This window comes from Halobacillus salinarum (assembly GCF_022919095.1).
Classification (GTDB): Bacteria; Bacillota; Bacilli; order Bacillales; family Halobacillaceae; genus Halobacillus_B; species Halobacillus_B salinarum.
Genome location: NZ_CP095073.1, coordinates 804,997 through 862,667, shown reverse-complemented (window position 1 = coordinate 862,667; position 57,671 = coordinate 804,997). Strand labels below are relative to the sequence as shown.

Annotated in this window: 52 protein-coding genes, 4 pseudogenes and 1 riboswitch (2 of these 57 only partly in view); of the genes and pseudogenes, 21 read left to right on the top strand and 35 right to left on the bottom strand. The window is 41.4% G+C overall.

Annotation, left to right across the window (positions count from 1 at the left end; genetic code table 11):
- On the bottom strand, positions 1 to 862 hold the 5' portion of the coding sequence (locus MUN89_RS04560; protein WP_244711790.1) for an efflux RND transporter permease subunit. It extends 2,342 nt beyond the left edge of the window; 862 of the gene's 3,204 nt are visible here — the first part of the coding sequence; it begins with the start codon at positions 860 to 862; its stop codon lies beyond the left edge, outside the window.
- A gap of 118 nt (positions 863 to 980) precedes the next feature.
- Between MUN89_RS04560 and MUN89_RS04555 the strand changes: the two genes are divergently transcribed.
- Entirely contained in the window at positions 981 to 1,826 is an 846-nt protein-coding gene (locus MUN89_RS04555; RefSeq protein WP_244711788.1) for a TetR/AcrR family transcriptional regulator, read from the top strand.
- 170 nt (positions 1,827 to 1,996) lie between these two features.
- Here the strand turns inward: MUN89_RS04555 and MUN89_RS21800 are convergent, their stop codons facing one another.
- The 3 genes from MUN89_RS21800 to MUN89_RS04545 all read right to left on the bottom strand — a co-directional run bounded on the left by MUN89_RS21800 (position 1,997) and on the right by MUN89_RS04545 (position 3,874).
- Positions 1,997 to 2,128, bottom strand: coding sequence for a hypothetical protein (locus tag MUN89_RS21800; protein WP_256464016.1), 132 nt, complete (start codon positions 2,126 to 2,128; stop codon positions 1,997 to 1,999).
- Positions 2,129 to 2,195: 67 nt separating this feature from the next.
- Complete coding sequence (locus tag MUN89_RS04550) at positions 2,196 to 2,609, bottom strand: M67 family metallopeptidase (RefSeq protein ID WP_244711786.1); 414 nt, start codon at positions 2,607 to 2,609, stop codon at positions 2,196 to 2,198.
- 8 nt (positions 2,610 to 2,617) lie between these two features.
- A complete protein-coding gene (locus MUN89_RS04545) occupies positions 2,618 to 3,874 on the bottom strand; it encodes an AAA family ATPase (RefSeq protein WP_244711784.1) in 1,257 nt (418 codons plus the stop codon).
- A gap of 306 nt (positions 3,875 to 4,180) precedes the next feature.
- Here MUN89_RS04545 and MUN89_RS04540 point away from each other — a divergent pair, with 306 nt between their 5' ends.
- The 4 genes from MUN89_RS04540 (at position 4,181) to MUN89_RS04525 (ending at position 7,119) form a co-directional block, all read left to right on the top strand.
- A complete protein-coding gene (locus MUN89_RS04540) occupies positions 4,181 to 4,873 on the top strand; it encodes a BMQ_0737 family morphogenetic spore coat protein (protein WP_244711782.1) in 693 nt (230 codons plus the stop codon).
- 377 nt (positions 4,874 to 5,250) lie between these two features.
- Complete coding sequence (locus tag MUN89_RS04535) at positions 5,251 to 5,505, top strand: hypothetical protein (protein WP_244711780.1); 255 nt, start codon at positions 5,251 to 5,253, stop codon at positions 5,503 to 5,505.
- Complete coding sequence (locus MUN89_RS04530) at positions 5,498 to 5,794, top strand: hypothetical protein (protein WP_244711778.1); 297 nt, start codon at positions 5,498 to 5,500, stop codon at positions 5,792 to 5,794. The genes MUN89_RS04535 and MUN89_RS04530 overlap by 8 nt, the downstream gene beginning before the upstream one ends.
- A 404-nt stretch (positions 5,795 to 6,198) precedes the next feature.
- Entirely contained in the window at positions 6,199 to 7,119 is a 921-nt protein-coding gene (locus MUN89_RS04525; RefSeq protein WP_244711777.1) for a coiled-coil domain-containing protein, read from the top strand.
- A gap of 45 nt (positions 7,120 to 7,164) precedes the next feature.
- On the opposite strand, the gene MUN89_RS04520 is transcribed toward MUN89_RS04525, so the two are convergent.
- The 3 genes from MUN89_RS04520 to MUN89_RS04510 all read right to left on the bottom strand — a co-directional run bounded on the left by MUN89_RS04520 (position 7,165) and on the right by MUN89_RS04510 (position 9,251).
- On the bottom strand, positions 7,165 to 7,617 hold the full coding sequence (locus tag MUN89_RS04520; RefSeq protein WP_244711775.1) for a hypothetical protein: 453 nt from the start codon (positions 7,615 to 7,617) through the stop codon (positions 7,165 to 7,167).
- 5 nt (positions 7,618 to 7,622) lie between these two features.
- Positions 7,623 to 8,864: an FAD-dependent monooxygenase gene (locus MUN89_RS04515; protein WP_244711773.1), complete on the bottom strand. Its 1,242-nt coding sequence runs from the start codon at positions 8,862 to 8,864 to the stop codon at positions 7,623 to 7,625.
- A 189-nt stretch (positions 8,865 to 9,053) separates the two neighbouring features.
- On the bottom strand, positions 9,054 to 9,251 hold the full coding sequence (locus MUN89_RS04510; protein ID WP_244711771.1) for a DUF2188 domain-containing protein: 198 nt from the start codon (positions 9,249 to 9,251) through the stop codon (positions 9,054 to 9,056).
- Positions 9,252 to 9,399: 148 nt separating this feature from the next.
- Positions 9,400 to 9,511: riboswitch (SAM riboswitch) on the top strand.
- A gap of 119 nt (positions 9,512 to 9,630) precedes the next feature.
- Here MUN89_RS04510 and MUN89_RS04505 point away from each other — a divergent pair.
- From MUN89_RS04505 to MUN89_RS04495, 3 genes are read left to right on the top strand one after another with little or no spacing between them, the layout of a single operon-like run.
- The gene (locus tag MUN89_RS04505) at positions 9,631 to 11,328 is read left to right on the top strand and encodes an O-acetylhomoserine aminocarboxypropyltransferase/cysteine synthase family protein (protein WP_244711769.1); all 1,698 of its coding nucleotides are present in this window, start codon (positions 9,631 to 9,633) and stop codon (positions 11,326 to 11,328) included.
- Between the two features lie 22 nt (positions 11,329 to 11,350).
- Positions 11,351 to 12,430 (top strand): homoserine O-acetyltransferase MetX, encoded by a 1,080-nt coding sequence (gene metX, locus MUN89_RS04500; RefSeq protein ID WP_244711768.1) that lies wholly within the window; start codon positions 11,351 to 11,353, stop codon positions 12,428 to 12,430.
- Positions 12,417 to 13,400, top strand: coding sequence for a homoserine dehydrogenase (locus MUN89_RS04495; protein ID WP_244711766.1), 984 nt, complete (start codon positions 12,417 to 12,419; stop codon positions 13,398 to 13,400). Before metX ends, MUN89_RS04495 begins: the two co-directional genes overlap by 14 nt.
- A 47-nt stretch (positions 13,401 to 13,447) precedes the next feature.
- Here MUN89_RS04495 and MUN89_RS04490 read toward each other — a convergent pair whose 3' ends face one another.
- The 13 genes from MUN89_RS04490 to MUN89_RS21955 all read right to left on the bottom strand — a co-directional run bounded on the left by MUN89_RS04490 (position 13,448) and on the right by MUN89_RS21955 (position 24,892).
- A complete protein-coding gene (locus MUN89_RS04490; protein WP_244711764.1) occupies positions 13,448 to 14,704 on the bottom strand; it encodes a polysaccharide deacetylase family protein in 1,257 nt (418 codons plus the stop codon).
- 224 nt (positions 14,705 to 14,928) lie between these two features.
- Positions 14,929 to 15,756 (bottom strand): tryptophan 2,3-dioxygenase, encoded by an 828-nt coding sequence (kynA, locus tag MUN89_RS04485; RefSeq protein ID WP_244711762.1) that lies wholly within the window; start codon positions 15,754 to 15,756, stop codon positions 14,929 to 14,931.
- Between the two features lie 14 nt (positions 15,757 to 15,770).
- A complete protein-coding gene (locus MUN89_RS04480) occupies positions 15,771 to 16,415 on the bottom strand; it encodes a DUF4166 domain-containing protein (RefSeq protein ID WP_244711760.1) in 645 nt (214 codons plus the stop codon).
- 150 nt (positions 16,416 to 16,565) lie between these two features.
- Positions 16,566 to 18,089, bottom strand: a complete 1,524-nt coding sequence (locus MUN89_RS04475; RefSeq protein ID WP_244711758.1) for an RQC-minor-2 family DNA-binding protein — start codon at positions 18,087 to 18,089, stop codon at positions 16,566 to 16,568.
- 772 nt (positions 18,090 to 18,861) lie between these two features.
- Complete coding sequence (locus MUN89_RS04470) at positions 18,862 to 19,491, bottom strand: response regulator transcription factor (RefSeq protein WP_244711756.1); 630 nt, start codon at positions 19,489 to 19,491, stop codon at positions 18,862 to 18,864.
- Positions 19,488 to 20,528, bottom strand: coding sequence for a sensor histidine kinase (locus tag MUN89_RS04465; protein ID WP_244711754.1), 1,041 nt, complete (start codon positions 20,526 to 20,528; stop codon positions 19,488 to 19,490). The genes MUN89_RS04470 and MUN89_RS04465 overlap by 4 nt, the downstream gene beginning before the upstream one ends.
- Positions 20,525 to 21,247 carry a cell wall-active antibiotics response protein LiaF gene (gene liaF, locus MUN89_RS04460; RefSeq protein ID WP_244711752.1) on the bottom strand — a complete coding sequence of 241 codons (723 nt, stop codon included), beginning with the start codon at positions 21,245 to 21,247 and terminating at the stop codon, positions 20,525 to 20,527. Before liaF ends, MUN89_RS04465 begins: the two co-directional genes overlap by 4 nt.
- Positions 21,248 to 21,408: 161 nt before the next feature.
- Positions 21,409 to 22,047, bottom strand: coding sequence for a PspA/IM30 family protein (locus MUN89_RS04455; RefSeq protein ID WP_244711750.1), 639 nt, complete (start codon positions 22,045 to 22,047; stop codon positions 21,409 to 21,411).
- An 18-nt stretch (positions 22,048 to 22,065) separates the two neighbouring features.
- Complete coding sequence (locus tag MUN89_RS04450; RefSeq protein ID WP_244711748.1) at positions 22,066 to 22,416, bottom strand: lmo0954 family membrane protein; 351 nt, start codon at positions 22,414 to 22,416, stop codon at positions 22,066 to 22,068.
- Positions 22,417 to 22,661: 245 nt separating this feature from the next.
- Complete coding sequence (locus tag MUN89_RS04445) at positions 22,662 to 23,762, bottom strand: M24 family metallopeptidase (RefSeq protein WP_244711746.1); 1,101 nt, start codon at positions 23,760 to 23,762, stop codon at positions 22,662 to 22,664.
- Between the two features lie 79 nt (positions 23,763 to 23,841).
- Positions 23,842 to 24,117 carry a PQQ-dependent sugar dehydrogenase gene (locus MUN89_RS21965; protein WP_318036118.1) on the bottom strand — a complete coding sequence of 92 codons (276 nt, stop codon included), beginning with the start codon at positions 24,115 to 24,117 and terminating at the stop codon, positions 23,842 to 23,844.
- Positions 24,111 to 24,410, bottom strand: coding sequence for a PQQ-dependent sugar dehydrogenase (locus MUN89_RS21960; protein ID WP_318036135.1), 300 nt, complete (start codon positions 24,408 to 24,410; stop codon positions 24,111 to 24,113). The genes MUN89_RS21965 and MUN89_RS21960 overlap by 7 nt, the downstream gene beginning before the upstream one ends.
- The gene (locus tag MUN89_RS21955) at positions 24,401 to 24,892 is read right to left on the bottom strand and encodes a PQQ-dependent sugar dehydrogenase (RefSeq protein ID WP_318036117.1); all 492 of its coding nucleotides are present in this window, start codon (positions 24,890 to 24,892) and stop codon (positions 24,401 to 24,403) included. Before MUN89_RS21955 ends, MUN89_RS21960 begins: the two co-directional genes overlap by 10 nt.
- Positions 24,893 to 25,013: 121 nt before the next feature.
- Here MUN89_RS21955 and MUN89_RS04435 point away from each other — a divergent pair, with 121 nt between their 5' ends.
- On the top strand, positions 25,014 to 26,471 hold the full coding sequence (locus tag MUN89_RS04435; RefSeq protein WP_244711744.1) for an Eco57I restriction-modification methylase domain-containing protein: 1,458 nt from the start codon (positions 25,014 to 25,016) through the stop codon (positions 26,469 to 26,471).
- Between the two features lie 34 nt (positions 26,472 to 26,505).
- On the opposite strand, the gene MUN89_RS04430 is transcribed toward MUN89_RS04435, so the two are convergent.
- The 5 genes and pseudogenes from MUN89_RS04430 to MUN89_RS04410 all read right to left on the bottom strand — a co-directional run bounded on the left by MUN89_RS04430 (position 26,506) and on the right by MUN89_RS04410 (position 32,536).
- Entirely contained in the window at positions 26,506 to 27,765 is a 1,260-nt protein-coding gene (locus tag MUN89_RS04430; RefSeq protein ID WP_244711742.1) for an L-lactate MFS transporter, read from the bottom strand.
- A 232-nt stretch (positions 27,766 to 27,997) separates the two neighbouring features.
- Positions 27,998 to 28,360: a VOC family protein gene (locus MUN89_RS04425; RefSeq protein ID WP_244711741.1), complete on the bottom strand. Its 363-nt coding sequence runs from the start codon at positions 28,358 to 28,360 to the stop codon at positions 27,998 to 28,000.
- Positions 28,353 to 29,389, bottom strand: a pseudogene (locus tag MUN89_RS04420) (S-adenosylmethionine:tRNA ribosyltransferase-isomerase). Before MUN89_RS04420 ends, MUN89_RS04425 begins: the two are co-directional and overlap by 8 nt.
- A complete protein-coding gene (locus MUN89_RS04415; protein ID WP_244711739.1) occupies positions 29,382 to 30,110 on the bottom strand; it encodes an SDR family NAD(P)-dependent oxidoreductase in 729 nt (242 codons plus the stop codon). Before MUN89_RS04415 ends, MUN89_RS04420 begins: the two are co-directional and overlap by 8 nt.
- Positions 30,111 to 30,253: 143 nt before the next feature.
- Entirely contained in the window at positions 30,254 to 32,536 is a 2,283-nt protein-coding gene (locus MUN89_RS04410; RefSeq protein ID WP_244711737.1) for an ATP-dependent DNA helicase, read from the bottom strand.
- A 184-nt stretch (positions 32,537 to 32,720) separates the two neighbouring features.
- Between MUN89_RS04410 and MUN89_RS04405 the strand changes: the two genes are divergently transcribed.
- On the top strand, positions 32,721 to 33,665 hold the full coding sequence (locus MUN89_RS04405) for an SGNH/GDSL hydrolase family protein (protein ID WP_244711735.1): 945 nt from the start codon (positions 32,721 to 32,723) through the stop codon (positions 33,663 to 33,665).
- Positions 33,666 to 33,685: 20 nt separating this feature from the next.
- Complete coding sequence (locus MUN89_RS04400; RefSeq protein WP_244711733.1) at positions 33,686 to 34,315, top strand: YpmS family protein; 630 nt, start codon at positions 33,686 to 33,688, stop codon at positions 34,313 to 34,315.
- An 11-nt stretch (positions 34,316 to 34,326) separates the two neighbouring features.
- Here the strand turns inward: MUN89_RS04400 and helD are convergent, their stop codons facing one another.
- Positions 34,327 to 36,663, bottom strand: coding sequence for an RNA polymerase recycling motor HelD (helD, locus tag MUN89_RS04395; protein WP_244711731.1), 2,337 nt, complete (start codon positions 36,661 to 36,663; stop codon positions 34,327 to 34,329).
- Between the two features lie 246 nt (positions 36,664 to 36,909).
- Between helD and cysK the strand changes: the two genes are divergently transcribed.
- Positions 36,910 to 37,839, top strand: a complete 930-nt coding sequence (gene cysK / locus MUN89_RS04390; protein ID WP_244711730.1) for a cysteine synthase A — start codon at positions 36,910 to 36,912, stop codon at positions 37,837 to 37,839.
- Positions 37,840 to 38,107: 268 nt separating this feature from the next.
- Here the strand turns inward: cysK and MUN89_RS04385 are convergent, their stop codons facing one another.
- On the bottom strand, positions 38,108 to 38,719 hold the full coding sequence (locus tag MUN89_RS04385) for a trimeric intracellular cation channel family protein (protein WP_244711728.1): 612 nt from the start codon (positions 38,717 to 38,719) through the stop codon (positions 38,108 to 38,110).
- A gap of 314 nt (positions 38,720 to 39,033) precedes the next feature.
- Here MUN89_RS04385 and MUN89_RS04380 point away from each other — a divergent pair, with 314 nt between their 5' ends.
- The 4 genes and pseudogenes from MUN89_RS04380 to MUN89_RS04365 all read left to right on the top strand — a co-directional run bounded on the left by MUN89_RS04380 (position 39,034) and on the right by MUN89_RS04365 (position 41,539).
- Complete coding sequence (locus MUN89_RS04380) at positions 39,034 to 39,561, top strand: helix-turn-helix domain-containing protein (RefSeq protein ID WP_244711726.1); 528 nt, start codon at positions 39,034 to 39,036, stop codon at positions 39,559 to 39,561.
- A gap of 18 nt (positions 39,562 to 39,579) precedes the next feature.
- Positions 39,580 to 39,735, top strand: a complete 156-nt coding sequence (sda, locus tag MUN89_RS04375) for a sporulation histidine kinase inhibitor Sda (protein WP_396266078.1) — start codon at positions 39,580 to 39,582, stop codon at positions 39,733 to 39,735.
- A 185-nt stretch (positions 39,736 to 39,920) separates the two neighbouring features.
- Positions 39,921 to 40,501 (top strand): annotated as a pseudogene (locus MUN89_RS04370) (YqjF family protein).
- A gap of 81 nt (positions 40,502 to 40,582) precedes the next feature.
- Positions 40,583 to 41,539 carry a ring-cleaving dioxygenase gene (locus MUN89_RS04365; RefSeq protein ID WP_244711722.1) on the top strand — a complete coding sequence of 319 codons (957 nt, stop codon included), beginning with the start codon at positions 40,583 to 40,585 and terminating at the stop codon, positions 41,537 to 41,539.
- 33 nt (positions 41,540 to 41,572) lie between these two features.
- Here the strand turns inward: MUN89_RS04365 and MUN89_RS04360 are convergent, their stop codons facing one another.
- Entirely contained in the window at positions 41,573 to 43,522 is a 1,950-nt protein-coding gene (locus MUN89_RS04360; RefSeq protein WP_244711720.1) for an aconitate hydratase, read from the bottom strand.
- A 210-nt stretch (positions 43,523 to 43,732) separates the two neighbouring features.
- Positions 43,733 to 45,316 carry a M4 family metallopeptidase gene (locus MUN89_RS04355; protein ID WP_244711718.1) on the bottom strand — a complete coding sequence of 528 codons (1,584 nt, stop codon included), beginning with the start codon at positions 45,314 to 45,316 and terminating at the stop codon, positions 43,733 to 43,735.
- Positions 45,317 to 45,543: 227 nt separating this feature from the next.
- Here MUN89_RS04355 and MUN89_RS04350 point away from each other — a divergent pair, with 227 nt between their 5' ends.
- Both MUN89_RS04350 and MUN89_RS04345 read left to right on the top strand, forming a co-directional pair.
- Entirely contained in the window at positions 45,544 to 46,827 is a 1,284-nt protein-coding gene (locus MUN89_RS04350) for a helix-turn-helix domain-containing protein (protein ID WP_244711716.1), read from the top strand.
- Positions 46,828 to 47,056: 229 nt separating this feature from the next.
- Positions 47,057 to 47,710, top strand: a complete 654-nt coding sequence (locus MUN89_RS04345; protein ID WP_244711714.1) for a DUF429 domain-containing protein — start codon at positions 47,057 to 47,059, stop codon at positions 47,708 to 47,710.
- A 360-nt stretch (positions 47,711 to 48,070) separates the two neighbouring features.
- Here the strand turns inward: MUN89_RS04345 and MUN89_RS04340 are convergent, their stop codons facing one another.
- From MUN89_RS04340 to treP, 5 genes are all read right to left on the bottom strand, one after another.
- A complete protein-coding gene (locus tag MUN89_RS04340) occupies positions 48,071 to 49,456 on the bottom strand; it encodes an MBL fold metallo-hydrolase (protein ID WP_244711712.1) in 1,386 nt (461 codons plus the stop codon).
- A gap of 115 nt (positions 49,457 to 49,571) precedes the next feature.
- Positions 49,572 to 50,075, bottom strand: coding sequence for a DUF6933 domain-containing protein (locus MUN89_RS04335; protein WP_244711711.1), 504 nt, complete (start codon positions 50,073 to 50,075; stop codon positions 49,572 to 49,574).
- Between the two features lie 175 nt (positions 50,076 to 50,250).
- A complete protein-coding gene (gene treR / locus MUN89_RS04330) occupies positions 50,251 to 50,964 on the bottom strand; it encodes a trehalose operon repressor (protein ID WP_244711709.1) in 714 nt (237 codons plus the stop codon).
- Between the two features lie 23 nt (positions 50,965 to 50,987).
- Positions 50,988 to 52,673, bottom strand: a complete 1,686-nt coding sequence (gene treC / locus MUN89_RS04325) for an alpha,alpha-phosphotrehalase (RefSeq protein ID WP_244711707.1) — start codon at positions 52,671 to 52,673, stop codon at positions 50,988 to 50,990.
- 23 nt (positions 52,674 to 52,696) lie between these two features.
- Positions 52,697 to 54,106, bottom strand: a complete 1,410-nt coding sequence (gene treP / locus MUN89_RS04320) for a PTS system trehalose-specific EIIBC component (protein WP_396266077.1) — start codon at positions 54,104 to 54,106, stop codon at positions 52,697 to 52,699.
- Between the two features lie 412 nt (positions 54,107 to 54,518).
- Here treP and MUN89_RS04315 point away from each other — a divergent pair.
- Positions 54,519 to 55,705 (top strand): annotated as a pseudogene (locus MUN89_RS04315) (MFS transporter).
- Positions 55,706 to 55,765: 60 nt separating this feature from the next.
- On the opposite strand, the gene MUN89_RS04310 reads toward MUN89_RS04315, so the two are convergent.
- On the bottom strand, positions 55,766 to 55,942 hold the full coding sequence (locus tag MUN89_RS04310; protein WP_396266076.1) for a hypothetical protein: 177 nt from the start codon (positions 55,940 to 55,942) through the stop codon (positions 55,766 to 55,768).
- A 92-nt stretch (positions 55,943 to 56,034) separates the two neighbouring features.
- On the opposite strand from MUN89_RS04310, the pseudogene MUN89_RS04305 reads away from it, so the two are divergent.
- Both MUN89_RS04305 and trhO read left to right on the top strand, forming a co-directional pair.
- Positions 56,035 to 56,582, top strand: a pseudogene (locus MUN89_RS04305) (cysteine hydrolase family protein).
- Between the two features lie 207 nt (positions 56,583 to 56,789).
- Positions 56,790 to 57,671: the 5' portion of an oxygen-dependent tRNA uridine(34) hydroxylase TrhO gene (trhO, locus tag MUN89_RS04300; protein WP_244711705.1), read on the top strand. Its footprint extends 60 nt past the window's final position; 882 of the gene's 942 nt are visible here — the first part of the coding sequence; it begins with the start codon at positions 56,790 to 56,792; the stop codon falls past the right edge of the window.

Sequence of the window (57,671 nt, the reverse complement as noted above, 5' to 3'; positions counted from 1 at the left end):
CAGCTGACTGACCGGCCATTCCCTGTCCCTGACTGGCTGTTGGTCCTTGGGATGAACCAGCTCCAGCTTGAGGACTTTGAGCCGCCTGCCCTTGACCTGCTTGTCCAGACTGACCGGACGGAACAGCTGGGATCTCCAAGTTTTTAAAATCTTCTACAGATGCTACATTGCCGTTAAGTACAACAGATTTTTGATTATCCTTAAAAGTAAACAGACCTAGAGGGAAGCGGACGTCAGAACCTTTTATTAAATTGTTTACGGTTTCTTCGTCCATTCCAAGTTCTTCTAGTTTATCTTCCTTGTAATCCATTTGTACTTCTTTTACTTGTTGTCCGGAAACCTGTACTTCAGCAACACCATCAAGCCCCTCAATTTCAGGGACAATCTTATCTTCCACTGTTTCTGTAAGCTCTGCGAGAGACTTATCATCACTTACAGCACTAAAACTAATAACTGGAAAAGCGTTAAAGTTTAATCGAGATACTTGCGGATCTTGGGCACCATCAGGCAATTCCACCTTCGTAACCGCATCCTTCAGCTCATCTTCCGCCTCGTCCAGGCTTTTATCAAAGCTGTATTCCAACTGAAGTGCAGAAGCATTTTGATAAGAGGTTGAGCTGACTGTTTTCAAACCGCTTAAATTACTCACCTGTTTTTCTAACGGTTCAGAGACTTCATTCGCTACTTCAGCTGGAGTTGCTCCAGGATAAGTCGTCTGAACAGTGATAATCGGCGGTTCTATATTAGGTATCGTTTCCAACTTCATGTTTAACCCCGAATACAAACCTGCCGCGGCAATAATGATCGTCATCAGCCATATGGCAAATTTGTTATTCATAGAAAAATTTATTATTCCCTTCATGTACACTACTCTCCTTTGTGTTGACCGTTTAGTCAGAACCAATTATAATAATAATGACCAAACAGTCACTAGTCAAGAGGAAACGCTCTGATTCTGAAAAAAATAAGGAGCTTACACTATGGATGAAAAATCAATGTTAATCATCGAACACGCGATGAAGCTATTTGCCAAAAAGGGTTTCAGTTCTACGTCTGTCCAGGAGATTGCCAAAGAATGCGGAATTTCCAAAGGGGCATTCTACCTTCATTTCAAATCAAAAGATGAACTTTTATTTAAAATCTTTTACTTTTATTCTCGCAGAATCCAGACGAAAACGGACGAAATAGAAGCGATGGACCTGGACCCTCGGACTAAGTTTACGAAGCAGCTGCTTGTAACGTTTCAGGAAATTGCTGATCACCGAGAGTTTATTATTATGCAAATCCGCGAGCAAGCGGTCCCTTTCAATGAAAACATTGAAGAACTGCTGGAACACTTAAGGTATGGCTCTTATCTTTTTTATAAACGTCACCTGCTCAGTGTGTATGGCAAAGAAATTGACGGCATTCTCTGGGAAGTCAGTTTGCTTATGCAGGGAATGTTTAAGGCATTTCTTGACTTAATCATTCTTGAAAATGCGGATTTAAATCTTGAGGAAATTTGTGAAACGATATTAAGGCGGACAGATTTTATTGTTGACGGTTTTAGAAGAACGAATGACCATCCGGTCATCACTGAAGAATTCATGGAAACGATCATTCCTGGAGAATATTATAATAAAGAGCTTGAGGAGATTACCTCTACTCTGAAAAATTTAAGAGATAAAGCAACTGGAGATAGTTTAGTCACCATTGAAGTCCTGCTTGAGGAAATCCAAAAATTAGAACCGCGCAGTGCAGTTATTAAAGGAATGCTCGCCAATTTAGAAGACCAGCAGCAATACCAGGGGATTGCCGGCCAGATTCGTACGTATTATCAATTATAAAAGCAGACCACCAAAGGGGTCTGCTTTTTTATAATCCAGTAATTTATTTATAAAAGATACGTTCCTATTCCATTATAAAAATTTCTATATAAGTAAACTTCCCCTAAAAGGGAATCCACCCTGTGATTTCCACAATATAAGAATTGGGCTGAAGGTTCTTATTTTTTTATTTAACGCCTTTTTCCGCAACATCCGCCTTTTTTCATCGGCAGTCTCTTAATCGAAGAGCTGTTAATAACAATTGGTTTTTTGGAAGGCGTTACAGGCGTTTGGGGATTTTTATTTACAATCTTCTTCTTCATACTATCATCTCCTTTTAACTTCAAAGAATTACTACATTATAATCAATCATTGCGAGTAAGTTTCGGGCTAAAATAATGAATCGATTAAGAACGGGCTTTCTCTAAAGCTGGAGGGAGTAATTTGATAGCACTTTACTTTCGGGGATGGATATTTGAAGGAGACGATCATCATTTTTATTTTTTGATCCATATGATGAGCAAGGTCACTCCAGGATGGAACAGGTGCTGTAGTTGGGTGTGAGTGATAAACCGCCATCACCTGCTCTCCCCGGTTTTTGATTTGCTCTAGATTGTTTTTAACTACCTGTTTATTCACAAAAAAACGACGATCTGATTTCAATTCGTTTTCCATTGTCCATATGGACTGAACTAGATTTTCTTTTCCTGCTAAAAAGCCACAAGCCTCATATGGAAGGCTGGAATAGCCATGTTTGATCATCTCTTGATAAATTGATTGGGGAATAATCATTTCATTCTTCATGCTGATTCTTATCTAAAAAAGTTAAAAAACGAAGACAATTCAGGCTTTTTGCCTTTAGTTTGTGCTTCATTTTCTTTCTTTTCATCCGGTGATAATTGAGGTTTTTCTTCCTGATCCTGCGAAGAATCTGAATTTTGTTGAGTGTTGTTCATTTTTGATTCTGTCCTTCTGTTCTGTTCATTCTCCGCATTTGCAGTATCATCCACTTTCCCCTCAGAGGATAACACTTGATGGACACTTTTATCACTTTGGATGTCATCCTGTTTTACAGTTATCTGACTTGTTTCCAAAGGTTTCACCGTTTGTTTAAAAGCAGCGGATGGTAGATTAATCGTTTCTATAGAATCGTTCAATTGCTGGCTGCTTTCGAAAGAACCTTCTTGGGCCATTTTACTAGAATTTTTTTTTCCGTCGTTTACATTGGAATTCGATTTAATGATAACATTTTTATTCAATTCCTTAGGTGAAAATGGGGCAGTTGCTTTATTTCGATCGTTTGTAAAGGATGTGTGTTTCATTTGTTTATTGAACCCCTGGCTTGAGTGCTGGCTGTTGTAATGATTGTTCATCGGCCGGTTATGCTGGTTTCCATACTGACCGCCGTAATTGGATCCATATTGTGTGGACTGGGAATGATTTTGATTATATTGTGGTGGTTGGCGGAAGGTTTGCCTGTTCATCCCATTACTTTTTTTTTCCTGATAAGCTGGTTCTATATGGGAAGATTGCAGCATGCTTTGCAGTTGCCTGTACTCCGATCTTCTTCTCGGAGGGGCATATTGAGGTTCCTGGTACCTTTGTTCTTCTTTGCCTGCCTGCCATTCATTTTTCATCTCTAGAATTTGTTCGTTCAATCTTTCTATTTCACTACGGTTTTCTTCAATAGTCGAATGCTGCATTTCTATTAAGTGATCCATTTTATTCAATAGATCATTGAATCGGAATCGATCCACTTTAGCTTTCATAAGATTAATATCCCGCTGTAAATGATTCACTGAATCATTTACTGATTCAAGCTGAGAAACGACCATTTCAGCTTGCTGTTCATAATCCGTACGATCCTGATGATGCTGTTCATCCATCTTTTTCATTACTCCTTCTAAATGAACCAATTTTCCATTTAATTGGTACAACTCTTCTTTAGCCATCAGGTAGTCTACCGGTAGTTCTCCTGTTTTTACTGAATGGAGAGCTTCTTTATATTTTTCTAATTGCTCCTTTAGATTATCAACATCTAACCTGTTGTATAACTGATATTGAGTCATCACTCATCACCCTTTTTCAGCACATTAATATACTATTGATAAACCATCAAGACGTGACACCAGCAGCTCTTTAAAATAATTTCACTGGTAATGGCATTTACTGGTTTCATTCTTATATATATATGCCTTAGTAAAATCGATTCATTCCACCCTTCAAAAAGGTTCTGCAAAAACTTCCCTGGATATGGATATTCGTCCAACTTCCTCAATCTGACCAAAATTCCGCTAACTCACTATACCTGATGGTTTGGCAAGTCATATTCTACGAATGAAAGTAAAAATATTATTTGGAGGTGTTTGCAAACAATGCAAGCAAACAATTTATACGGTGGTCAAGAACTTCTTTGTATTAATACAGAAAAGGTTTACGATTGGATTCTCAATGAAGCTTCCTTCGACTTGACTGTAGGTGATCTTCCGCTTCCAATTGGTCCTACTGGAGAGCAACTTGAATGCGCGGATATTGATGACACAACAACTTCCTGTACGGTTCGTCCAACTGACCCAGCTCTTGGAGAGCCAGATCCTATCGTAATTCTTGATCGTGTAGACCAAGAATTCGTGATCGACGGAGCAATGGTTACACTTCAACTCGTAAACATTCGTAAAAACTTCGTCGTAACCATTTTCGTAAACCTTGTTCCTGAACTTGGAGGAGGACTTGTTGAAGTTGGTACTGCAACATTTACTCGCTGTGAACAAGTCATTCTGTGTGCTCCAACTGGAACTGATGTAGACGTAACATACACAGAGCTAGACTGCTTCGTATGTACTGCTACTTGTATGCTAAACGGTACTGACATCGATACACTTGATGACATTACAGTAACGGTTCGTTTGTGCCAAAGCATTCAGTCGACTTACGATGTTACACTTGAAATCACAGCTGACTTCTGTGAGCCGAGGGATATGCTTCCTATTCCTCCTTGCCCAGCTCCAACGATTCCGCCGCAATGTCCAGTTATTTTCCCAACTACACCTGCTGGTACTAATGAGTAACACTCACTCATAAAGATAAAGAGAGGATAAACCCTCTCTTTATTTTTTTTTGGAGGTGAAACAGTGAATCACCACTCCCTTTACTCGAGAAATTAACCCAGTTCCAGCAGTTAAATGATGAATATCTAGAAAAGATCCAAAAGAACATTGCTGAACTCAAAGCAAAAAAAGATTTTCAATTAATCAGCTATTTTACATATTCCCTTAATCTTGCTCATGATTTCGAACAGGAGAATTTGTGTCTGGGCTCTTATCATATTCAGAACCTTGGAAATAAACCAGTCTCAAATCCCTATATTTGCATTAAAGTCTCAGAAAACTCCCCTTTTCAATTTTCAGGAAAATACGTATATCAGGACTCTAAACAAAAATTCAACATGACCGGGGCCTGGGAAAGAATCAATGACCAAAAGGATAAGGAAGAATACTGGCTGAAACCGCGGAACAAACCGGTGTTAAATCCAGAAGAACAGTTGTCTTTCACTAATTTCCAAATAAAATGGATAGGCGATCAACCATATGCCGGCAGCATTATGGGGTTTGTCTACAGTGAGGAATTAAGCAATGGCTCTTCCTCAATGAATCAAATCAACTTGAGCGGAAGAGTTAAGCAGGGGGATCACCATGAATGAGCCGTCTCATGCCGAAGAGGATATTCTGATTAAGAAATTAGTCCGGTATTATATGGAGGATCAACTGAATGAACTGAAGTCAGGTAACCAGGATAAAAATAAAAGTTTCGTATTTCTAGAAAATAAAACTCTCAATCTACTCCTATTCTCTCTGCTGACCAACTTGGATAAGTCTACTCCAAACAGCAGCCGGACAGCAACAGATGATACGGCATGCCTTGCAGCTTTAGACGAATTATTTGAATCCACAAAGCACCGTTATGAAGAAATAATGGGGTTATTCAAATAAACTAATTCAATCTTTCTTTAGATGAAGATGGAACATGATGAGAAGCACCTCCTATAAAGACGAACCATAAAGGAAAGGAAAATCCCTAAGTCCCCTTTGCTTTTGAGTGACCGCTTCGCATCCTGTATATCTGCGAATAGAGAACCATTTTGTTGGAGCGGCCGTGCTCCACCTTATGAGGTAAATGGTAGAAATAATGACAGGAATTGATTTGAAGTCCAACTAACTTAAAAAGTCCGAATGAAGATGAACCCTCATTCGGACTTTTTTATGTCTGAAACACTTTTGCCCCCACTCCGTTTTCCTTCAAACAGAAGAAAATGGAACGATTTTTATTCCGTTTCATATAAATAAACTAACCATTCGCCCAAATAAGGGACAAAGATTATTCAGGAGGGGTTACATTGGCCAAAAAATCCGCCCCGGATTCCATTCAGCTTAAACAGAAGCTTATCTATTATAAAGCTGAATTGGAGAAGTATAAGGATAAAGTGCAGGATTATCAGGATAACTATCACTATGCCATGCTTGAAAAATTGAAAAAAGAAAACGAAATGCTCGTTAATGACAATGAAAGCCTGTCCATTCAGCTTCGTGCCTCAAAAGAAGAATTTAATCGCAGGCTGCAGGCTCAGGAAAATCAGGGAAAAGTGTATAAAGAAAAAGGAGATGAAATGCAGAAGGAGATTACTGCCCTTAAAGATGAGCTTACTACAAAGAAAAAAGCAACTGAAGAGTTAATTGAAGAAGTGACAGCAGCCACCAAAGAGCTGGAGCATCTAAAGAAGATTCGCAGCAGTCTGCAAACTAAAAAATTCTCTCTCGAGAGTCAGCTTCAAAAAACCGAAAATGAATACACTCAATATAAGCTTGATACGGAAGAAAAAATGCAGAAGTTGAACGAAGTACTCAAAGATACAGAGGCCGCCTTGACCAGAAAAACCACAGAAAAAGAGCAGATATCCGACGAATACGCTCACGTGAAGAGAGCTTTACAAGATGAATTGGCCCATCAGGTCAACATCACAGAAGAGCTAAATGAGAGAATCGAGAGACTCTCCGAAGAGAACGTGTTTCTAAAAGAGAAGAATGAAGCGTTCAGACAGGAAGAAGAACTGTTTAAGACTATCAGTTCAGCTCTGCCCTCCAAAGACACTGAGCGTGCTTTTGAACAGAATAACTTAGATAAGGATCAGCTGATTGAACAGATAGGCAGTGCCATCAATTATGAAGGTCCACTGAATTTTTACCCTTATTTTATTGATTTTCTCGAGAATAAAGTTGCAGAACTAACAGAGGAAATCGATGCATTTGAGAAGGACTAACAATGTGCCAAGAATAGAAGCCGAAAGAAGAGGCTTTCTTTCGGCTTATTTTTCTGCTTCAATAATTTCATCGAGTATCGGGTATGCGGCTTCCACCCCTTCTTCTGCAATTAGACAGGCAACGCCGATGGGAGTATCCCAAAACGCATCTGGAATATAAGGATTTTTTAAACCTGCAGGTTGAAATAATGCCCGGTATATCCTATTTAAGTGCCCTCTAGTCGTCTCTCGACTTTTCTCTTTCTCCCCTCGTGCTACAAGAAATACATAACGCATCGATTGAAACAAATTATCCCCTGGCATAAACGTGTATTCTTTAAAAAACTTAAGCTGTTTCTCCACATCTTCTTTGAGGCCGTTTTTAACCGCCAAATCACTAAGATGTCCGCTTAAATGCCGGTAAACCTGCTGGAAAATCCGGCGTTTTTCTTCCTGCATCACTTGATCCGTATAAATGGTTTGCAGTTTTTCATAGGCTTTTTCTTTGGACCATGCCAATATGCTCAACTCCTATTCCTTCTAAATGAATCTTTATCTTCTTTGAGTTCCTCCGCTTCCATCTCTACGCTCCCGTAAAGCTCCGGAATCTCGGGTGTTGTGCTCTGCAACGATTCCGGAAGCTTTGGGATAAGTTTATTCCAAACCATTGGATTCGCTGCCATAGCTTGGAACAATGCCTCTTCATTTTTATCCCAGGGACGGAGAGATTGAATATAGTCAAGAGTCAAACGAAATCCCGGCAGCAATCGGGCATCCCTTCGTTCTTTAAACTCGTTCATCACTTTGTCCCACGTTCTCCCTCTGTCCAGTGATTGGATAGACTCTGCTAATAAAAAGGACTGCATAAAAGCATCGTTCAGTCCAAGTCCTGTACTTGGATCTTTGCAGTGAGCCGCATCCCCGATTAACACCCATCCTTTACCAGCAGGTTCCTTGAAGAAGTTTGGAACACCTCTTGTTCCGATGATTTTATGCTCTAGACGAGCACCCTTCAACCGGCTTTTCATCCCATACAACTGCTTATATGTATTCTCAAAAATTTCCTTAGGGGAAGCGGCAAATTTTTTGTACTCTTCCGGTTGAATTTCCATCCCTAAGCAGTCAACACCAGGCTCCATAGGAAAAATAAAAGCAATCCGACCAGCTTCAAGAAAAATTTCAGTCGTCGGTTCTGGTAAAGGTTCCACTCCTTTGTAATAACCGTAAAAAACCGGTCGAAGAGGAGCGGTATCCGCGTAACTTCCAGCCTTTACCCAGCGGGCAATCGCTGAATACTTTCCATCTGCCCCAACCACAATTTCTGCGGTTGCTTTGTTGAAGTGCCCCTGTTTATTCACAAAGACAACTCCTGTCACTGCATCGTCTTCCCAGATCAGCTCCTGCACATTTGTTTCTTCAAGAAAGGTCACGGAAGAATAAGACTGAGCTTTATTCACAAGTATTTCATCCAGCCATTTTCGTCTTGGAATAATAGTGTAGGCAGACCTTGGACCCTCTACGAAGCTTTTTCCTATATAGGTGCGCATGCGTGTGATTTTTCTCAGTCCACTAGACTCAACAGCTTGAAGCACTCCTAATTCTTTTAAGTACTCAACATGGGATAGGTGATGAGTAGACAGCGTATCACTAGGGAATTGTGCTTTGTCTATTAACAACACCCGTTTCCCCATCTTTCCTAGCAAAACAGCGAGACTGGCACCAGCTGCCCTTGCCCCTGTAATAATCACATCATAGTCCTTGTTCATTTCGTGTTCACCTCACTCTACTAGAGTAACGTGAACGGAGCGGAAAAACTATTAAAACCGCCAAGTATTTAATAGTATGGATTGAAATGAATCTTCTCCCCCCTTAGAACCACGTTGTTGAGGGAGCAAATGAAAGGCTGCCGATTTCTATTTCGACAGCCCGCTTCTTTACTATTTACTCTCAGATGCTTAATATGTTCTTTCTTCTTCTACCTCGTGATTCTGGTCCATAATGATGACACGGCTCGGTTTATTTTTTTGAGCGATCTCTTCTGCTTCTGCGATAGCCGCATCCCGCTCATCATACAGCTTTTCAGGAGCTACATCCTCAATCTTAACCATCCAGCCGGTAACATCTTTATTTGGCACTACACTATATTCTTTCATACGTAAAATCCTCTCCTTCATTAGCTTTGTAAACCATTCCCAATAGCACAGAAAATCAAACATGGCATGGAATTGAAAAAATAGTTTGACAATATAACGAAGTCCTTTTATAATTCGATACAAGTGAAAAATTCCATACGGTAACAATCTCTTATCGAGAGTGGCGGAGGGACTAGGCCCTGTGACGCCCGGCAACCTTCAAGCGCGTGCTTGAAAAGGTGCTAATTCCTACAGGTCGATTGTGATCTGAAAGATGAGAGGAGGAAATGATTTATTCGCCCTCTTCTTTCTGATAAGAAGAGGGCTTTTCATATTCTCTCAAGCTTTTGACCTTGGAAATCCATACCCTAGACTACCTAAAATTCAAGGAGGATTTCGCATGACTTTACCATTTCATGAATTTAAACCGGAAACACTTTTGCTGCACGGAGGGCAGGAGCCTGATCCGACTACTGGATCCCGGGCTGTCCCCATTTATCAAACGACTTCGTATGTATTCAGAGATACAGACCACGCACGTGACCTGTTTGCTTTGGCGGAACCGGGTAATATCTATTCTAGAATTATGAATCCTACTGTTGATGCCTTGGAACAGCGCATTGCTCTCTTAGAAGACGGAGCAGCAGCAGTGGCCACCTCTTCAGGAATGGCAGCCATTACACTGGCTATCTTAAATATCGCGGAGTCTGGAGATGACATTGTAACCTCCTCTAACCTTTACGGAGGAACTTATAATTTATTCGTGCAAACTTTACCGCGTTATGGCATTAACGTCCATTTTGTTGAGGGAACGGAGCCGGAAGATTTTGCTAAAGCTATTACCCCCAATACAAAAGCTATCTTTGCCGAGACCATTGGCAATCCAAGTCTAAATGTTTTAGATATTGAAGGGGTTGCGGACGTAGCCCACGACCATCATATCCCATTAATTATTGATAATACGTTTGCTACTCCTTACGTCTGCAAACCGATCTCCTGGGGAGCGGACATCGTTGTTCATTCTGCCACAAAATGGATCGGCGGACATGGAACAACGATTGGAGGCATTGTTGTCGACAGCGGCCGCTTTGACTGGAATCATGAGAAGTTCCCAGGCTTCACTGAACCTGATGAAAGTTACAATGGCATTCGCTTCGGAATTGATGTCGGGCCTGTTGGATATGCCATTAAATTACGTGTGCAGCTGCTGCGTGACATTGGAGCATGTTTAAGTCCCCAAAATGCTTTCCTTCTTTTGCAAGGCCTGGAAACGCTGCACGTTCGAGTAAAGCACCATGCCGATCAGGCATTAGAGCTTGCTGAATATTTAAATGAGCACGACGGCGTAGCGTGGGTGAACTTCCCTGGACTAAAGAATCACCCTACTTATGCGCTTGCTGAAAAGTATTTGCGCTACGGCTATGGATCAATCATTGTTTTTGGAATAAAAGGCGATCGCGACGATGGAAGAAAAGTCATTAACCAAACGTCTTTATGGTCGCATGTTGCCAATGTAGGAGATGCGAAATCACTTATTATCCACCCTGCATCGACAACTCACCAGCAGCTAAGTGCGGAGGACTTAAAAAAATCAGGTGTAACAGAAGAATTAATCCGCCTGTCCGTAGGTTTGGAATCGCTCGAGGATTTAATTGCCGATCTGGATTTTGCTATTGAAAAAGCTACCGGTCATTCTAAACCTTACAAGCAACCGAAACATATCGCAGCCCAGGTCCTCGAATCTTCTTTAGACCGTTCTAATGGGGAGTTAAGGAAAAAGACCATTGTAGCTGCGTCAGGATCACCTGAAGAGGAATTTTCTGAGGAACTGAAAAGGTTGGAACGCTTAGGCTTTGAAGTGCTTCCTGTTAAGAGCCTTAAAGAAATTGACCCGGCCACAACAATTGATGTTCTCTACTTGCCAAAGCTAAGCGAATCATTAATTAAGGAGGCTGAAGAATTGGACCCCGCGCTTATTTGGTCTAAAACGCCATTAAACATTGAAGATAAGCGGGTAATCTCAGGAATTCAATTGTATGATGCCGCAACATCTATTCGAGAAGGAAAATCTTTTCAGGAAGCTCCACTATCTGTGTAAGTATAAAAAAGGAGGCAGCAGCATGTCACTAACAAACCCCACCCACTCTAAGCAAAGTTCCGCGGCCATATCGATCGGTGCGTTCACCTTTGAATGCGGCGAGACCCTTGAAGACGTAGTACTCGCTTATGAGCGTTCTGGTCCAGCTGATGCCCCTGTTCTTCTCATCTGTCATGCTTTAACGGGAAACCAGTTTGCTGTTGGTACTAAAGACGAACCTGGATGGTGGGCCGGGTTAATAGGTGATGATTGTCCACTTGATACTACTGACTATCAAATCATTACGTTTAATGTCCTCGGCGGATGTCACGGTTCTACAGGGCCGGCAAGCAAACGGAAGGTCTCCGGGCAGACGTATCGCTTGGAATTCCCTCCCGTTACAATCAGAGATATGGTTCATGCTCAATATCGTGCCCTTCAGGTGCTTGGCTTCACCCAAGTACATGCCGTCTTAGGCGGCTCACTAGGAGGAATGCAGACATTAGAATGGGGACTCCTTTACCCTGACTTTATGAAGCAATTATATGTCTTAGCTGCCACTCCTTCGTTAAGTGACTATGGCATTGCTTTTAATCATATCGGTGCGAAAGCGATTAAAGATGATCCCGCCTGGAACAACGGAAACTATGCTTCCAACCAACAGCTTCATGGATTTGCATTAGCAAGGATGGCCGGTATGGTAACGTATCGCAGCGGACCGTTATTCCAGAAAAGATTCGATAGAAGCCGGAGCGAGCCATTATCCTATAACATCCAATCCTATTTGGATTATCAGGGAGAAAAAATAAAAGACCGATTCGATGCAAACAGCTACCTCTACCTGCTTGAGGCTATGAACCATCATGATATCGGCCGCGGTCGCGGAGGGTGGAAAAAAGCCAGCAGCCAATTTAAAGCTCAGCTTCATACCATCAGCTTCCAGCACGATCTTCTTTATCCAAGAGAGCTGATGGAGGGATTCATCAATGAAGTGCCCGGCAGCAAACACTTTCATGTCGAAACAGACTATGGTCATGACGGGTTCCTCGTAGAATTTAGTCAGTGGGGAGGCTGGGTAGGCCAGCAAATCCGCAAGGGAGGAAAAGCTAGTGACTGTGGTTAAAGTTGCACTATTAGGCTTCGGGACGGTCGGTCAAGGAGTGTTTGAAATTCTGGAAAACAACAAAGAAACGCTCCAAAAGCAGATTGGTGCCGAAGTTCATATGACTTCCATTCTTGTCAAAAATATCGATAAACAAAGAAACCTCCCCTCCTCCCTGCGGGTCACGGACCGCATGGAAGAGGTTCTGCAGCAAAACCCAGATGTTATTTTTGAAGCGATTAATGGTGAAGAGCCGGCCCGTAAGTATATAAACCGTGCTTTGGAAAAAGGAGTTTCCATCATTACTGCAAATAAAGAGATGTTTGCTAAACATGGCAGGAGCTTATTAAATACAGCCGAAAAAAATGGAACAGCGATTGGCTACGAAGCCACTACAGCAAGTGGAACACCCATTATCGGCATGATTTCAAAGCTGCTTCAAATGAACCGCATTACAAAGGTCGAAGCGATTTTAAATGGGACGTCGAACTATATTTTAACTCATATCCAGGAGGAAGGCATGAGCTTTGAAAATGCCCTTTCTCTTGCCCAGTCCAAGGGCTTTGCAGAGGTGGATCCTTCCAGCGACTTAAAAGGCATTGATGCTTTTTATAAATTGATGATCTTAAGCGAGCTTATTTACGGTACGCAGCCGAAATGGGATCAAGTCTCCTGTGATGGCATTTCCCATCTAACGTCCAATGATTTTAAAACCGCCGGCCGATCTGGTAAACGAATTAAGCTGCTCGCTTCCTTGGAACAGCACAACAACCAGATCATTGCACGGGTAGAACCAAAAGCCCTTGATTCTAATCATCCTTTATTCAGCGTTAACGGTGTCGACAACGCCATAATGGTAGATGGAGAATTTACAGGTCCATTAACTTTAAGAGGACCCGGGGCCGGAAAGCTTCCTACCGCAAGTGCAATGGTTGAAGACTTCATCACAGCAATGCAGACCCGCCCTCTGCTTCAAACGATTTCAATATGAAATCCTTATCATCAAACAAAAAAGCAGTCGAAATTCGACTGCTTTTTTTACTTTTGTAGTTGTTGTAATTCCTCAATGGTTACGAAGCGGTAGCCTTGTTTTGTAAGCTGTGGAACAATTTGCTCCACAGCTTCTGCAGTAGCAGGATAAAGATCATGGAGCATAATAATTGAACCATCTTTCGCCTTAGCTGTAACTTCTGCAGCAATCTCCTCGGGTTTCTGATCCTGCCAGTCGCTCACTGATATATTATAGGGAGTTAGCCGGAGAGAGGTATCGATAGACTTCAAAGGTTTTACCTCAAAAGGAAATCTCATCACTTGGGGTGCCTCCCCGGTAATTTTCTGAATGACATCTTGAGTAGAAGATAATTCCTCTTCTAACTCTTCAGCCTTTAGTGAAGATGCCTTCGAATGATCCCATGTGTGATTGCCGATTTGACTACCTTGATTGTATACTTCACGGACTACGTCAGGATAATATTGTGCACGCTGTCCTATCATGAAAAACGTCGCCTTCGCATCATATTTCGTTAAGGTTTTTAAGATTTTTGTTGTTACTTTAGGATGTGGTCCATCGTTAAAAGTTAAGGCGATCACTTTATCTTTGTTATCCAGTACCTGACTTTGACTCTTAACGTCAGCAGAATTATTTTTACTCTTGCTTGTTTCTACTTTTTCTGTGGTTTCTTTATAAGGAGTACTTTCTTTCAAATAAGCTGAATCCAACACGTTTTTCAACTGCTTTTTCTTGATATCCAGCTTTTCCAAGGGAACGTTTCCAGGTAAATCCAAATCATTCAAATAAATGGATACCTTATTGTTTGTCAGAGCAAAATCTTCAAAATTCTCTGGATTTGAAGCAAGTGAACTCTTCAATTGATTTACTAAAGCGTTTTTATGTGAATGGAGCTGTTTTGCGGCTTCCTGAACAGCCTGCTTTGAAAATGCTGAGATCCCGTCGTTTTCCTTAAATAAATCTGTTAATTTAATCTGAGTCCCAGTCGTTTTGTCGAAATTCATCATCGTCATAGTCTTTTTAGAACGACTGCTCCCCCACTCTGTTCTTTCGTCAAAGCGAACTACAAACACGTTGGAATCTTCATAAAGCACATGAAAATTCACGTGAAGCTCATGAGGATTATTATCCTTTTGTACATCGGATGCCTGAAAACTTTCTTTTTTAAAGGTATTTTTCCGCTGATTTACATAATCAATAATCGTTTGATTCACTTGACTGTTAGGCGTCTGCGGGTAATGAATCGTTACCTGATAATCAGAAAACTGTTCAATATCCGTTTCCATCGAGATTTTATACTGTGGGACAGATTTTTGTTTACTCTCCATTAAACTTTGATCCGCATTAGCAATGAATGAACATGCGGACAATAACAAAACACTAAGAAGTGATATATATAGAATTGAGTCTCTCATGCTTATACCTCTACATTCTTATTTTTTCACATCTTAGTGTAACATAAATGTAACAATCAATTAACATATTTGTTATATTCAATATTTTCTTATAATTATAAATTTGTCCTGACATCCCACAGTTCAGGAAAAAAGCGATGGTTTAACACGTTTTTCAAGTAACCAACACCTGAGGAACCACCTGTGCCTGTTTTATGCCCTATAATTCTCTCCACCGTTTTCATATGTCTAAAACGCCACTGTTGAAGGCTATCTTCAATGTCTACTAGTTTTTCTGCAAGTTGATAAAGCTCCCAATATAAATCAACATTCCGATAAACTTTTTCCCAGGCCGCTGCGACACTTTCATCTGCTTGATACGGTTTGGTATAATCCCTTTCTACTAACTGCGGATTTATGGAGAAACCCGCTTCGACGAGCTTTTCTATTGAGACATCATAGATACTTGGTGCTTCATACGCTTCCTTTAACTCTTCATGAAGGTTGGGCTCCTTCTGATAAATCTTCAGCACATGAGGAGTTTTATAGCCCAGTGCAAATTCTATCATTCGATACTGGTAGGATTGGAATCCTGATGCCTGTCCTAATGCATCACGGAACTGAATATATTCAGCTGGAGTTAATGTGGACAGCACATCCCAGGCGTGGATTATTTGTGTCTGGATGTTGGAAACTCTGGCGAGCATTTTAAAAGCACTTTGAAGCTCTCCATTTCGGATCGCATCAGTGGACTCCCTTAATTCATGAAGAATTAATTTCATCCACAGTTCGCTGACTTGATGGATGATAATAAACAGCATTTCATCGTGATGGTTTGACAACCTTTGCTGTGAGGACAGCAATTCATCAAGCTTTAAATACTCTCCGTATGTCATTCTATCTTTAAAGTCTGTGTATACACCTTCATCAGTTTTATCGCTCATACCGCTTGGCTCCTTTATACAAAAATGCCTCTATCCGGAATATTGTTATAGGTCATAGGTAGAAATTCTGTATAGATATGCCCTTCATACATAAGCATTGTCCCTAATAAATGATGTTCTGCATGCATGTGAACCCTGTAGGCTTGGACCTCTTCATCATAATGTTCATAGACAGAAGTTGTTAATTTCGGCAATCGATATTTTTCTTTAAAAGTAAGCTGTTCAGACTGCATAAATAAACCGCCTTTTGGTGTCGCCTCCACATAAAGCGGACTGGAAACAGCCCCTGATTTTCCAAGACTGTACACAATTCCGCCGGCCCTTTCGTCAAAATACATAGCGGCGTCATGACCTCGAATAGCATATGGAAAGAAAAAACGCCTCACCCAGCTTACCGTCTCTCTTCCAAGCTCATCCTGGTAAGCATAATTCTCCATAGTAAAAGGAATGTTCTTTCCTCGCTCTGCGAAACCGATGTGATCATAAGAAGAGACGTATAATAAAGGTTTTAACGCAGCTGGCGTTCCTCTAATTTCGGTCATTCTCCCTTGCCCGAGTGTCATTATATTTTGTTTGCTTGTTAACCCGTACTTTTTTTGTATTTCCGGGTGAAGTTGATAAAATTGCTCTCCAAGTGCCCGGTGAAAAATAGATGTCACACTTAATTCCTCCTTTTGGCTGCATACCGGCTCATCCATGCCGTTTTTTCAGTCTAAAGGCTTCCTGAATATCAGCATTATAGCACAAGAAAACGTTTTCACCACAAACAGAAACTTAGGCCTGCACTTGGCAGGCCTATCCATATGGTTTTACATGACTTCTTCAGCAAAGTCACTGACTGAGTATCCTTTTTGCTGTTTCATTAACCAGCCTTGTTTCTCCAGCTGGTTAAACAACTTTTGAATATACTTCTCCGGCCAGTCTGCCAGCAGCCCAAACCATCGAGTTTCGTGTAAATGGAGCGTTCTCAGCTTGTTCGTAGGTTTTCCTGCCAGCATCTGTACAAGGGTGTGAGCGGGGTATTGTGATCCATAATAATGAACTAAATCTAGAATTTGCTGAGTATAGGCATAGGTTAATGGGCGGCCTTTGATCGTAATAATAATGTCTTCTTCCCCATAACGCACTTCTTCCAATCTGTGATAAAGCTCTTCAAGGATGTGGCTCGTCAACGGATAAACATTTTCCGGAACATACTGGAGCCATTGAGGAAGCTTCTTTATCATATTCACATCACACAATTCGACACCAGCCAGCCACACTAGCAATGAAGCGCCTTTACGGTCCGGCAGTTCTGTTTTTGATAATTGGTCATACATTTGAAGAATGGGGTAATCGGCAAAAACTGAATTTTTCTTCTTATACCTTTCGATCTGCCTCGTTACGGTTAAACTCTCATCTAATTTTTTTCTGGCAACGGTGAGTTGTTTTTTTAATGCCTTTAATTGATTGATTTGTTTCAACAAGCGATGATTTTGGCTTGCGATATCATTAAATTGCCGCTCGATAGCTGTCAGCCTCTTTTTAGCTTTTTCGATGTCATGACTCTCAGTAAAGTCAACTTGATCCTCGTCGACACGGTAGAATAGGCAAAAATCGCAGGACTCGCAAAAACAGCAGATCGTGCGGGTGGAAGCATCAAACTGTAAATGTTTTTCATGAGGGCAGCTGGATTTACCTTTGGCCATCCAATCTTTAGGAAGTGACCGGAATGGACGCATTACTGTATCCACCCGGTTCCTCCAGAAAGCGATGTCTTCTGGATATTTAAGCAAAGACAACAGAGCTGACTGATTCATCGTTTCCACTGCGGCAATTACTTCTCTTTTCTTGTGGGCAAGGCGGACAATGGGATGACGGTGAAAAGCTTCGGCAATTTTTTTCAACCAATAATCTTTTGAATGCTTTCCTATATCCGCAAGAAACAAGTAGTCTTCGAGAACTTCGGAGAGATGCTGTTCAAGTTTTTCAGAAGAAAGCTGGGTGAAATCAATTTCATATAAGTAATCCGCGATGAGCGGCAGTCCTTGTTCTTGAGGTAATTCATTCCATAAAAATAACTCTGGACGGAGAAAATGGGGGTATACCGTTTCTTCCTTTAGAAAAGGTACAGGTAAAATGGCACCTTCAATATTTAAATAGCGCTGCAGCTGTGAAAGATCTAACGAATGAGAATCCACCTGTTCTTTAATAGCGTCATTTAAACGGGATAATAACCCCCGTTCAGTCTTATGTCCGATGGACCGGATATGCTTATGCTTTTTCCCGACCGGCGCAAGTACGATCAACGGGTAACGTTCATCCTGATAAGTAATCCTCTCTGGCAGTCCCATAATGATTCCCCTTTAACTTGAAGGATTTACTACTATTATAGAAAAAGTAAGACTGTGTACCAATGATTCTTAGCAAAATGGGCTTCAACTCTTAAAAATTCCACGCATTAAACGAATCAATAAGCTTGTCTTAATCACTCCCGGGACCCTACTTGCTTAAAATGCAGCTATTCAACAAGGAGACGGATGCTGTATTTATATATACGTCATACTTGCGCGAGCAATCACGTATTTTTTCCTATAACCACCAACCTCAAGGTGCTAAAAACATTTCATTAGCAGCTTATGAAAATTAAAAAGGATCATGAACGCAGTTATTTGGATTATGTACTCCTCCTTTTGACAGACGCCTTTTATCTTAGATCTTTTTAGCATTATTCCCAGTATTAATGGGAAGCAAGCCTTCAGGTGAAAAATTTCTATATACAAATTGTAACAAAAAATCTGAAAAATAAGCAGTTTAATGAAGGATTCTAATGGAACATCAAGTATTTTTTACCTTCTCTTTACATATATTTACCGGAGCACCTCTAGAAAGCAGAAGAGGGTGATAAGAATGAAAAAAACTTATGTGAAGCTTCTGGTGTTTTATCTTATTTTAGCCGCAGCCCTTATATATACAAAGTATTTTTAATAAAATTTTTTACTTTTTGTTCATAACCGCTGAAATCCACCAGCATTTTATGCTCCGTTCACAAAAAATTCTCCTCGCACATAGGTGCGAGGAGAATTTACCGTCAAGAACGTATGAGCTTCTCTTTCTTAAACGAACTTACACAAGTTCATGCTTAAACGCATAGATTACTGCCTGGGTGCGGTCATGAACTTCCAGCTTACTTAAAATATTACTAACGTGAACTTTCACCGTTTTTAAAGCAATAAAGAGTTGTTCAGAAATTTCCTGGTTTGTTTTACCTTCTGTCATTAATAATAAAATTTCCATTTCTCTAGTAGTCAGCTGTTCGTGAAGGGGATGTTCAGAAGGCCGTCTCATTTTCGTCATAATTTTCCCGGTCACTTCAGGCTCCAAAATCGACTGACCTTCGTATGTAGAGCGAATAGCCTTGGCGATTTCCTCTGCCTTCGAAGTTTTCAGCATATAGCTCGTGGCTCCAGCTTCAAGTGCAGGATAAACTTTTTCATCATCAATAAAACTTGTAACAATAATGATTTTAGCTTCCGGCCACTTCTCTATAATTCTCCTGGTTGCCTCGATTCCATCCATGTGCTCCATAACTAAATCCATCAAAATAATATCCGGACGGTGTTCCAGAGCTAATTCTATGGCTTCCTTGCCATCATCCGCCTCTGCGACCACTACAATATCCTGCTGAGCAGATAAATAGGCAGAGACCCCTATTCTTACCATTTCGTGGTCATCGGCAAACAACACCCTGATCATGACGATCCGCCTCCTTTATTGCGGTAGGGAACTTTCACTTCAAGTCTTGTCCCCTGTTTCTCCAGGCTTACAATTTTTAGATTCCCGCCAATTTCAAATGCCCGTTCCTGCATGTTCTGCAATCCATATGAGCTTGCCTTCTCTTCTTCCACATCAAAACCTACACCATCATCGATCACCCTTAAGATGATGTTTTCTTCCCTTTCGATCAGCGTAACGCTGAGTGTTTCTGCTTTTGAATGCCGGAGCGTATTGGAAACGGATTCTTGAAGTATCCGGAACAATTGATCTTCAAGACCTTTATCCAAGGTGATCGATTCAACGTTCCAAGTAATTTCCATAGGTACTTTTTGTGTAAGTTCATGCAGCAGCTCTTCTGTACCTTCTGATAATGTCTTATCCTTTAAGGCGACCGGGCGCAGATGAAGCAGCAGCGCCCGCATTTCCAGCTGGGACTGATGAATCATATTTTCCACCATCTTCAACTGCTTTTCCGTTTCCTGATTTTCCAGCTTTCCTGAATCATTAATTGCAGACATCATCATCGATGCGGCAAACAACTGCTGGCTTACAGAATCATGCAATTCTCTTGCCAGCCGGTTGCGTTCTTGGAGAACGACTTCCTGGAGACTTTTCTCCCTTTCCTTCGCTCGTTCAGTAGCCAGCCGTTGAGCCAGCTCCGCTTGTTGATTAAACTTCTCCTCGATTTGCCTGATGCGCTCCTCGATTTCAGAAAGCTCTTTAATATCACGGTCTTCATAAATAACGGCATTGCCTCGGGCCACCTCATCAAGCTGATGATTCAGACTGTGCAGCTGTCTTCTCCAGTACCATCCTTGAAACATACCCAGCACAAGCCCCACAGATACAGAAACAGTCAGGACAAGAAAGACATATGGAAGATTTAAAACCTCTCTGCTCCACAGCTCCTCCCACGAATGAATAGGAAAAGCCATAAAAGTAAAGACAGTGATCACTACCGAAAAGCATATGAACGTAATGACACCTACAATAACCTGCTTCTGCCATACACTCATATTCTTTTCACCTCAATATCACCGGAAAGAACAGAAGTAATAATCTTGACTCTTGGTTTTTTCACTCCATAGTCAGGTGTTAGGTAGGAAGCCGTTTGGTTGAACATTTTTGTTTTCTTATACTGAAAAACAGCCGCTCTTCCAAGGACAGCGCTATGCTGGATACTTACTTCTACTTCATAAGGCACATAGATCAGCAGGTTCCCTACTAAATGACGGATAGATATGACGGCTTCATCCTCCGGAAGCACCGTATGGCTGAGATCAATAATCCGGTCACCGAATCCGCCTTGTATGTTGATATCCCTCCATTGATAGGAATGATTGGGAGTTGACTGGTCTCCGAAAAACTTCTGTTCGAATAACAGCTTTCCACCAGTAGGAAAATCAAACTCATCTACTTCAATTTGCGGTTCGATCCGCTCCGGATTCTGTTTGGAACGGTAAAAACTTCTAACGAAAAGAACGATGATAGCAACAATAATAAAGCGAACCGCGATCATACTGAGGATCGTAAATACTAAAGATAATAAGCCTATCCAAAAGAAAATTTTCCCCCACAATTTCTTATACTTTTTCCACCCTAAATAAATAAACAGGCCAGAAAAAAGCATGGAGAAGATTAATCCACCATTGAAAAAAACCACTTCTACTACTAGCAGGATCACCCCTATGATTAATATGGAGTTAATCGTATCTGTAGACACATGCTTAAACATAAAGGCCACCCCCCTGTTTGAAAAGCTTATTAAGAAACCAGTAACCACCGGTTTACTCTAAAGCCGCTCAAATTCTTTAACGGTCGATCTCTTGGAAAGTCTCTGGCCATTTTTAAAAAAGGCGCAGGATCCTGCGCCTTTTATCATATCATGATTTTAATTTAGCTGTTAACTTCCTCTTTCTGCTCCAATTCCTTTTCCAGGTTGGCCATTTTACTATCAAAGGTACTGCGGTAATACGCGCTGTTGACTTTGTATTCGAGATCTTCGATATAACGGTCCATTTCTGAAAATCTGGAATAAGGCTTGTCTGCCGAATCCTCAATCACTTGATTCATTCTATGATGAGCTCTGGCAATATTCTCCCTGCCCATGAGCTCCATTCTTTTTAAGTGCATGTCCTTTAACTTATGTTTCATTTCCTCATATTTTCTTTCCAGCGTTTCCAGCTGTTCAACGGCATCTTCTCTGGAAGCTTTTAACCTCTGGGCGCGGGCTGCATATTCTTCATGCTCCCTGCTGGCGAATTCATACATGGACTGTTCCTCAGCCCTGTTTGCGATTTCTGCCTGCCGTTTCCGTTTTTCCGCCATATCAAGAGCCTTTTGATACTCCCGGGAGAATTCATCCTTCAACCGATATTGACGCTCGACAAGCCTGCGTACTTTTTCGGTTTCTTTTTCGCTTTCGCGTAAATATTGGTTTAACAAAGCAATTGGATTACGTTCTTCCTTTTGATCTAATGCATCGTGAAGATCTGCAGAAATTGTGTCTTTAAGACGAGTAAATAAATTGGCCATTCAAGATCTCTCCTTTTATTATTTATTTAATTCTGCCCACTGTTTTTCAAAATTAGTAAAGGGGTCGTTACTTTTCACAGCCCCAGAAGTGTCCTCTTTCTTCGAACTCCATTTTTTATAGATCAGGTACAGCACATAAGCTGCAGCGAGTCCGACAACGGAATACACATTGGAAACGGCAAAGCTCAAGATGATTAAACCTAGTACAACCCAGCCGATTTTCCCTGCTGTTGAATCTGAACCGAGGAATTTCTTAAACACAATATACAGCAGCCATACGCTTGCTCCTAAAAGCACCATCGGGCCTAAATTCGCAAGAAGGATTCCAAGAGCAATCAATCCTGCGATAAACAATAAAAACTTTTTCATCGAGTTAATCCCTCCTTGTTGATTTCTTGTCTCTATCTTATCGGGAATTCTTTTCTTCGGTAATGAGCCTGAGCTATATTTTCCAGTAAGACCAGAGGCTTAGCAGCCCTAATCCTGAACTTATTAGTTCATTTGCCAAGGTCCAACTATGTTCTATGTCGTATGAATTGATTACAAGGCGCATAAAAAAAGCCTGCAAAGACATCAACAAATGTCTTTGCAAGCTGGTTTTACTTCTAAATTTATTATTCAACGATACGTAACGTTTTCGGAGTTTTTGTCAATGTTTCGCAGCCGTTTTCAGTAATAAGTACGTCATCTTCAATCCGGACGCCGCCGATATTTGGATCATAGATTCCCGGTTCAATGGTAAAGGTCATCCCTTGTTGTAAAATGTCATCATTTAAATGACTCATAGAAGGAAATTCATGTACATTTATTCCTAGTCCATGGCCAAGCCTGTGTGGAAACTTGTCACCAAAGCCTGCTTCCTGAATGATGTTACGAGCTGTCTGGTCGAGATCGCCGATGCGTGTCCCCGGCTTGCTCAGCGCAAGCGCAGCGTCCATCGCCTCTTTCACTTTATCATAAATGACTTGCTGTTCTTTCGATACGGATTTAAAAACAAACGTCCGTGTAATATCCGAGGTATATCCTTTCCATACCACACCTAAATCAAATAAAACAAAGTCTCCCGCCTTCAGCTTTCGATCTCCAGGATTGCCATGAGGCTGCCCTGACTTTTCACCGAAGAGAGCCATTGTAGAAAAGGACATGGCCGTTACACCTTTTTTCTTCAATTCATACTCTATAGCCGCAATGACTTCGGTTTCACTAATGCCCTCCTTGAGATTCTCTATCCCTACTTGGACACCATAGTCCGCCAGCTCAGCTGCTTCACGGATGATAGCAATTTCACTTTCATCTTTGATCACTCGCATTTCGTTCAGCTTATCTTCAACATCCACAACATTTACGCCTGGAAACATCCCAAGCAGAGATTCACTTCTTCCATATGAAAGAACCTGCTTTTCAATCCCGGCTGTTTGGACATCTTTAATCCCATGCTGAGGTAATTGTTCCTGTATAAGTTCCCAAGGGTTTTCATGATCCTCATACCCAATAATCCCGTACGTCCAACCTGCATCCCTGAGCTGTCCTTGTTCCATGGCAGGCAAAACTGCGATTGGATCCGCTTCAGGAAACACAAGAAGTCCCAGCAGGCGTTCATGGGGGTCTGTCAGAAATCCCGAAAGGTAAAATACATTCTCGGGAGAATTTAAAAAGGCAACATCCACATGATTTTCATTTAAATAAGTAGAAAAATGATGAAGTCTATGTTCCATATGAGCACTCCTTCTTTAATCATTCTTTTCTATCATATCTCAACCGCTAAGACAATCCAAATACGACCCCTTTGCCGCTTTAATTGGAAGGTAATTTCAGCAACTGATCATCCTCTTGATCAGGATTTCCTCTCCCATCGGTATTGTTCGTAATCAGATAAAGCTCACCTTCTACGATTTCCACGTCTCTAATTCTGCCGTAATGACTCACGATGGTTTCCGGATTCTCTCCTGAAAAGGAAAGTCTTTGCACAGCCTCTCCACGAAGAGCCGCAATGTATAACTTTCCTTTGTAAACGACTATACCAGAAGGTGCCCAAGTGGTCTTCCCCGTTTCGTATAAAGGAGTCACCATTCCTTCCTTTTCTTCTTCCCCCTGATCTCCGGCCAGCCGTAGTTGGATCCTTTAGAAATAATGTTTATTTCATCATGCTGGTCAGACCCATGTTCTGAAGCAAAGAGCGTTCCATCGTCATTCCAGGCTAACCCTTGAGGATTTCTGTGACCGTAACTAAAAACATACGACCCGGGATACGGATTATCTTCAGGTACACTCCCGTCTATATTTAAGCGGAGAATTTTTCCAGCTAACGATTGCTTATCCTGAGCTAGCGGCTTATTTAAAGAATCGCCCGTTGTCACATATATTTTTTTGTCCGGACCCAGTTCAACCCGGCCGCCATTATGAAATTGAGCCCCGGGATTCCTTCTAAGAGCGCCCCTGTTTCCTTCCAGACTTCATCTTCTAATCTCACAATAATCAATCGATTGTAGAGCGTATCTTCTTTCTTATACGTGTGATAAGCCAATGCTGCTTTATTTTCTTTAAAATCCGGCAGAAGCTTAAAGCCTAATAATCCACCTTCACCAATTTGACTGATTGGTTCAGTTGTTTGAACTTCATGCCGTTTCTTCTCTTCCCCTTCTGTCCACTCGACGATCGCTCCATTCCGTTCTGTCATGTAAAAAACACCATTTTTCACTTCAATATCCCAGGGAGATTTTAAATGAGTAAGCACTGGAACAGCCTGTTCTTCCTCAGATGTCTGGTTGGAGGGTTCGCTTTCCTCTTCTGGAACAGGTGTACAGGCCGTAATAAATAATAATAAAAATGGCAATACTTTATACATGCTTCAGCCTCCATAGTTTTCCATAATAATAAATAAAAAGATACAATACTTTTTAACTAATAAATGTGACTTATTTCCTGTAATTTAGTATTATTGAATTAAAAACGACGAGGTAATAGGTATGATTTCACAGAAAAGAGCTTTAGGCCAATTTGATACTCCCCTGCCAACCGTCCGCTATATGGTTGAAAGCGCTTTATCTCACTTAAATAAAGGCAGGGACATGACTGGAATTCTGGACCCTTCCACAGGGGACGGCATCTTTATTAAGGAATTACTCAATCAAGGGATTCATCCTGAGCATCTTTATGCTTATGACGTAGATTCCAGCATTTCCACCCCTATGCCGGAAATCCACTTTGCGAATCAGGATTTCCTGAAAATAGAAAGCACTCAAAAATTCGATGCCATCATTGGAAATCCCCCCTATAAATCAAAAAGGGAAAGTGTCTATTTTAAAGAAAATAAACGCTTTTTAACTCAGCAGTTTAAGGAAGTAGGCATTCCTAACTTATACGTCTTATTCATTTACAAAGGACTTCAAATGCTGAAAGACTACGGCGTCTTATCCATGATTGTACAAGATTCTTTCCTTACAAATGTGTACTATAAACAATTTAGAGAGTACTTACTTACCCATACCGAAATAAAAGAGATCATTCTCGCTCCAAGAAGACTGTTCCATAAAAGAAAAGCGGATGTTAGAACAGCCATACTTACACTCGTTAAAAAACCGCCTTCTGAAGTAGATGCTGAACAGGGTATGAAGTTAATCGACCGGCAGTTCAGCGAGCATTATCATGCCCCTCCTGCGGGAAGAATGCAGATTCTTGAGCAGAAAACGTTTCAAAACCTTCCTGGTTTTAACTATGCTGTCAATGTTCCTTCTGAAATCCTTAACCTTTTTCAAAATGGATATACATCTTTGGGAAGCGTGGTTAAAGGAGGAACGGGGGTATCGACTGGGAACGACCGTCATTTCCTCAGCAAACCGGAAGAGATCAGCAGCGAGGATAAAGACTGGATTCCTTTTTATAAAAATGGAGGAGTAAAGGATGCCTGGTATTACCGTCCAAAGTACTACATTCATAAAAATTGGAGAAAAGAAGCGGAACAACATTCTCAATTTACTGTAAGAAATCCTGCTTATTTCTATAAAGAAGGAATTACTTGTTCTTCTATGGGAATAGAATTCTCTGCTGCGTATCTTCCACCGGGAAGCTTGTTTGGGGTAAACGCCAACTTATTCACAGAGAATCAGGAAGACTTATATTATATTCTTGGACTGTTAAACAGCAGTCTGACAAAGTACCTGCTTAGAAAAGTGCTCAACCGTACAAACATGATCACAGCCGGCTATATTAAGAAACTTCCCTACATTGAACCAGAGCCAAATAAAAAACAAAAAATCGCAGCTCTCTCTTCTTCGCTCGTAAATGAAAAAAGAAAAGACCCGACATACAATGACCGTCTGCGCGCAGACATCATGGACGAGCTCATCTTTGACGTGTACGGTATTTCATTCAACAACCGATCCCACGTCAAAGAATTTTGTACAAATATATTTGAATGGCTGTAAATAGATAAGGACCAGGTACACTGGTCCTTAGTCTTTAACTAGCCTTCGTTTTCCTGATTTCTTCTTGTTTTTTACGAATATCCACTTTAGTCAAGATAGAGATGATCAAGGCAACCACGAAAAAGCCGGCAAAAAAGATGAGGCTGCTTGAGTAGCTCCCTGTCGTATCATTCATAAATGCTGCAAACTGCGGACCTGCTAAGCCCGCGGCAGCCCACGCTGTCAATATATACCCATGAATGGCCCCTAATTCCTTCGTTCCAAACAGGTCTCCAATAAAGGCCGGTATGGTTGAAAAACCACCGCCGTAGCACGTATAAATGATGCCGAAAAACAAACTGAAAAGCACGACCGAACTGGTGAGTGGAAGGACAGCAAACAAAATAATCTGCAGCACGAAAAAGGTTAAATAGGTCGTTGATCTGCCAATGTAATCAGAAGCACTCGCCCAGCCAATTCTTCCAATACCATTAAACAGACCCATGATCCCCACGAGTGTAGCGGCTGCACTCGTACTCAGTCCTACGCTGTTCTGCGCGAGAGGCTTGGCTGCTGAAATAACAGCAATGCCGCACGTCACATTGATGAACAGCATCAGCCATAAATAGTAGAAGCGAATCGTTTTCAATGCTTCCGTGGCTTTTAGATTGGCCAGATCCCTCTTTTTAGTGTCTTGTTTTCCCTCTTCTGGATGATACCCTTCCGGGGACCAATCGGCCGGGGGCTTCGACAGGTACAAGGATGAAAGCAGCATAATCACAAAATAACTGATTCCCAGAATATAAAAGGTAGCTGCAATCCCTAACGAGTTAATAATGATGTCCATAATTGGACTTGCGATGGCCGCAGCAAATCCAAACCCCATGATCGCCATCCCGGTTGCCAGACCCCGCCGGTCAGGAAACCATTTGACAAGTGTGGAAACGGGAGCAATGTAACCTACACCGATCCCCATACCTCCTAAGACCCCATAGAAAAAATATAACCCCCACAAGGAACCTAAATGAACAGCAAAACCTGAGCCGAATACCCCGATTCCAAATAATACGGCAGCTGTAATCCCCGCAACCCGCGGACCATATTTTTCCACATACCAACCTAAAAATGCCGCCGCTAGTCCTAAAAATAAAATTGCTAAACTAAAAGTAAATTGAACCTGCTGTGAATTCCAGCCAAACTTATCAATCAGAGGATTTGTAAAATTACTCCATGCATAGACTGAACCAATAGAAATATGTATTCCTACAGCACATAAAGCAATCAGCCAGCGGTTTTTTACTTTTTGTTTTTCCATAGGTCACCTCTCTTAATAATATGAAAACCCATTATATGGATACCTTAAATTCAAGATATTTAAACTATTTTTTTGAAAATTATAAAAATAATTCCTAAAAAATAGACTAGAGAAAATTTTTCCGTCAGCTTATTACTTTCGATACAGCGTTTAGGTGGTTCATTAAAACAGCGGTAATCAACAAAATGATCTCCCTAAACAAAAAAAGCCTCCCAGAAAAGGGAGGCTGGCTTCAATAGTCATTTACTTTTTCTACAAGCTCTATTTGTTCCCCAGACGGGCCATGATAAAAAATAGAATGAAAATCCTCTAATTGATTCGGCTCTTCTAATGGAACCATCCCGGAATCTTGAAAAAAAAGCCGCCATTCCTCTATTGAATCTACTTCAATAGCAAAATGGACCGAGCTGGACTTGCTTTGATCGTTATGAGTCTTCACAAGCTCTATCATCAACCCTTCTTTTTGCAGGAATACGAGATGTTCTCCTTTGTAATACCGTTCTTTCACACACTCAAACCCTAACATTTCCGTGTAAAAGGCTTTCGAATATAACAGGTTTTCAACTTCAATGCCTACATGATGCCACCTAGACATCTCCATATTCTTTCTCCACTATTAAATTAACATCTCCAAATTCATGCCATTTGTACCCCTGTTCAATCGCTTGGCGGTAAGCATTCATTAGAAGAGGTTCTTTAATAAAGGCTTTCAGCAGATCCAAATGACTGGCTTCCGGTTCATGAAAGCCAGTTAATAAGCCATCAACAACCGCTAACGTATGGTTCTCATCAACATAAAGCGAAGAAGTGTCTTCGAGACGAGTTATCATTCCTTGCTTATCGGCTGCTGTTTCCAGAGCTCTGACTACAGTCGTTCCTACAGCGATCACTCGCCTTCCTTCTCGTTTAGCCTGCTGAATCCCTTCTTTTGTTACTGAAGGAATAGAGTAGGCTTCTGGATGGCAGGAAGGATTCGGCCATTTGTCGTTGGCATAATAACTAAGCGAAGTGTGCAGTGTGATGAATGCGATCTCTATCCCTTTTTCAGCCAGTGATGTTAACATTTTCCATGTAAATGCCCTCCCGGCAGAGGTCATTTCTACAGAGCCCGGGGAAGAACTATACAGCGTCTGGTAATCCTCCAGCGGCCATGGCTCTTTAATATATTCATAGTAAACCGGCGTTCCATGGGTATAAAGGAATTCGTAAAACTCACTGCCTCTCAAATCAAACTCCAGCGTTTGTAATGGAGGTTCACTCCCCGTTCCCTTCACTCTTGCCTTAACTCCTTCAGCGAACTCAATGACGCCCCTGGGGGAACAGGCTCTCCGAGCAGCAAAGCCTCCCATTCCTCCCTGTTTTTCTGCCGGGCAAGCCGGATTACTGCCTGCTCTCCATTCACAATTCCTTTCAACTGTGCCGGAATTGTTCTGGACTGATTAAGGACAAGGACATCCCCTTTCCTCAAATACTTTTGCAGCAAGTTGAACCGCTCGTGTTTTACAGACCCACTAAAGCGATCTAAAACCATCATCCGGACATCATTACGTGAAGCACCGTTCCTTTCGGCAGGACTGGAAGCATGCAAGGATTCAGGTACATGAAAAGCCGCTGCTTTATTCATTGGAGACTCCTTCCTCAGCTGCAAAGGCGGCCGCTTCAAATCGTTCGCCTGTTAGATATTTAGATGCCTCTGAAGTCAAGTAAAAGAAAATATCCAATCGTTCCTCAGGATGTGCTAAAGGATAGTCACAATCAGGTACTGCACGGCGGTGCATAGCTGTATCCATTTCACCTGGGTCAACCATATTCATTCTAATATGATAAGGCTTTAATTCCTCCGCCCAAGTTTGAGTCATTCCTTCGACAGCAAATTTCGATATCCCATATGCCCCCCATTCAGCAAAACCCGTATGTCCCGCTTCCGAAGTAATGTTAATAACCGACCCTTGTTTCCTCGTCATCATTCCTGGCAATACACGCTTTGTAACGAGAAAAGGGTTCATTACATTCACACGGACGACTTCCTGAAATGAATCGGCATCGTAATCAATCAAATATTCTGGCCCTGGCCCAAAAACAGATGCATTGTTAATAAGCACATCAATATTTCCCCACTTTTTTTCAACAATAGAAACGAACCTTTCCACATCCTGTTTATTAGCGGCATCAGCCTGGACCGCAATGGCCTCTGCGCCAACGTTAATAATCGCATCCTTGGTCTGCTCTAATTCTTCCTTTCCTCTCGCGCATATCGCCAAGCGATTTCCCTTTGCGGCAAAACCAAGAGCCAAGGCTCTTCCTAATCCCTTTGAAGCTCCAGTAATCATTATGTTTTTCGTCATGATTATCTCTCCCTTTTTTATGATTGATTTCAGTATAAGAAAAGGGAAGCGTAACCACATGACCATTATTCTGTATTTTCTTCTGCTCTTTTCGTTGGGTTCATCCTACAACTTTTGTCGTAATCTATTACCCGGGAAATAAATTACCTGAGTATTCGATAATTTCCCCAATCTTCCGGGAAAAGATTTAAATATTTCCGTGTTAGAAAACGATCATCAATCAACTGGATCGACCCATGGTCTGTTTCAGATCGAATTAATCTTCCTCCCGCTTGAAGGACTTTATTCATTCCTGGAAATACGTAGGCATAATCGTACCCATTTTTATTTCGATCAGAAAAATAGTTCTTTATAAGTTCTTTTTCATAGCTTCTAGGAGCAAGTCCAATTCCGATGACAGCGACTCCATTCAAGCGGTCCCCGCGTAAATCAACTCCTTCCGAAAACACACCTCCGAGCACTGCAAAACCTACCAGCCTTCCTCCTTCAACAAATTGATCAAGAAAATCCTCTCTTCTCGCTTCATCCATCCCCTGCTCCTGTAAAGCTGCCTGCAGCTCATACTTTTGGATAAACCAATGATAAACTAAGCTCATATATTGATACGATGGAAAGAAGAACAAGTGATTACCTGGATGCTGAATCGCTTGCTGGTAAAGAGCGTCTGCTAAATGTTCAGCTGTATGCTCTCGATTTTTATACCTTGTAGAAAGAGGTCTCACGATGACATCTACCTGACTCCGGCTGTATGGAGAAGGCAGCTTTAAAATATAATCTTCTTTCGTTCCTCCCAGCAGGTCTTTATAATAGCTGAAAGGAGAAAGAGTAGCAGAAAAGAAGATACTTGAACGAAAGGATTTTGTTATTTGGTTCAGGACGTGGGAAGGATCGATACAAAATAATTTCAGAGTCATATTCCCAGTCTGCCTGTTCCCAGTAAATACATAATGATGATCTACGAGCTGAAGGATTTTTATAAAATTCTGCGTAGTGAAATAGAGATCCAGCAAAAATTCAGATCTTTCTTCCACCGCTTCCTCTTTCAGCTCCAATTCTGCATAATCAATAAACCGTTCCAGGTTTTCTTCCAGAGCACCCGGGATTGCTTCCAGTGTGAAATCCGTTTTGCCTTCTGTATCAGGAATCAGGAAAGTTAAGTCTCTGGCTATTGCTTTAGCAGCTTTGACTAACGTATCAGCTTTATCGGACCACTCTTGTTCAATAACCTCATAGTCATTGGAAGTAATACTAGCTGAATACATTTCTCTTGCTCTTTCAACGAGATTATGGGATTCATCAACGAGCAGCACTGTTTTCTTTTTGTGCTCAGGAAGCAGCCTTTTTAAGGAAACTCTTGGATCAAAAACATAGTTATAATCTCCAATAATTACATCGACCACGTCAGTCAAGTCGAGTGAAAATTCAAAAGGGCAAACTATGTGCTTTCTTGCATATTGTTCAATCACACTTCTTGTCAACTGTGTTTCGTTGACTATAATATCAACAACCGCCTCATTGATCCTGTCATAATACCCATCAGCAAACGGACAATAGTCAGGCTGGCAAAGAACTTCCTCTTGAAAACAAATCTTATCCTTAGCGGTCAATGTTACTGATCTTAAGGCAAGTCCTTCGTCCTCCAGCCTGTTTAACGCTTCCTCCGCCGTTGCTCTTGTCACTGTTTTAGCTGTTAAATAAAAAAGCCGCTCATATTTATTATTGTCCATTGCTTTAATAGCTGGAAATAATGTGGAAATCGTTTTCCCGATTCCTGTAGGGGCCTGGGCATATAACGTCCGCTTTTCTTCAATAGTCCGGTATACGCTTCCAGCGAGTTTCCGCTGTCCTTTTCGGTAATCAGGAAAAGGAAAGTTTAAATCAGGAATACTTTTTTCTTTTTGTTCTTTTATATGAAGCAATATTTTTGCATAAGATACATACTCTTTTACTGTAGATTCCATAAAATCAACTAATTCTTCTTTAGAAAATACTACTTTAAACCGCTTCTTTTCTTTAGACTGCTTTTGCACGTAAGTAAGCTGGACGTGTATTTCTTCCAGCTCTTGCTGCATAAGGTAGATAAAAGCATACCCCTTAGCCTGAGCCCAGTAAACCGGAAAGCTTGCTTCCGTAATTTCTTCTAATGGGAGGGACGTTGATTTTATTTCATCGATCACCGGACGGTCGTTTAATTGCAGAACTCCGTCGCTTCTTCCATGAATTCTCAAGCTGATCTCCTCATAGGAATAGATATACTCCAGATGAACTTCTTTTTCTTCCCCTTCTTTATACTCTTTTTGAACTGCCTGGTGAATGGCTGTTCCTTCAGTTAACGACGTATTAGAGCGGAACCGTGAGTCAATACTGCCTCCCCGATAAACATATTCCACCAGTTCACGTACGGAAATACTTATTTGGTTTTCCAAGTTTTCCACCTCTTTCCACTCATTGATGCTTTTACCCCCAGGTTGTCTGCCTGAAATGCGTATGTCTATAGTATGAAATAAAATGTTATAATTAAGGATAAGCCTTTTATTTTCGAAATCATTGATTTCATCATACTATACATTGTAAATTTAATTTTACTACATCCAATAGGTTGTGATAAAAATGAGAAAATTTCTTTGGATGATAGCGGTTTTTATGTGCCTCTTAATTTTTGGTATTATCAGCCTGTTCTATATGGGGAATGGTAATTTCGAAGAAGATAGTGGTCAATCAACTGCTCCACAACACCAAGAAAAAAATGCCCAGCAACAGAAAGACAAGGATCAAGAGAAAGAAAAAAAGAGTCCTGATGAGAAGCAGGCAGCGGAGAGTGCTGAAAACAACGATTCAAACCTTGGAGATGGGATTCGAGAAGTATTCAACAGTGTTATTGCGGGAGCGAAAACATTATTTGTACAGGATGATATTAAGATCGTTGCGATCGGCGACTCTCTTACCCAGGGAGTCGGAGATGGAACAAATAACGGCGGTTATGTAGGAATTTTAGAAAAATCGATTAACAGCAATGAAGAAGCTGAGGATATAACCATTGCGAATTACGGAAAACGCGGAAACCGGACAGATCAATTATTGGAAAGAATGAAGCAGGATGAGATATCTTCTTCGCTGAATGATGCGGATATCGTTCTTATTACAATCGGTGCCAATGATGTAATGAAAGTAGTGAAATCGAACTTTCGCAACTTGAATTATCAGGAGTTTGTAAATGCTCAAGCCGGCTACAAACAGCGCCTGAAACAAATTTTCGATCAGATTCACACTAAAAATCCTGACGCCTCCATTTATTTGCTTGGCCTTTATAATCCATTTAACTCTTACTTCAAGAGCATCCCTGAGCTGAGCCGGATTATGAGCGACTACAACCGAATCAGCAAAGAAGTCGTTAAGAATCAAGATAATGTTACATTCATTCCAATTAAAGGGATTTTTACAGGTTCGGAAGAAGAGCTATTATGGCAAGAGGATCACTTTCACCCGAATGAAAAAGGCTACAAAAAGATAGCCGAACGCGTACTAGACTATATTAAACCGGAAATAAAGCAATAACACACAGGTGGATTGATACGATGAAACAATTTTTCAAAAAAAACAAATGGCGAACCTCATTCTGGATTCTGGCGATTGTCAATGTAGGAATTATCCTTGCCCTGCTGGCTATGGTTTTTCTCCCTACTTCCTATACAATCGTAAATGTAGATAAATCAAAAGAAAACGAAGAATCGGAATTTACGATTGTATCAACAAAAGAAAATTTAGAGCAGCTGGCTAATGAATATTTAGGTGAACTGTCTGAGCAAACAGGCTTTGAATATTCTATTTCTCTTGATCGAAATGTTACACTCATCGGGAATATTAAAGCGTTCGATCAGAAGATACCCATTAAGGTGGAACTCAACCCTGTGGTTCAGGAAAATGGTGACATCATTTTGGAGCAGGAAAGCATTTCACTTGGAAAGCTTCCCCTGCCAAATAAAAAGGTTCTGGAATTTGTAAAAGATAATTACAAACTTCCCGACTGGGTCATTGTAAATCCGAATGATGAAAACATATATGTTGCGGTGACAAAGATGAAAACAGCCAGCCGGTTTAATGTCCGCGTGGAACGCTTTAATTTAAAATCTGACCAACTCGCATTTCGGATCTCTGTTCCCAACGATTCATTTAAATTCGCTGAAAAGCTTGTGTGGAATGAATAAAAACAGCTGTCCTATAATTGGACAGCTGTTTTCTTTATATATAAATCTTCAGAAATAGTCCTTAGAAATGGACTCATTCTGCCTTTACAAAAAATATCAAGCACGTGCATAGCCCGTGTACAGGCTGTATACAGCAAGAAGCGGTCTTCCTTACGGTTAAAGTTATTATCCGAAGCATCAAATACAAGCACGCTTTCAAATTCGATCCCTTTTGCTAAATAGATAGGCAATATAACTAATCCTTCTTGAAAGGGCTGAGTTTCCTTATAAATTAAGGAAGCCTGTAATTCCCTGCCGATATCATTATAAACCTGCCGGCATTCTTCTATTGTTTTGCACAAGATCGCCACTGTCTGATAACCTTCGTTAAGCCGCCTCTTGGCACATATTCTTAACGCTTGCATATGCTCTTTTTCAGTGTGAGTGTAATGGACTTCCGGTAAATGCCCTTGACGATTAAAAGCTTCAATTTTATCGCCATCATCCACCATTTCTTTCGCAAACTCTACAATCTGCTTTGTTGACCGGTAGCTTCTCATTAACTCAAAAAGTTCTGGAGGCTCTTCATGCAGCTCAGGAGACAGAATTGTATCTTCACCATAATTATGGGCAAAAATGGATTGGTGGTAATCCCCTAACAATGTGAACTGGGCATACGGAAACATGGATTGGATATAGTGAAATTGGAACCAGGTGTAGTCTTGGGCTTCATCCATAAACACATACTTTATGGATGCGTTTACTTTCCTTCCTTCTATGCGGTCCTGCAAATATAAATATGGAGTTTGATCTTCGACAGGTAAATATTTTTGGTTTAAATTCTCTTTAGAGCTTTGACGTATAGCCTCCCACTCCGTAGGGACCTCATAATTTTTAATTGATTCATCAAATAACTGTCTGTAAATTTTGCGCAAATGAACAAACCTCAATCGTTTGATCTGCCTGCGGAGAGGGGCAAGTTTTCTTTCTACAACAAGAGCTCTTAGAAACCGTTCTTCCTGAACGGTATCGTCAAACGTTTCTTCGCCATGAAATTGTTTTTTCTGAATCGATTCATAGGCTTCCATATAATCTTCTCTTCGCAGCAAGGCAGCTTCTTCTTCTGCCCAATCTTTTTCCACTTCCTCTTTTTCTACTTTCTGCAAGTGATGGAGCAGCCACTCTTTCACTAGTTCTACTCGATTAGGAAGGGCCAGCGAGGAATCCAACTGATAAAAGTAAGTAGTGATCTCTTTTGATGTAATCAAAGTCTGCCCCCGGAATTTAATATTACGAAACAGCATCCCTGTATGAGAGAGAGCACTCAAGTAATCGTCAATCAGCCGCTTAAATTCTCTGCCGGATTTAAATTGAATCATCATTTCCTCTGTTGAAACTCCTTCTTTCTTCCGTGACACAAGTTTATCCTCCAATTGTTCAAAGGGGGTCTCCACGGTAAATTCATGATCTAATCTCTTTTTAACGTATTCGTGAAACGTTGACTGCTGCATATTTTCTTCCCCAAGTTCTGGAAGGACGGAAGACACGTAAGTAGAAAACATTTGATTTGGTGAAAACAACAAGATTTGGTCTGCGTTGATTTGGTTACGGTGGCGATACAATAAGTAAGCAATTCTCTGCATCGCTACCGAAGTTTTCCCGCTTCCGGCGACGCCCTGCACGATAAGCATGCTCCCCTTCTCAAACCGGATGATGGAATTTTGTTCTCTTTGGATCGTTGCTACGATACTCTTCATATAAGTAGTCGCCTGAGAACCCAGAATCTTCTGAAGCAAGGAATCACCAATTGTGATCCCTGTATTAAACATTCCTTCCATGTTCCCCTCGCGAATGACGTATTGTCTCTTTAACGTCATTTCTCCAGAAATCTCCTCCTCTGGAGTTCTGTACGATACATGACCAGGTGAATAATCATAATAAAGACTGGCAACAGGAGCCCGCCAATCATAGATTAAAAAGTCCTCATCATTTTCATCCATAAGTGAACCAATTCCTATATAGAACGATTCCTCAGGCCCTTCTTCTTCGGAAAAGTCAAACCTGCCAAAGTACGGAGAAGACTTCAGACGCTGCAGCAGCTTTGAAGTTTTATAAAATTGTCCATGGCTCCGCTCACGCTCTGACAAGAGCTCTGCCTGCTGCTTAATACTAGCGTAGGTTTCAATAACATCATCTGGTTCGTCAATATTGACCGTAACATCCTCCCAGAAATTTTTTCTCAATCCGATAATATCCTCTTTTAACGAACTGGTGCTTCCTTTAAAAGCAGCTAATTTATTATTAATCACTGTAATTACTTTATTGACACGTTTCTGTTCGTCCAGCCATTCGGCAGAGTTTTGATCCATCTCTTTGCCATCCCCCTCGACAAATTAGTTGACAAACTAATATTTTTTGTTATACAATATATTCTGGATAAATATATCGTTCTTATTAACTATTATTACCATTGTTCATCTTACCACGTTTCATTATGATCTACAATTTCGAAAGACACCGTGTGTCTTTTTTTTATTGGACGAATTCCCGCTGCATGAAATCAGGGACATCTCTATGTTAAAATTTTAGCATATGAATGCAAAGGAAGTGACCTTATGCGAGTTGTGAACAATGTTGCAGATTTAATCGGAGATACTCCTTTAGTCAAATTAAATCGCCTTGCCCCTGAAGGTGGAGCAGATATTTATTTAAAGCTGGAAATGTTTAACCCAAGTCGGAGTGTAAAAGACCGGGCCGCCTACAATATGATGGTACAAGCTGAAAAGGACGGCTTTTTAAAAAAAGGTTCTACGATTATTGAACCTACCAGTGGAAATACAGGTATTGGAATTGCTATGAATGCTGCAGCTAGAGGCTATAAAGCACTCCTCGTCATGCCTGATACTATGACGCAGGAAAGAATAAATTTATTAAAAGCATATGGCGCCGAGATCTTTTTAACGCCTGGTGATGAGAAAATGCCGGGAGCCATTGCTAAAGCCAAAGAGTTGGTAGAGGAAATCGAAGATAGTTTTATGCCGATGCAATTTGAAAATGAAGCAAATCCCGATGCCCATCGACATACTACAGCTAAAGAAATCGTTGAGGCTATGGACGAGCTGGGCAAACCTTTGTCAGCTTTTGTTTCCACTGCAGGCACTGGAGGTACGATTACAGGAACTGGTGAAGAGTTAAAAAAGCAATTTAAAAACATGACCATCCATGTAGCTGAGCCAGCTGGATCTCCTGTTCTCTCCGGTGGGAAACCAGGGAAGCATAAATTAGTGGGGACTAGTCCAGGTTTTGTCCCTTCCATTCTCAATCAGGATATATATGATCAGATTTTCCAAGTAACCGATGAAGATGCTTACGATATTACACAGAGGCTTGCACGTGAAGAAGGTCTGTTGTTAGGCACATCATGTGGAGCTGCTTGCTGGGCTGGCATAGAAACCGCTAAGCAAAAACAACCGGGTGAGGTCGTAGTCGTTATTGCGCCGGATACTGGAGAACGCTATCTCTCAGGAGACTTATTTCGATATTAAATGAAACAACAAGAGAGCTCTAACAACGTGGCCACTAAATTAGATATACTGTTAAAGTCTGACGTTGATACTCACGAATCGCTTGTCGGTGGAGGTCTTGACGCGGGCATCACCACCGAACGCTAATCGTGGAATCAACAGTGGTCACTATCAAAAGTATAAAAGAAGCCGAATTGGACGATTTTATCATTCAATTCGGCTTCTTTATTTATGCATAACTCAAAAATTCAGCAGTTCTTCAATAGACTCCTAACAGAAGCTCTCTTTTTTATAACCGATATAAGTCCCTGAACCTTAAGTGCCATCCTAAGTGATAAGACAACACCCTCATCATGATGATAAGGAAAAACAAAGAGTAAGTCTGCCACATATTACCAATATCTATCAAGCCAATCCCTGCCGCCAAGCCTCCTGTCATGGCCCATACGGCATAAATTTCCTGATGCAGCACCATCGGCTTTCTCTGGGCGAGTACATCCCTCGCGACACCTCCACCTACCCCTGTTATAATGGAAGAGAACAATACTCCCCCTAAAGGAAAATCGGCACCTATGGCAAAGGAAGCTCCCTGCAGTGCAAAAGCCGATAATCCGATGGCATCTAAATAGATATTCCATCGATCCCACGACATCACCCAGCTCTTAGGAAAAAAGTACACAATAGAAATAGTTCCCATAGCCACATAAAGCAAATAGCCTTGCTCCCATACGTGAACAACCGGAACCCCCAGCGCGATATTACGAATAATCCCTCCTGCAAAAGGTGTCGCTATACCAAGAATAAATGTACCAAATATGTCATACCTTTCATTTAACGCTACGATCGATCCACTAAAAGCAAATGCTGCTACAGCAATGATGTTTAATATTTCCCAGGACATGCCCTTCCATTCTCCTAACTCTTTCTAATTAAATAGGTATAAAGTCTTTTCCGCTTTAATCAATATAGCATTAGCATAACAGAAAACTTAGTCCGCGATTATGAAAAATCGTTTTATTTTGATAAAATCAGACATTAAGTTTTTTCACTTCCGAATGGCTTGATGATCACTCCAGTGCTTACTATCTGACAGATGTAATGTCGAATTTTCTAACTAAACCTAAATGGCGGACTAATTTGTTGCAAAATGCCACAAGGGTATTTCCTTTATAGGAAGAATTTATTACTTAAGACAAAAGGTTGGGTGGGAACGTAATGAGAACTTGGCTAATTCATCTAAGAAAAGAAAAACGACTTACTCAGCAGCAGGTGGCACAAACCGCTCACATTGATCGAGCCTACTATGCCCAAATAGAAAGCGGCACGAGAAACCCCAGTATGGCAGTAGCTTCCCAAATAGCCAATGTCCTTTCAATCAATCCATCCCTCTTTTTTTCAGACGTCATAAGCGAGCCTTTTGAACTGGCATTAATTAATTCTCCTATCATCGTCGCGCATTGTGACTTAGAGCTTCGTTATACGTGGATGTTCAACCCCCATCCCGATTTTGATATTAACAAGGTGATCGGAAAACGGGATGATCAACTGGCAGAGAGCGATGGAGTAACAGCTTTGATGAGGTTAAAAAAAGAAGTCATCGAAAGTGGGAAAACGATTCGAAAAAAGATTTCTCTCCCTCATTCCAACGGACTGTTGCATTATGATGTGTTCGGGCAGCCGTTGTATAACGAAAAAAAAGACATTATTGGCGCAGCCACGGCATCTACAGAACTCTTGCCGTAAACGAGGGGGCAAAAGGACGTGATCATCATAGAAGAATTGTCGAACCGTCTGCTTCTGCAAACTCATAAGCGGGCGGTGGAAATGAAACTGGATGAGGAATTTATCAAGCTTATAGCTAAAGAAATCGAGCGCAGGTCTGCGCTTGGCAGTTCAATTACTAATAAAATAAAGTAATTGTAGTAGGAATGGATTTCTTAAGGTCGGAATACCAACCTTAAGAGGTGGTACAGATGAAGAAGTGTTATCTTGGATGATAAAACAGCATTGGAAAGACCTATTCTTCTTACATTGGCCGAAAGTCCCCTGAGTCTCTGCTATCATCCATTCCTGAGTGCTTTGAATTAGATGTCAAAGAAGGAATGGCGTGGATTGGGATTGTTCCTTTCCAAATCCAGCCTTATCGATTACGCGGGTTACCTGCGCTTCCATTCGTCCGTCAGTCGTTAGAGATAAATATCCGCACTTATATAACTTACAACAGAGAACCTGGTGTCTATTTTTTTAACCTCGACGCTAACCACCCTTGCTTGTTCTTCTTGCCCGTCGCATGTTTAACCTACCCTACACGAATGCTTCTATGAGCACAGACCAATCAGGCATTCATTTCCAATATACAAGCAGACGTATAGACAAATTGGACCAGCCTGCACAATTCCATGCGCAATTTGATGTAAAACCCTCCCTAATAACTGCTCAGCCCGGCACTTTGCTGCAATGGCTGACCGAACGCTACGCATTATTTACTACTAAAGGCAGAGCAATTGTTAAAGGTTCGGTTTTCCATAAACCATGGACTCTGCAAAACGCTGATGCCGACGTTATCACTAATACAGTAGCAGACTCTTTCTCCTGGAGGTTATCGGATCACGTTCCCTTCACTCATTATTCTAAAAGTCAAGATGCCTATTTTTTACCATTTCAAAAAGAGGGGACCCTATAACTAGAGAACTTTACCAATTGACAAGATAAAGAATTTGATTTATCTTTAATTCGAGATATTATTCCGCTTAGGAGGTATGTCATGAATTTACTCGGCATTCACCACGTTTCCGCTCTAACTGCAAATGCAAAGAAAAACTATGAATTCTACACAAACATCCTCGGGATGCGTTTAGTTAAAAAGACAGTGAACCAGGACGAACCGTCCATGTATCATCTATTTTACGCCGATGAATATGGCAGCCCCGGAACAGATCTGACCTTTTTTGAGATCCCCAGGGCCGGACATACCTACCCGGGAAACCAAAGCATCTCAACCACATCCTTACGCATAAAACAGAACGACTCCTTGACTTACTGGAAAAAACGATTCGAAGAACTACACGTTACACACGGGACGATTAAGGAATACCTTGGAAGAAAAACGCTCCCATTTCAAGATCATGAAGGCCAGAGGCTGATGCTGATCTCAGATGAAGGGGTAGAAGGAACAGCCGCCGGAACTCCGCCAACTAATAGTCCAATTCCACCAGAACATGCGATTGTTGGGTTAGGTCCTATTCACTTAACGGTAGCTGCACTAGAGCCAACTAAAGAAGTGTTAACAAAGATGATGGGCTTTAATGAAATATATGCAGATCCTCAACAAACCTTATTTGAAACGTCTGAAGGAGGAAATGGTGCCCAGGTAGTCGTCGAAGAACGAGCAGACCTGAAAAGAGAGCGCCCTGGACGTGGCAGCGTTCACCATGTAGCCTTTCGTGTAAAAGATGAAGATGAATTATCCACATGGAAAAAGCGAATTGAGGATGCAGGCTTTCCAAACTCTGGACTTGTCGATCGTTATTATTTTAAGTCCCTTTATTTCAGAGAACCAAACCATATTCTATTTGAGCTTGCAACAGACGGACCTGGCTTTGCTGCTGATGAAGAGGAAGAACATCTCGGAGAAACCCTAGCCCTTCCTCCATTTCTTGAGGCAGATCGTTCACAAATCGAAGCAGGCTTAGTCCCTCTTCATACCAAAAAAGAGACCTGACAAAATTGTCAGGTCTCTATTCTATTCTTTCCTTTACCTATTTAGACGATCCTTTACCCAGTTGATGAGTCCGCCGGTTTCCATAATTTCAATCTGCCGTTCTGATAAAGCATGTTCTAACTTAATCGTTTTTCCTTTTCCTTTGATCTCTGCTTCCACCGTATTTCCTTGGCGGATCTGATCTCTTAACCCTTTGAATACAAGCACATCTTTCTGTGTTAATTCATCCCAATCCGCTTCATCCGTAAAAGTAAGCGGAAGCACTCCAAAGTTAGCAAGATTTTGCCAATGAATCCGCGCAAAATCTTTAACTATCGCTACCTTTAAACCTAAAAAACGCGGAGCGAGGGCGGCGTGTTCCCGGCTCGAGCCTTGACCGTAGTTAGTACCGCCAACGACCACGTGTCCGCCTTGGTCACGTACATCCATCGCCCGGTCATAATATGACTCATCTACAATTTCAAATGTGAATTTACTAATTTCAGGCAGATTGCTCCGATATGGAAGAACACGCGCCCCGCCTGCTAATATTTCGTCTGTTGAAATGTCGTCCCCCATTTTTAATAAGACAGGGAGTTCCATATCATTTGGCAGTTCATCCATTTTCGGAATAGAAGCTACGTTTGGACCTTTGACTAATTCTACCTCTTTTGCTTCTTCATATGGAAGTGGGCTTTCCAGAAGCTGTGTATCGATTGTCGGTTCATCCACTTCATGAACTTCCGGATAATCAATGCCGGCATTACGTGGATCCGTTATTTTACCGCTCAGCGCGGAGACGGCAGCCGTTTCCGGACTGCACAAAAATACACTGTCTTCTTTTGTACCGGATCGTCCCGGAAAGTTTCGAGGTGTTGTCCTCAAACTGTTTCGTCCGGTTGCAGGAGCTTGTCCCATTCCTATACAACCGTTACACCCCGCCTGGTGCAGCCTCGCTCCAGCCTGAAGGAAATTGGCTATATGGCCCTGTTGGGAAAGGTCAATCAGCATCTGACGGGAAGTAGGGTTTAAGTCAAAGGACACCCCATTCTCAATACTGCGCCCTTCCACAATTTTAGAAGCAACCGCAAAATCACGGTAGCCGGGATTAGCTGATGAGCCGATATAGGACTGATAAATGGTTTCTCCCTCTACTTCGCTGACAGGCACTACATTCCCTGGACTTGATGGTTTAGCGATCATTGGTTCAAGCTCTGATAAATTTAGTTCATCGTGTTCATCGTACTCTGCACCTTCATCAGCGACTAATTCGATCCAGTCTTCTTCTCTGCCTTGAAGCTTAAGAAAACGGCGTGTTTCATCATCTGAAGGGAACACCGTCCCTGTTGCTCCAAGCTCTGCTCCCATATTTGCAATGACATGACGATCCATCGCGGTTAAATTTTTCAATCCGGGCCCATAGTATTCAAATATATGATTTACTCCGCCTTTTACTCCATGCCGTCTTAACATTTCCAAGATTGCATCCTTGGCACTTACCCAATCAGGAAATTCGCCAGTGACTTTCACACCCCATATTTTAGGCATCTTTACATAGAAAGGCTCTCCAGCAATGGCCATGGCTACATCTATACCACCTGCACCAATGGCAAGCATGCCCATACACCCGTTTGCACAAGTATGACTGTCAGATCCAAGAAGGGTTTTCCCCGGCTTAGCTAACCTCTGCATATGCACCGGGTGGCTGACACCGTTTCCAGGGCGGCTGAAATGCAGACCGAAGCGTTTCGCTGCACTTTCCAGAAATAAATGGTCATCAGGGTTTTTGCTGTCTTCCTGAATTAAATTATGGTCCACATACTGGGCAGAAGCTTCTGTCTTCGCTTGTTCAATTCCCATAGCTTCAAGCTCCAGCATGACCATTGTACCAGTGGCATCTTGAGTCAGGGTCTGATCAATTTTCAATCCAATTTCCGAACCAGGGGTCATTTCCCCTTTTACTAAATGATCTTTGATCAATTTTTGAGCGACATTATAACTCACGCAACATTCCTCCTTGTACGTTTCTCACTTAAACAAATCCATTTCATAATGGTTGCAATTTTATTACCGCTATTTCATTTATACCCTTAAACCTAGGGATTTACTCTTAGAATCAGCGGTAAAATCACGAAAGGGAAAGGAGAGAATCTGTGAGATCAATGATTGCATAAAAAAATGAGGCCTGTAAAAAGGCCTCACTCTTAGTATGGATTAATAGACTCCGACATTGTCCCATGCTTGTCCAACCGCATTAGCAGCTGAAGAACCATAAAGGTCTTGAGCAGCTTGCTCCAGAGATTGTCTAGCGTAAGAGAAATCACTATTCGGGGTCAAATATACAGTTAGTGCACGATAGTAAATATCTTTGGATTTTTCAATTCCTAAATTACTAATCGTATAATAGGCAGCTTTATTAGGGATACCGCTGTTGGTATGAACTCCTCCCCAGTCTCCTTCTTCTGTAACAGGAAGATCCTGATATTCATCCATATGATCAGGCTGGTTATAAGCGTTCGGATTAGACAGGGAACGCAATCCGTCCCCGGAAACACCTGGAGTATAGACGTCTTCACCCATCAGCCAGTCTTCCGGATCAACAAAGTATCCGAATACATCAGAGAAAGATTCGTTTAAAGCGCCTGACTGGGATTCATAAACTAGTCCTGCAGTTGACTCTGTAACCGCATGGGTAAGCTCATGTCCGACGATGTCATTCGCTCCAGATAAGTACGTAAAGGTCGATCCGTCGCCATCACCATAAATCATTTGATTCCCAGTCCAAGCTGCATTATTGTAGTTTGAACCGTAGTGAACAGTGGAACGAATGGAAGAACCTTGGTCATCATAACTGACGCGTCCGAAGTTGTCATAATAGAAATCAAATACTTCCCCAGCATAATAATGGGCATCGACAGCAGCTTTTTGATTTTCACTATAGAAGGTATTTCCGGAATCGGTGACGTAAATACCGGGCAGGTTGCTATAACCATAGTGCTGGTTGTCAAAGGTTTCAATTACCCCGCTCATCGGCTTAGTCGTATCATATAGATAATACGTTCCACCTGAGAGGTAAGTGTTCAGGGATTTCGTATCTCCAAGAACACCAACGCCGGTGCCTGTAGCTTCTTCAGCAACGTTGTTCGCTTGAATAACTTCCCCGGTCTCCGCATCAATGTACATTTGCCAGTTCGCTGGGTATGGATCAGCGAACTGCAGTTCAACGTGGTAGGCAAGCTGATAATCGCCATCATTATCATATACAACGAGTTCATTATTTTCATTTAATGTGTTAAACGTTTCACCGCTTAAGCTTTTTTGCACAGTGTTCGTTTCTTCTCGTGAAACATCCAGGGAATCCCAAGCAATATCCAAGGCTTCCTGCTTCTTCACTTTCTTCGTTTGTTTTAAATTTCTTGGGGCATCCTGATGAAATTCCCCATTGATCGAAATGACCTTTCCTTTTTTATTCGTATGTACGACCACTCGGGAGTTCGCGATAGGAATATTATCCACAACAGGCTGATAAGTGTAGTGAGTCATGCCTAAATCGTCTGTTTCCGATTTAACGAATTTCAAGTTTTTGTTAGCATTAATCTTCAGTTTAGATTTGTTATCTTTGAAAAACTTTTTTACAGCTTTCTTAGAAACTACTTTAGAAGATTTAATGTTATCCTTCACAAACTGAGGCGTTTCGACCGATACGTTCTCTGCACTTTTTTCTGCATGAGCAAGAGATCCTCCTGAAACTAAACTCGTTCCTAACACAACAGATGCCATTAATGATTTCCACTTCATAAAATCCCTCCCAAATTTTTTCAACAATTTCATATTATCATAATATTTCGACAGTAAATCTGTGAAAGTCAGGAGTAAAATATACCCCTTAAGTTATGAAAATATGACGACTTGGGAAACCCGGGAAACTAGTTGAAAAATCCTAAACGAACGTGTAATCTGAATATAGATTTGAAAGAAAGAAACTTCTGACAAATCATAGTTGATCAACTAGGTGTGTGTGGCCAATGGAATATGGTAAAGTGCTACGTTTCCACCGCGTCAAGCAAGGTTTAACACAAAACCAGCTGGCGGAGGGAATTATCTCACCAGCGTACCTTTCTAAAATAGAAAATGACCAGACTGTGCCAGCCTTAGAAGTGCTTGAACTTCTATATGAGCGGCTGGGTCTTGATTTTCAGGAAGCGTCTTTCAACCACCCTTCCAAGGAAAAACTGAAGGAATGGTATGAAGCTATTGTGTTTAAAAGGACTGAAGACGCAAATAAGCTGAAGGAAGAGCTGCTCCAGCAAAAGGAAACGCTGAATAATCACCATGTGTATATTTTCTTCAAACTATTTTGCATCCGTCACCTTCTTTTAGAAAACGAGGTACAGGAGGCTTATGAGGTATGGGAAGATATCCGGCAGCACAAAGACACCTTTGATGAAGAGATGCATTTTTACTACCATTTGTGCTCCGGGCTGCTTAAGTATTATGAAGGCAGCTTTGATGAATCATTTCAAGCTCTTATGGAAGCGAAGAATTACAGTTCTTCTATTACAATCGAGCCATGGGAAAAAAGTGACTTATTTTATTTGTTAGCTTTAAGTACAAGTCAAGCTAATCATATATCCGCATCTGTCTTTTATGCGGATCATGCATTAGAGATTTATCAAAACCATTATGACTTGGCTAAAAGTGCAGACTGCCACATTCTTCAAGGAATTAACTACAGTAACTTAAAGAACTATGCGAAAGCCTTTGAAAACTTTCATCTCGCTAGAAAAATTGCCATGCAAACGCAGGCTCTTAACCAATTGAGTCTCGTTTACATAAATATTGGTACTTTAGAATCTCATTTAGGTAACAGGGAATCAGCTATTACCAATTATCAAAAGAGTTTAGACTACAACAAAGAAACGGATCCTACATTTGATCAGTTTGATCTCCTTACTACCATCCATAGTTTAATTATTGAACACTATAGACTTAATGATGTGGATGGCTGTATGGAATGGATACGTATTGGTGAAGAAAAATTAAATTCCTTCCCTTCTAAAGTTTATCAATTGCATTACCTATTTTATAAAAAAGCTATTATGAAAGACGATGATATAGCAGATTTTTTAGAACAAACCGTGATTCCTTACTTCCAAGAAAAGAAAGAACACGTATATATCATTCGATATTCAATGGTATTAGTGGACTTTCTTGAACAACAGCGAATGTACAAAAAGTCTTCATCTTACCTTAGGTTAGCAATTCAATTGTTAAATAAACATTCTCATTTAGGAGGGATTTTATTATGAAGAAGCTCTTCGCTGTAGTTGCTTTAGCTGCATTGTTAGTCTCAGCTGCAGCACCAGCGCTGCATGACAGTGCTGAACATGCTTATCCAAAACCTTTATCTACTGAGCAATTGTAAGAATTATTTTGTGTGTTTATTAGCACCTCCCCTAATCCTATACCTATACAAACTTTTGCCTCTGCCTTTATGGCAGAGGTCTTTTTTTCATTTTAACGGCAGGAGGAATCTTTGTGCAGTATATTGGTATTGACTTATCAGGTCCTTCGAATCATAAAGATACTTCGCTCGTCTCGTTCATTCCGTCGGGAAATAAATTACGGTATGACCACTCGCTCGTCGGTGCATCTGACGAACAGATTATTAAGTACATAGATGAGATAAGCAAAACTGAGAAGACAGTTGTAGGCATTGATGCACCGCTATCTTATCAAGACGGCGGCGGGGACCGTCCCTTGGATAAATCCTTACGGAAGTATGCACGAGGCTTAGGAATGAAAAGCGGATCAATCATGACCCCTACTTTTTCAAGAATGGTTTATTTGACAGTCCGAGGCATTCACTTAGCTCATTGTTTACAAGTTGTCTGTCCACAAGACGTTACTGTTTTGGAAGTACATCCTGGCTGTGTATTCGCAGGCAGAGCAGGCCTTCAGAATCTCTTTCATGTCCTTGATTATAAGAAAAGCCTAGAAAGCAGAGCTTGGCTCTTTAAGTGGATGAGTGATTATGGACTTACTGGTCTTGATAATCTGAATAAGTCCAGCACTCATGTCCTGGATGCTTGTGCAGCGGCCATCGCAGCCTGGGAATTTGACAAACAAATAGAAGACTTCTTTTTCTATCCATCGCAGCCGCCTCTCCACCCTTTTCCATTTTTCAGCTGAAAAAGCAAAGCTCACCCAAGAGACCTGCTTTCAGGCTGTCGAGAAAGTTTGCCGTTTACGGGGAAAAGAAAAAGCTGATGACAGCTGCCTGTCAGAGCATGAGGAAGACTCTCCTCCATCCAGCTAGGAAGAGCTAGGTGAAGGAGAGTCTTTTTCTGTCTTTAAAGCATACCAAGGAGCGAGGTTCCTTCCACTCCTGCGGAAGAACGAGTGAGCCGAGCGTGGCTTTTGCGAGGAAGCTCGGGCGCTCGGGCGCGGAAAGGGAAGGGGCCAGCGCTCCTCGAGGTAAGAAAAACTTGTAGAAAAACACGGGGTCCTCTACAAGCTGAAAGCAAGGCTCACCAAGAGCCTTGCTTTTTATTAGGACTGCTTTTCCCACGAAGAGTAGCCGCCTTTTAAGTTCAACACATTTTTATATCCCTTTGCCTGGAGCAAGCTTGCCGCAATCGCAGACCTCATCCCAGACTGGCAATGGACTATGGGCGTTGCACCATCAGGGATTTCTTCGGTTCTATCCTCCAAGGTTCCAAGCATAATATGCTGAGCATTGTTGATATGACCTTCTTTCCATTCTGATTCATTTCGAACATCAACAATGACATAGTCTTCGTGGTCCTTATATTTTTCTTTAAGTTCTTTTGCTGTAATGCTGTCGTAGGTTTCAAGCTCTTCTGCCTCTTTTAATTCCCCTGGACTCATAAAACCAGTGACCTGGTCTAATCCGATCGATTGAAGAGCCGTGCGGACAGCCTCTGCTTCTTCCTCATTGGCAATTAATACAATTGAGTTTTCATAATCCAACAGCCAACCTGCCCAATTTGTAAAGGATTTATTAAATGGGATATTAATCGTACCTTTCAGATGACCATTAGCAAAATCTGAAGACGGCCGCGTATCAATGATATTCTGTTTATCACGTCTTTGGAGATCCTCATAGGAAAGCTGCGGCAAAGGAGCAGTAGTGACAAGCTCCGGTCCTTGTTTATTCAGCTTTTTCATCTGAGAGAAATACTTGGGCGATTCAGGCTGTCCTTCAAGTAAAGCATCTACAAACTTTTCTTTATCATTGATATTTAGAGCCCAATTCGTTCTTTTTTCATAGCCGACCGTTGAAGCAGGAACTGCCCCTAACGATTTACCGCAGGCACTCCCTGCTCCATGACCCGGCCATACTTGCATATATTCAGGCAGCTCTTTAAATTTTTGCACGGAAGCATACATCTCTTCTGCTCCTCGTCTCGCCGAGCCTTTTTCATTGGCCGCTTTTTCAAGTAAGTCCGGTCGTCCAACATCCCCAACAAACACAAAATCGCCTGTAAAAATACCCATCGGGGCTTCAGCTCCTCCCCCTTCATCGGTTAACACAAAGGAGAGGCTTTCAGGTGTATGGCCGGGGGTATGCATGACATCCAGCCGAACCTTTCCAACATAAAATTGATCTCCATCCATAAGAAGTTCATGATTTACTTGATCCAAATTGGCATATTTCCAGCCTTCATTACCTTCATCAGAAAGATACATCTTCGCTCCATGCCGGCTTTCCAGTTCTCTTACTCCAGAAGTGAAGTCTGCGTGAATATGAGTTTCCACCGCCCCTGTAATAGAAAACCCTTCCTCATCTGCCGTTTTCACATACGGAGTAATATCACGCGCGGGATCCACAACGAGCGCTTCACCAGTTTTCTGGCACCCCACCATGTAAGACATTTGAGCCAGATTCTTATCAAAAAAAGATTTAAAAAACAACTAGTTCCCCTCCAATCTGAATATTATCATCACTAAAAATTATATACCCCTATGGGTAATTTGTAAAACATAAGAACTCCTGCTTTTTCTTACAAATTTTCTGTCTATAACACGATTATTGAAAATAATTAACAAACGTTTCGTAAGGGGTGCGGCCTTTTAGCGATTCGCAGTTCATTTCGCGATTGTTGCGAAGATTAATATGCACGGCATCAATTTCTTCATAATCCAGTCCTGTTACCATTTTCTCCACGGATTGCTGAACAGCCTTTACCATTCCACTCGGTTCTTCATCCCCTAAAGGTAAATACTCTATTTCTTCAGCCTCTTTCAACATGTGTTCCGTTATTGAACTTTTCATTTCTAGCAATTGGAAAAGTTGTTTTAACGAGCCTCTCAGTACATGACTCATATTTTCGAACTGAGCTTGACGAAGATCAAATAACGTTAGGTTTAATCCTGTTTCTTTATTTACGATTATGACGCACTTGCGTTGCTTCACCGTAACTAAACACATGTCCCAACGATAAATATTTTTTACGTCCTTAGATACTGAAGTGTGTTGCAAAGAATCTCCTAACTCATTTGAAAGTCTTTCATTTACTTCGATTACAAACATTATTATTGCCACCTTTGTGCATTCATTATTTCTTTCCTTATTGTAACATTCTATCCTCAATCACCTGGGTCCATCTAAAAAGGAAAAACATGAACACCTCGCCGTTCTTCTATCAATAACAAAAAACTGCCGGGAAAACCCCGGCAGCTTACCAAGCTTGAAGCTTAATTCATTATTACTTTGTTCTTCTCGCAAAATCCACAAATTGAAACTTGTCAGGTCTATGTCTGGATTCTGTAAACTGAAAAACTGTGGCATCAGCAAGGTACACATAGCTTCGGATGACAACAACTTGAGTGTGACCATCAAGATCTAAATAGTTTTCGTCTTCTTCGGTAACAGGCTCGACAACAATTTCCTTTTTAGCAAAGCTGATGGCTAAGTTCAGTTCATTTTCAATATAGTGGTAAAGTGAATTTTCAGCGATCTGCTTTGTGAGTCCTGGAACAATATCTTCTCGTATATAATCTTTATCAAGAATGATACGTTCTCCGGAGATTTCCCTGGCTCGTACGATTCGCCAAAGTTTCTGACCTTTACTACAATTCAACTTTCTGCCCACCTCACTGTCCGCTGGTTCAAGGTAAAGCTCGTACACATACGTAGATACGTCCTGCCCCAGCTGTTCAGACAGTTCTTTAAAGCTTGTTAATCCTGATACCGGAAACTCAAATTTATTATGATCAAGGACGACAGAGCCCTTACCCCGGATCTTTTGAATATAACCATTCTGGGAGAGCAGGTTTAATGCTTTACGAATCGTTTCACGGGAAGTCGTAAACCGTTCACACATTTCATGCTCTGACGGCAGGATCTCTCCTGCCTTGTATTTCCCTTTCTGGATCATATTCACTAGTTCGTTATAAATCACTAAATATTTATTTTTCATGTAGGATCACCAGCCGTATTATATCAGATACGCTGTGTATAATAAACGATGGCTTCATAAGGACGAAGCGGAATTGTCTGCATCCAGACACTTGAGCTGGAATAGTTGCTGATAAGCTTTTCCGAATGTTCGGGAACATCAATATGGGAAGGAAGGCTAAATTCCGTTTCTCTGCCATAAAAATTAGTTACGACTAGCATAGCGTTTCCTTCCCACTTTCTATAGTAGGCAAACACCTGATCATCTTCCGGGGTCAAATGCTCATAACTTCCGTGTGTAATGATGTCATATTTTTTCCTTAGCTCAATCAGATGCCGGTAATAGTAAAAAATAGAATCGGATTGTTCCAAGGCAAGTTCTGCATTAATCTGTTTATAATTATCTGCCACCGGAATCCACGGAGTCCCCGTAGTAAAGCCTGCATTTTCTTTCTTATTCCAATGCACTGGTGTTCTAGAATTATCTCTTGATTTCTGCTTCAGTATTTCAATAATCTTATCTTCTTGATAGCCTTGCTGCTTTAATTCATCATAAGCGTTTAAAGACTCAATATCCCGGTACTCAGAAATCGATTCAAAGCCAGGATTCGTCATCCCGATTTCTTCCCCTTGATAAATATAAGGTGTCCCTTGCATCATATGGATCGACGTTGCCAGCATTTTTGCTGATTCAGCAGGATATTTTTTTTCATCGCCAAACCTTGAAAGGACGCGCGGCTGGTCATGGTTACACCAAAAAAGCGCATTCCATCCATTGCCGGCATTCATTTCTTTCTGCCAGGTAGACAGAATATTTTTCAACTGTAGAAAATCAAATGGAGCGGCCGTCCATTTTTCCCCCTTTGGATAATCCACTTTTAAGTGATGGAAATTAAAGGTCATGCTCAATTCATGCCGGTCAGGAGCTGTGTATTTAATACAGTTCTCAATAGTCGTAGAGGACATCTCTCCCACCGTCATTAACTGGTACGGAGCGAACACCTTTTCATTCATTTCCTGCATAAATTCATGGACACGCGGACCGTCTGTGTAAAATCTCCGCCCGTCCCCCGGAGCTGTGCGTCCGTCATCATTGGGGAAATTCTGATCTTTAGAAATAAGATTGATAACATCCAACCGGAACCCATCGATGCCTTTTTCTGCCCAGTAACGCATCATTTCATAAATTTCTGAACGCATAGCTTCGTTTTCCCAATTTAAGTCGGCCTGCGTGACGTCAAACAAGTGCAGATAATACTGGCCGGTTTGTTCATCAAAATTCCAGGCGCTGCCGCCAAACTTAGATTTCCAGTTCGTCGGCTCTTCTCCGTTCTCAGGGTCTTTCCAAATGTAATAATCGCGATAAGGATTTTGTCTGGAAGACCTGGATTCTTGAAACCATCTATGTTCTGTTGAGGTATGATTAATCACAATGTCCATGATCAGCTTCATATCCCTGCTGTGTGTTTCCTCCAGCAGCTCCTCAAAGTCTTCCATAGTGCCATATTCTTCATGGATGGAAAAATAGTCGCTAATATCATAGCCGTTATCGTTCTGCGGGGATTGATAGATGGGAGTCAGCCAAAGCACATCGACTCCCAGCTTTTTTAAATAGTCCAGTTTTTGAATAATTCCTTGGATATCGCCTACGCCGTTCCCAGTCGTATCATTGAAACTCTTCGGATAGATTTGATAGACGACTGCTCTTTTCCACCACGGTTCCTGCTGCATATTTGCGCCTCCTATTCTCTAATTTATACGTCCTTCTTCCGTTTGGCATAAAGATAAGTGACGACAAAAGGAACGATAATAACTATCGCCATTCCAATTAGAAATGGAACCCAATACTCTGCGACGATAGAAAAGATTCCAGGTACTCCCCCTACGCCAATAGAGTTCGCTTTAACGCCGGATGCGGAAATATAAAGTCCAGCTAAAGCGGAAGAAGAAATCGCAATGATAAATGGGTATTTAAACCTTAAGTTTACCCCGAACAAAGCTGGTTCAGTTATACCTAGCCAAGCAGAAATCCCTGAAGATAACCCCAAACCTTTAAGCTTATCATCCTTGGAAGCTGCCATAATTGCGAATGCGGCAGACCCTTGCGCAATATTGGATAAAGCAAGCATCGGCCAGAGGAATGTGGTCCCTGTACTTCCAATCAGCTGTATGTCTACTGCAAGGAATGTGTGGTGCATACCGGTGATAACGAGCACCCCGTAAATTCCACCATAAATTAATCCACCAAGAGCAGCAAAATGGTCAAAGATAGCAACTAGTCCGTCTGTAATCCCATTACCGATCGCAAAAGTGACCGGGCCGATAATAATAAAAGTTAAAAAGCCTGTAACCAGAAGGGCAACTGGACCAACGACGAGCAGCTGAATGCTGTCTGCGACTTTCTTACGGAGAAATACTTCGATCTTTGTGAGTAAGTATGAAGCTACAAGTACGGGGAGAACTTGACCCTGGTAGCCAATTTTCTCGATAGACAATCCGAACAAATTCCAATGAGGCACGGTTCCTTCTTTCACTGCTTCCCCATAGGACCAGGCGTTAAGCAGCTCTGGATTAACTAGAATCAGCCCCATGACAATCCCTAATATTGGACTCCCGCCGAACTTTTTGACAGCTGACCAACCAATTAATCCTGGTAAGAAAGTAAAGGCTGTATTGGCAATAACGATAATCATATTTGCAAAGTCAGACCATTGCGGATAGACATCAATCACAGATTGATCATCGAAGAAAATGCCTGGTGCAGTAAGAATATTATTAATACCAAGCAGCAAACCTGCTGTTACGATCGCCGGTAAAATCGGAATAAAGATATCTGCAAGTGTCTTGATCCCTCTTTGTAAAGGATTCATTTTACCTTTAGTGGCTTCTTTTACTTCCTCCTTGGATGATTCACCGATACCTGCTAGAGCGATGAGCTCTTTATACACCTTATCAACAGTTCCCTGGCCAATGACAACTTGAAATTGGCCATTTGTTGAAAAGAAACCTTTTACTGCATCAATTCCGTTTAGTTTCTCTTGATCTACAATCCCTTCGTCAACCAGGGCCAGCCTGAGGCGAGTGACACAATGAGTAGCGGCAGAAATATTTTCTTTTCCGCCTATAGCTTCTAAAATCTCAGCGGCTTGCTTTTTGTGATCCATAATTTTCCTCCTTAATATGAAAGGTTAATTAATTACATACATCCAAAGCGGAGTCAGTTTAACAAGGCAGTGAAAAATCACTGCCGGTTGATTTCTTCAGTACTCGCCTCCTTTAAACTTGCCCTGATAACTTGTATATACAAATATTACTTACATTATAATTTGTATATACAAGTTTTGCAACCGCTATCATAAAGGAATTATTAGTAAATTATCCCTATCCCTCATCATTGAAACCAAATTCACAGCTTATTTCCGAAATATTGAAATAAATGTTCTATCTTTTACCTGTGAGCAGTATTCTTTTATTTTTGCAAGTGATATGGTATATATTTAGGGTGTCGAAATAAATGCGGAAGAAGGGATCGTTATCCTTACAGAGGAACAACGAGCAAAAAGAAACTTATGGATCATGTGGTTTGCAAATTTCTTTATTGCTGGCAGTATTACAATGGTACTGCCATTTTTGTCGTTATATATTGAAGAACTTGGCAGCTTTACAGAATCTTTCGTTCAGACCTGGTCTGGCTGGGCTTTTGGGATTACATTTGTTTCTGCTTTTATTTTTTCTCCAATCTGGGGAAGAATCGGGGACAAATATGGACGAAAGAAAATTTTAATTTTATCAGCTACGGGACTTGCTGTTTCCGTATTATTAATGGGGTTTGTAACGACGGTATGGCAGCTGTTTATGCTGCGTCTGTTTATGGGTGTTTTCACAGGGTTTATCCCTATGTCCCAAGCGTTAATTTCTACCCAGACTCCTAAAAAAATCGCAGGACAAGTACTGGGTACACTGCAAACAGGAAGCATTACCGGCAGCCTGCTTGGACCAATGCTTGGCGGCTTTATCGCGGATGCGATCGGTTACTCCACCACTTTTCAATTTGTGTCCATCTCTGTAGCCATTTCCGCTGTCCTTGTAGCTGTCGGTATTCATGAACAAAGAATCTCCACTGAAAGCGAAGAAGAACAATCCAGCTATTCATCTAAGGAAGTGATCGCTCATATTCTGCATCATCCTGTGCTGCTGATGGTAATGATTGTCTCTTTATTTGTACAGGTGGCGCACTTCAGCATTCAGCCTATCCTTTCTCTATTTGTAGGAGAACTTCACGGTCCAGAGAACCTAGCCTTGTTTTCAGGAATAGCCTTTTCCGCCGCTGGCCTCGGAAATTTGTTAATGGCAAGAAGATGGGGGCGGATTGCCGATAAAACAGGCTATGTAAAAATACTAGTGTTCTTATTATTTATGGCAGGGATTGTCTATCTGCCTGCCGCTTTTGTAACTAATATATGGGAATTAGTCGTTTTACGATTCCTGCTCGGGTTTCTATCGGTGGCATCATCCCGGTAAGAACTGCCTATATTCGTCAGGAAGCCCCGGTATCGATGCAAGGTGAAGTATTGGGCTATAATACGAGTCTCCGTTTTCTCGGAAATATTATCGGCCCTGCTATGGGCGGAATGCTCTCTGGAGCATTTGGCTTTTCGGCTGTATTTTTCATTACGAGTGCACTCTTGTTAACATGTGGAGCGATCATGCTCATAACGGTTCAAAAAAAGGAAAGAGCTTTTTTCCACGCTCCTTCCCATTAAGCGAGATGAAGAACGACTCCAGGCTCTGAGATTCATAACCAGCCTGGAGTCGTTCTCATCTCAGCTTCCTTTATTCTCTTTTCTATACATTTCCAACCGCGCGTGTGTAAGAATAATCTTTGTAATCGTTTTTCCTATTCCTTCAGCAGTTTTCAGGATTGGCTTACAGCTAAACGGCAAACCAGCATCAATTAATGTCCATTCTTTTTCTTCAACTTCAAGCGCATATGATTCCACTCCTGACTAATGCCATTAGTTTATCAACCTTTTTTACAAATCATTTAGCACTTTTGTTACTATAGGTGTATATACACATGAGGAGGAATCCGATGAATAAAGCATTAGTTGTCATTGATTATACAAATGACTTTGTGGCTGATCATGGGGCCTTAACTTGCGGAAAACCCGGCCAGCAAATTGAAGAAGAAATCGTTCGTTTGACGAGTTCTTTTCTAGATGAAGAACAATATGTCGTATTTGCAGTAGATGTCCATGAAGAAGGAGACCCTTACCATCCTGAAACACAACTATTCCCCCTCATAACCAAAGAGGTTCTGAGGGAAGAAAGCTGTATGGCAGGCTTGAGCAACTCTATGAAGATCAACAGACTAATCCCTATGTCCAGTACATGGATAAAACGCGCTACAGCGCTTTTAGAGGAACAGACCTTGACTTGAAATTAAGAGAACGTGAGATTAGGGAGCTGCACCTTATCGGCGTATGCACGGACATTTGCGTGCTGCACACGGCAGTAGACGCCTTTAATCTAGGTTACCAAATCGTTATTTCTAAAAAAGCAGTAGCAAGCTTTAATGAGGCAGGTCATAAATGGGCTCTGGAACATTTTGAGTCTGTTTTAGGAGCCAAAGTGCTTTAACCGTTAAATATAGTGTTCTGGCTGTGGAAGTTTTTTTCCGGCAGCCAGATTTTTTACGTAAACGTCCGGAAGTGCTTAACCTCCCACCAAAGAGGTTTCAAAGCAATAACCAGCCCTATTTGAAATTTTTATTGAAATCGAATATGATGGAGTATGGTTATTTGTGTAATTTAATCAATGATTGTGTTTAATATAGGAGGAATCATCATGAGCTCACAAGATTATCGAGTTCTACTGTATTACAAATATGCCGATATGCCGGATTATGAAGAATACTGCACGAATCATCTTAAATATTGCAAAGACTTGGGGCTGCGCGGACGGATCATTGTGTCTCCTGAAGGAATCAATGGGACGGTTTCAGGTACAGTCGAACAAGTAGAGCAGTATATGGACTACGTACGTTCTGACCAAAGATTTGCGGACATTCATTTTAAAATAGATGAACATGAGGGACACGCATTTAAAAAAATGCACTGCCGAGTGAAACCGGAATTGGTGAATTGGAGCATTGAAAATGATGACATCGACCCTAAAACATTTGGGGGTAAACATTTAAAGCCTGCTGAATTTTATAAAATGCTGCAGGATGAAGACACTGTCGTCATTGATGGACGTAATGAATATGAATACCGAATTGGTCATTTCCGTAATGCCCTTCGTCCAGAGGTGGAGCATTCCCGTGAATTTCCACAATGGATTGCCGAAAATGCAGACCAGTGGAAAGATAAAAAAGTATTGACGTATTGCACCGGAGGCATTCGCTGTGAAAAATTAACTGGAATTTTGATGAAAAATGGCGTGGAAGATGTATACCAGTTAGAAGGCGGAATTACGACCTATGGAAAAGACCCTGAAGTAAAAGGGCAGCTATTTGATGGAAAAATGTATGTGTTTGATGAGCGGATTGCTGTACCTGTCAATCAAGTAGAAGAGTCAGTGGTTGCCGAATGCGAACACTGCGGTAAGAAAGAAGACCGTATGATTAACTGCAGCAACCCCGTCTGCAATCGCCAATATGTGTGCTGCAAAGAATGTGAAGAAAAATACCATGCGGCTTGTACCACGGAATGTAAAGAACATCCTGAA

What these genes read in the sequence shown, in the direction of transcription:
- MUN89_RS04435 (WP_244711744.1), top strand. Translation starts at nt 25,014, where the DNA reads ATGATTTCACAGAAAAGAGCTTTAGGCCAATTTGATACTCCCCTGCCA.
- MUN89_RS04465 (WP_244711754.1), bottom strand. Translation starts at nt 20,528, where the DNA reads ATGAGTGTATGGCAGAAGCAGGTTATTGTAGGTGTCATTACGTTCATA.
- MUN89_RS04505 (WP_244711769.1), top strand. Translation starts at nt 9,631, where the DNA reads ATGACTTTACCATTTCATGAATTTAAACCGGAAACACTTTTGCTGCAC.
- MUN89_RS04385 (WP_244711728.1), bottom strand. Translation starts at nt 38,719, where the DNA reads ATGTCCTGGGAAATATTAAACATCATTGCTGTAGCAGCATTTGCTTTT.
- treC (WP_244711707.1), bottom strand. Translation starts at nt 52,673, where the DNA reads ATGCAGCAGGAACCGTGGTGGAAAAGAGCAGTCGTCTATCAAATCTAT.
- MUN89_RS04530 (WP_244711778.1), top strand. Translation starts at nt 5,498, where the DNA reads ATGAATGAGCCGTCTCATGCCGAAGAGGATATTCTGATTAAGAAATTA.
- MUN89_RS04450 (WP_244711748.1), bottom strand. Translation starts at nt 22,416, where the DNA reads ATGAAAAAGTTTTTATTGTTTATCGCAGGATTGATTGCTCTTGGAATC.
- MUN89_RS04430 (WP_244711742.1), bottom strand. Translation starts at nt 27,765, where the DNA reads ATGGAAAAACAAAAAGTAAAAAACCGCTGGCTGATTGCTTTATGTGCT.
- kynA (WP_244711762.1), bottom strand. Translation starts at nt 15,756, where the DNA reads ATGAGCGATAAAACTGATGAAGGTGTATACACAGACTTTAAAGATAGA.
- MUN89_RS04405 (WP_244711735.1), top strand. Translation starts at nt 32,721, where the DNA reads ATGAGAAAATTTCTTTGGATGATAGCGGTTTTTATGTGCCTCTTAATT.
- MUN89_RS04380 (WP_244711726.1), top strand. Translation starts at nt 39,034, where the DNA reads ATGAGAACTTGGCTAATTCATCTAAGAAAAGAAAAACGACTTACTCAG.
- cysK (WP_244711730.1), top strand. Translation starts at nt 36,910, where the DNA reads ATGCGAGTTGTGAACAATGTTGCAGATTTAATCGGAGATACTCCTTTA.
- liaF (WP_244711752.1), bottom strand. Translation starts at nt 21,247, where the DNA reads ATGTTTAAGCATGTGTCTACAGATACGATTAACTCCATATTAATCATA.
- MUN89_RS04555 (WP_244711788.1), top strand. Translation starts at nt 981, where the DNA reads ATGGATGAAAAATCAATGTTAATCATCGAACACGCGATGAAGCTATTT.
- MUN89_RS21965 (WP_318036118.1), bottom strand. Translation starts at nt 24,117, where the DNA reads ATGGTGACTCCTTTATACGAAACGGGGAAGACCACTTGGGCACCTTCT.
- MUN89_RS04335 (WP_244711711.1), bottom strand. Translation starts at nt 50,075, where the DNA reads ATGTTTGTAATCGAAGTAAATGAAAGACTTTCAAATGAGTTAGGAGAT.
- MUN89_RS04425 (WP_244711741.1), bottom strand. Translation starts at nt 28,360, where the DNA reads ATGTCTAGGTGGCATCATGTAGGCATTGAAGTTGAAAACCTGTTATAT.
- MUN89_RS04475 (WP_244711758.1), bottom strand. Translation starts at nt 18,089, where the DNA reads ATGGGACTGCCAGAGAGGATTACTTATCAGGATGAACGTTACCCGTTG.
- MUN89_RS04415 (WP_244711739.1), bottom strand. Translation starts at nt 30,110, where the DNA reads ATGACGAAAAACATAATGATTACTGGAGCTTCAAAGGGATTAGGAAGA.
- MUN89_RS04545 (WP_244711784.1), bottom strand. Translation starts at nt 3,874, where the DNA reads ATGACTCAATATCAGTTATACAACAGGTTAGATGTTGATAATCTAAAG.
- MUN89_RS04455 (WP_244711750.1), bottom strand. Translation starts at nt 22,047, where the DNA reads ATGGCCAATTTATTTACTCGTCTTAAAGACACAATTTCTGCAGATCTT.
- MUN89_RS04365 (WP_244711722.1), top strand. Translation starts at nt 40,583, where the DNA reads ATGAATTTACTCGGCATTCACCACGTTTCCGCTCTAACTGCAAATGCA.
- MUN89_RS04490 (WP_244711764.1), bottom strand. Translation starts at nt 14,704, where the DNA reads ATGGAAACGGATATTGAACAGTTTTCTGATTATCAGGTAACGATTCAT.
- MUN89_RS04535 (WP_244711780.1), top strand. Translation starts at nt 5,251, where the DNA reads ATGACCGGGGCCTGGGAAAGAATCAATGACCAAAAGGATAAGGAAGAA.
- helD (WP_244711731.1), bottom strand. Translation starts at nt 36,663, where the DNA reads ATGGATCAAAACTCTGCCGAATGGCTGGACGAACAGAAACGTGTCAAT.
- MUN89_RS04515 (WP_244711773.1), bottom strand. Translation starts at nt 8,864, where the DNA reads ATGAACAAGGACTATGATGTGATTATTACAGGGGCAAGGGCAGCTGGT.
- MUN89_RS04470 (WP_244711756.1), bottom strand. Translation starts at nt 19,491, where the DNA reads ATGATCAGGGTGTTGTTTGCCGATGACCACGAAATGGTAAGAATAGGG.
- MUN89_RS21800 (WP_256464016.1), bottom strand. Translation starts at nt 2,128, where the DNA reads ATGAAGAAGAAGATTGTAAATAAAAATCCCCAAACGCCTGTAACGCCT.
- MUN89_RS04445 (WP_244711746.1), bottom strand. Translation starts at nt 23,762, where the DNA reads ATGGAACATAGACTTCATCATTTTTCTACTTATTTAAATGAAAATCAT.
- MUN89_RS04550 (WP_244711786.1), bottom strand. Translation starts at nt 2,609, where the DNA reads ATGAAGAATGAAATGATTATTCCCCAATCAATTTATCAAGAGATGATC.
- treP (WP_396266077.1), bottom strand. Translation starts at nt 54,106, where the DNA reads ATGGATCACAAAAAGCAAGCCGCTGAGATTTTAGAAGCTATAGGCGGA.
- treR (WP_244711709.1), bottom strand. Translation starts at nt 50,964, where the DNA reads ATGAAAAATAAATATTTAGTGATTTATAACGAACTAGTGAATATGATC.
- MUN89_RS04540 (WP_244711782.1), top strand. Translation starts at nt 4,181, where the DNA reads ATGCAAGCAAACAATTTATACGGTGGTCAAGAACTTCTTTGTATTAAT.
- metX (WP_244711768.1), top strand. Translation starts at nt 11,351, where the DNA reads ATGTCACTAACAAACCCCACCCACTCTAAGCAAAGTTCCGCGGCCATA.
- MUN89_RS04355 (WP_244711718.1), bottom strand. Translation starts at nt 45,316, where the DNA reads ATGAAGTGGAAATCATTAATGGCATCTGTTGTGTTAGGAACGAGTTTA.
- MUN89_RS04350 (WP_244711716.1), top strand. Translation starts at nt 45,544, where the DNA reads ATGGAATATGGTAAAGTGCTACGTTTCCACCGCGTCAAGCAAGGTTTA.
- MUN89_RS21955 (WP_318036117.1), bottom strand. Translation starts at nt 24,892, where the DNA reads ATGTATAAAGTATTGCCATTTTTATTATTATTTATTACGGCCTGTACA.
- MUN89_RS04400 (WP_244711733.1), top strand. Translation starts at nt 33,686, where the DNA reads ATGAAACAATTTTTCAAAAAAAACAAATGGCGAACCTCATTCTGGATT.
- MUN89_RS04510 (WP_244711771.1), bottom strand. Translation starts at nt 9,251, where the DNA reads ATGAAAGAATATAGTGTAGTGCCAAATAAAGATGTTACCGGCTGGATG.